Source organism: Micromonospora sp. NPDC003816 (genome assembly GCF_042874705.1).
Taxonomy (GTDB): Bacteria; Actinomycetota; Actinomycetes; order Mycobacteriales; family Micromonosporaceae; genus Micromonospora.
The window spans coordinates 267,938-320,756 of sequence record NZ_JBIANP010000006.1; the positions used below are offsets into that span (position 1 = coordinate 267,938).

Below are 52,819 nucleotides of genomic sequence, written 5' to 3' on the forward strand. Positions count from 1 at the left end.
CGCCCCCCCCCCCCCCCACCACACTCTCCTGTTGGGGCCGCGGGGCGCCTTTCTCTACGAACAACACGGCGCCGGGGGGGGGGGGGGGGGGGGGGGGGCGGGCCCGCGCGCGCGCCCCCCCCCACCACTGGACTTACTTGGGCCAGCTGCTCTCGATGCCCTGGAGGACCGTGGCGGTGTCCCGCCCGTTGATCCACTCGACCATGCCCTTCCAGAAGGTGCCGTTGCCGACGGCCGCCGGCATCAGGTCGGACCCGTCGAAGCGGAAGACCGAGCTGTCGTCCTGGAGAAGCTCCACGGAGAGCTTGTCGATCGGGTTCGCGACGTTGGCCAGGTCGAGCTTGTTGTTGGCCGACACCCAGTCGCCGATCTTCGCGCGGCTGTTGGCGTGCTCACCGGAGGCGAGGTACGTCTGCACCGCCTGCACCTCGGGACGGTCGCTGAACGCCGTCACGAACTCGCCGCCGCCCAGGACCGGCTTGCCCTTGGCCGGGTCGATGGCCGGGAAGTAGAACGCGAACACGTCGCCGTCCTCGGCCACCCGCGTGCCCTGCGGCCACTGGTTGGCGTAGAACGAGGCCTGCCGGTGCAGCGCGCACTTGCCGGCCGTGATCGGAACGCCCGCCTCCTGGAAGGAGGTGGTGGCGATGCTGCGCACCCCGCCGAAGCCGCCGTTGACGTACTTCTCGTTCTTCAGGATGGTGCCGGCGCGGTCGAGCGCCTCGGCGACCCGGGGGTCGTTGAACGGGATCTCGTGCTTGGTCCACTGGTCGTAGACCTCGGGAGTCTGCGTACGCAGCATCAGGTCTTCGATCCAGTCGGTGGCCGGCCAGCCGGTGGCCTCGCCGGACTCGATCCCGGCGCACCACGGCTTGGTGCCGCTGTCCGCGATCGTGTCGCTGAGCTTGATCAGCTCGTCCCAGGTGGTCGGGACGGCCCAGCCCTTCTCCTGGAACATCTTCGGCGAGTACCAGACGAAGGACTTCACGTTCGAGCCGAGCGGCGCGCCGTAGAAGGTGCCGTTGACCGTGCTGTACGTCAGCCAGTCGGCCGGGTAGTTCTCCTCGGCCATCGCCTTGGTCTCGGCGCCGGCGGCCTTGATCTGGTCCCGCTCGGCGAACCGCTGGATCAGACCGGGCTGGGGGATGAACGCCAGGTCGGGGGCATTGCCGCCGTCGACGCGTACGGGCAGCTGCGCCTCGAACTCACCACTGCCCTCGTGGTTGATCTCGATGCCGGTGCACTCTTCGAACTGCTTCCACGACTCGTCCAGCCGGTCGGCCTCGATGTCCCGGATCGACGAGTAGATCGACACCTTCTTGCCGTCGTGGCCCTGGTACTTCTCGTACGGGGCACACTCGGCGGAATCGGCGTTGGTGTTGTTGCCGCTACTGGTGCTGCTGCCGGTGCCGCAGGCGGTGGCGCCGAGCGCCAGTCCGAGCGCGCCGGCGATCACGAGGGCCTGGCGTGGCCTGGCAAAGACTGCCATGCCGTCCTCCTTCCTAGCCGGCGCCGGCCGGGATCGCATCCGGTGACCTGGCGCCGGTCCGATGGGCGTTTTCACATGTAAGCGCTTGCATCTCGCGCGGTCCAGCCCTGGGACGGACACGACCGAGTAACAATCCGGAAACCTGTCGTCGCTGCGTGGGTGCGCTCCCAGCGTCGGCGATCACCCTCGTCGATCGGCGTCCCCGACCTCCAGGCCCGACGGACCACCCCCCGGACAAGCCCATGCTCACGCCCGCCCCACTCCCCAGGGCCGCCGATTGTCATGGCGCGACCTGCCGCCGCCCCACTCCCAAAGCCCGGTGCACTGTGACAGCGACCCGCCGCCGGTCGACCTATTCCCGACGGCCGACCCACGTCGACGGTCGACCGCACCCGCAACGGGTCGGGTCCGCAGGAGTTGACCAAGAAGTTTGCACCCTGAGTCGTCCCGCCCCGTGACCAAACTTCTTGATCAACACGGGCGGTCGGTGCGCGGATGCGGATGGCTGCCTCGGCACGATCGCGAAGGGTGCCGGACGTGGCCTGCTGCTGATCGGGGCGATCCGCCCGTCTGGTCGGCAGGGGCCGTCGGGCGGGTCAGCCGTTGAGTTGCCAGATCGAGTAGTTCAGCGCCGCCGCGAAGGTCACCCAGGCCCAGTAGGGCAGCAGCAGGACGGCCGCAGCGGTGCTGACCCGCCGGAACAGCAGGACGGTCACGCCGATCGCCAACCACAGCAGCACGATCTCCGCGAAGGCCAGGCCGTACCGCCCGGCACCGAAGAACAGCGGGGTCCAGGCGGCGTTGAGCGCCAGCTGTACCACCCAGGCGAGCACGGCCGGGCCGAAACCGACCCGGCGCCAGACGAGCCAGCCGGCCAGCGCGATGGTCACGTACAGCAGCGTCCAGACCGGGCCGAACAACCAGGACGGGGGTGCCCAGGAGGGCTGCTCGACGCTGCGGTACTCGTCCGCAGCGCCGACGGCGGCCAGGTTGCCGATGACCGCTGCCGCGATGACCGCCGCCGCGAACCCGGCCAACGCCCACCACTGCCGGGCGCCGCCTCGCCGGGTGTCGCTCGCACTCGTTCGCATGCTCACCTGCTTCTCCGTCGGTCAGGCCGGCAAACCCCGCCGGCAGGGCGGGCTTCCGCCTCGGTGGATCGGCGGTATCCGCGGCCCGCGACGCGGACCGGGCCCGGACGCAAGCACGCCGGGGTCGCCGTGGCCGGTGACTCCTGTCGGGAGGACGGAGTTCCGGTCACGACGACCCCGGCGGGTCCGGGACAGGCGACGCGTTGCGCCGCCACGTCAACTGAAGATGCTCACACCACCCGGGCCCACGAGCAGGCCAACAACGATGAGGACGATGCCCCACAGGATCTGCCGGCGAAACAGCGCGAGGATGCCGGAGACCACCAGTACGACTGCGAGAATCCAGAGAATCAGCTCCATGTTTGCTGAATACCCCCCACTCCGACTCCGGAAACCTGCGGCTGATCAAGGTCTTCACCCAGATGGAAGACGCTGTACGCCTGCTTGATCACCGGGTGTGCGACGTTGCGGACGCGTACCCCGCCCGGCGTCGTGCCGCGCTCCGAGCCGTGGTGCGCGTGGCCGTGCAGGGCCAGCGCGGTGGGTGCCGAGTCGACCGCCTGCCCGAGCTGGTAGCAGCCCAGGAACGGGTAGATCTCCAGCGGCTCCCCGGCCAGCGTGTCCGGCACCGGCGAATAGTGGGTCAACGCCACCAACGTGTCGCAGTCCAGTGAGCGCAGCGCGGCACTCAGCCGGTCCGCGCTCTCGGTCGTGGTGCGGACGAACGCCTTCATCTCCGGTTCGCCGAAGTCGCTGGCGCACCGACCGGCGAACCCGCCGCCGAAGCCCTTCACCCCGGCGACGCCGAGTCGGCTGCCGGCGCAGTCCAGCACCACGCCGTCGCCCTCCAGCACGATGATCCCCGCCTCCTGCAACGCGCCGACCACCTGCGGCACCTGGTCGCACTGGTGGTCGTGGTTGCCGAGCACGGCGATGACCGGTACCCCCAGCCCGCCGAACTCCCGTGCCACGCACCGGGCCTCCGCCTCGGTGCCGTGCCGGGTCAGGTCACCGGCGAGCAGCAGCACGTCGGCCTTGTCCGGCAGTTCCTCCAGGGCCGGCCGGAAACGGCCGACCACATCCTCGTCCACGTGTACGTCGCCCACCGCGGCGATCCGGATAGCCATCGCGCCTCCTCAGGGCAGTTGCTCGATCTCAGTGGGCGCCTGCGCGCGGATCACCCCGATGTCGCTGGTGACCGGCTCCTCGGGGAAGCGCTCGGCCACCCGGCGCAGGATCTCCTCCCGCCGGTGGGCGCTCTCCACCTCACCCCGGAGCACCAGACCGCGATCCGTACGGACCACGGAGATGCCCTGCTCGGCGACGGCGGGATCCTCGGCGAGCAGCCGGTGGATCTCCGCCTCGACGTACTCGTCCGGCGGCCCGGCGCCGGGGTCGCGGTACGTGGTCACGGTGTTCCCCTCCCGTCGGCCGTGCCGCCGTCGGGCACGACGTCCAGCCTGTCCAGCAGCACCAGGAACGCCTCCGCGTACGGCGAGTGCTGCGTCTCCTTGCGTACCCGTTCCCAGTCGATCTGCTCCCGCAGCGACCGGGCCAGCGGCAGCCCTCGCGCGAAGTCGCAGTAGTGCTGGGAGAAGCTGAGCAGTTTGTGCACCATCAACTGTGAGGCGGACAGCACCGGCATGTGGATGGCGTCGACCGGCCGCACGACCGTGTCGGCGAAGGTCTCCTCGGTCACCGGCGTCTCGATCGGGCGGTGGATCAGGTCCACCATCCGGCCGCCGTCGTAGACCTTGACCAGCCAGTCCTCCGGGGGCCGCTCGGCGGTGAACCCGGCCGCCACCAGCGCCTCCAGGGCGGCTTCGACGTCGGGCTCACGGATGAGGAAGTCGACGTCGTGCTCGCTGGAGTGACCGCCGTGCGCGTACACGGCGAAGCTGCCGCCGAGTGCGAACGGAATGTCCGACTGCTTGAGCACGGCGGCGACCTTCTTCAGTGTGTGCAGGAGAGTCTCGTCGTCGCGCTCGGCCATGTCGCCTCTCCCGTCGAACTCGTTCAGTGCTACCGGTGGGATGCCGGATCGGTACCCGGCAATCCGGTCGCCCACACCTGTGCGGCGCGGGTAAGGGCGCGATCAACCACATAACGGGATGAACCTCTCGGCCGTGATGCGGGGCTCGGATATCCTGTCGAGAGTGGCCAGATCGACGGGTATTCGGTGCGGCACGGCCCGACTGCGCACCGTGGCCCTGATCGGCGTGGACGGCTCGGGCAAGACCACTCAGGCGCACCGGCTCGCCGAGGCGCTCACCGCGGCCGGCCACCCGGCCACCTATCACCGCAACGCCGGGGGGCGTCTCTGGTTGGGGCGAGCCGCGCACCGGCTCGGCCGACCGGACGCCCAGGGACTGGTCGGGCGCGACGGCATGCTGCTGCTGGAGTCCGTGCTGCGCTGGCTCGCCATCGCCATGGCCCTGCTCGGCAGCCTGTGCACCGGCCGGGTGGCGGTGATGGACCGGTACGCCGCATGCCAGTACGCGAGCCTGCGGGCACACGGGGGCCAGCGCTGGGAGCGGCTGGTCCGGGCCGCGTACCGGGTCTTCCCGCAGCCGCAGGTGACGTTCCTGTTGACGGTGCCGCCGTCCGAGGCGTACCGGCGGATCGAGCGGCGCGGCACCGACCAGGAGAGCCTGCCCTACCTGACCGCCGCCGACCTCGCCTACCGCACCCTTCCGGAGTCGCCGGGCTTCGTACCGGTCGACGGGGACCGGCCGGCGGACCTGGTGGCCCGCGAGATCCGTGACCATCTCGCCGCATGGCTTCCCGCCGACGACGAGCCGGACGAGCCGGGTCCACGGCGGGTCAGGCCGTGGCTGCCCGGTCCGGCGACCGCGCTGGTCCCGATCCAGGCCCTGCCGTCGGCGACCGGGCCGGTCGCGATTCAGGCCCGGCCGTAGACCGGCACCGCGGCGCCGCTGGTCGGCGCGGAATCGTCGGAGGCCAGAAAACGGATCACCGAGGCGATCTCGGCGGGGACCACCCAGCGGGAGTGGTCGGCGTCGGGCATCGCGGTCCGGTTGGAAGGCGTGTCGATGACGCTGGGCAGCACCGTGTTGCAGCGCACGCCCGTGGCCTTGTACTCCACCGCCACGGCCGAGGCGAAACCGAGCACGGCGGCCTTGGCGGTCACGTAGCCGGCCACCCCGGGGAACGGCGCGAGGGCCGCCCGGGCCGCCACGCACACCACCGCGCCGCCGCCGGCCGCGACCAGGTGCGGCAGGGCCGCCCGGGTCACCAGGTGGGTCGGGCGCAGGTTGAGGGTGAGTATCCGCTCGAACTCCTCGATCGGGGTCTCGTGCACCAGGCCACCGCTGGCGTACCCGCCGACCAGGTTGACCACGGCGCGCAACGGCGCGTCGGGGTCGCCGGCGGCCACCTCGACGGCGCGGGCGACGTCCTGCGGGTCGGTGAGGTCCGCGACGGGTCGGACCGGTGTGTCGCCCTCGGGGTCGGCCTCCGGCGTCGACCGGTCGCGGTGTGGCGCGACCACCCGCCAGCCCGCCTCGGCGAACGCGGCGGTAACCGCCCCGCCCAGCCCGCCCGTGCCCCCGGTGACCAGCACACTGCGTCGCGTCATGGCTTCACGCTAGTGCCGCCGTCCGGTCGGCCCCCGGTCGGCCCCACCCGACCGGCCGGACCCGGCCCGCCGGAGGAGGCGGGCCCCTTCGGACGGGTGGCAGGCTGTGGTCGTGCGCCCGCTACGTGTCGTCCGTCGGGCGGGCGCGGCGTGGTTGACGCTCACGGCGTGTGAAAGTAAGTTTCATACGTGGGGAAGAGTCCGAAGATTTCCGCGAGTCAGGAGCCGGGTGGACTGATCGTCCACATCAGCGGCCTGCTCCCGTCGCTGTCACCGGCCGAGCAACGCGTCGCCCGGCTGGTGGTCGCCGACCCCGCCGACGCGGCCCGGCGCACCATCACCGACCTCGCCACCACCGCCCAGACATCGGAGGCCACCGTCATCCGGTTCTGCCGCTCGGTCGGTATGGACGGCTACCCGCAACTGCGGATCCGGCTCGCCGCCGAGGCGGCCCGGCGGATCGAACCGCCGGACGCGCGGGTGGTGGGCGGTGACATCCCGCCCGGGGCCGACTTCGCCCAGATCATCGCGACCATCGCGTTCAACGACGCCCGTGCCGTCGAGGAGACCGCCGAGCAACTCGACCCGGCGGTCTGCGAGCGGGTGGTGGACGCCATCGTCGCCGCCGGACGGATCGACATCTACGGTGCCGGGGCGAGCGGATTCGTGGCCTCGGACTTCCAGCAGAAGCTGCACCGTATCGGTCGGACCGCCTTCTACTTCCCGGACGTGCACACCGCGTTGACCTCGGCGGCCCTGCTCGGCCGGGGCGACGTCGCGGTCGGCATCTCGCACACCGGCACCACGTCGGACGTGGTGGAGGTGCTGGAGCAGGCGCGGGGCCGAGGCGCCACCACGGTGGTGCTGACCAACTTCCCGCGCTCGCCGGTGACCGACGTCGCCGACCACATCCTGACCACCGCCGCCCGGGAGACGACGTACCGTTCCGGCGCCACCGCCAGCCGGATCGCCCAGCTCACCGTGGTCGACTGCCTTTTCGTCGGGGTGGCCGCGCGCAACCGTCCCCGGGCCCGCAAGGCGCTGGAGGCGACCGCCGAGGCGGTCCGGTCCCACCGGGTCGGGTCCGCCCGGAGGCGGGCATGACCGCCGGTGCGGTGGAGCCCGACGCGGTGGCCCCGGTCGCCGTCCGCCCGACGATCCGGGTCGGTGCGCCGACCGAGCGGCGCAACCCGCTCAGCGTCGATCTGGACCTGATGTCCACCCGGGACGTGCTGGCCGTGATCAACGAAGCCGACCGGCGAGTACCGGCCGCGGTGGCCGCCGCCCTCGACCGGATCGCCGAGAGCGTCGACCTCGCCGTCACGGCGCTGCGCGGTGGATGCCGGGTGCACTACTTCGGGGCCGGCACCTCGGGGCGGCTGGGCGTGCTGGACGCCGCCGAACTGGCCCCCACCTTCAACTCACCCCGCCACTGGTTCTGCGCCCACGTGGCCGGCGGACCGGACGCCGTGTGGCGGGCGGTGGAGGACGCCGAGGACGACGACACCCGAGGCGAGGCCGAGGCGGCCGACTGCGTACGTAGCGGTGACGTGGTGGTCGGTCTCACCGCCAGCGGTCGCACCCCGTACGTCCTCGGGGCGCTCGCCGCGTCCCGGACCGAGGGCGCCTCGACGGTGCTGCTCTGCGCGAACCCGGACGCTCCGGCCGCCCGGTCGGTGGACGTCTTCATCGGCCTGGACACCGGGCCGGAGGTGGTCGCCGGGTCGACCCGGATGAAGGCGGGCACGGCCCAGAAGATCGTGCTGAACAGCTTCTCCACCGCGGTCATGGTGCGGCTGGGCCGGGTCTACTCGAACCTGATGATCGACATGGTGGCGACCAACGCGAAGCTCCGGGGTCGAATGCTCTCGATCCTGGTCGAGGCGACCGGCTGTGCCGAGGAGCGGGCCCGGCAGGCCCTCGACGAGGCGGACGGCGATCTGAAGACCGCCCTGGTCAGCCTCGTCTCGGGGGTGGGGGCGCCGACCGCGCGGGCGGCTCTGGCGCGTTCCGCCGACCAGGTTCGCGGTGCGCTCGCGCTCCTCGCGTCCTGAATCCGACACGCCCACGGGCGCCCGACGGGCCGGGCATAGAAGCGGGGCACGGATTGTTCATCTGGGCGTGGGGTATTACCACCGGCGTGGATGAACCGACTGGTCCGCGTACGCGTATCAGCCAGTGACCAGGATCGCAGCACGGCGGTGACCCGGGTCGCTGTGTCGGTCGGCCGGGCAGTGTTGCCATGGACCGGGACGGACGGCGATCCGTCGATCCGTCGACCTCACGAGGTGCCTGCCGACCCCAGTCAGGCAGGGTGCTGACAGCAAACGTGGACCGTGCTCTCAGCGGATTATCAGGCATTCGTGACACTTTCGACCCACGACATGGAATCCCTGACACGTCTCATCTGTTGTGTAGATGCCGGCTCCGGTGGGCACAGCGGAAGGCGCGGGGAGGGCCGATGGGCGTGGGGATGGCAAGGAACCGGGCAACCGGCGCGAGCGAGGGGACCGTGGGCAACGTGGACAAGAACATCGGAATGCGCACCGACGAGGTCGCCGAGGAGCGCGACCTGGTCGGAGTCTACCTGCACGAGATCTCCCGGACGCCACTGCTGGACGCCGCCAAGGAGGTCGATCTCTCCAAGGCGATCGAGGCCGGCCTCTATGCCGAGCACCTGCTCGGTGAGGACCGGATTCCCGACGGTGCCACCCGGGACGACCTGGCCCGGCTGGTCGCCGAGGGCGAGCGGGCAAAGGACCTGTTCATCCGGGCCAACCTCCGGCTCGTCGTGTCGATCGCCCGCCGTTACGTCCGCTCCGGGATGCCCATGCTGGACCTGATCCAGGAGGGCAACACCGGTCTGGTCCGGGCGGTCGAGAAGTTCGACTACGAGCGCGGCTACAAGTTCTCCACCTACGCGACCTGGTGGATCCGCCAGGCGATCAGCCGGGCCATCGCCCAGCAGGAGCGCACCGTGCGGCTGCCGGTGCACCTGGTGGAGGACGTCAACCGGATGCGCAACGTGGCTCGCCAGCTCACCCGCGAGTTGGGCGGCGACCCGGAGCCGGAGCAGATCGCCGCGGCGCTCGGCGTGACCGTCGAGCGGGTCAACGAGCTGGTCCGTTGGTCGCAGGACACCGTGTCGCTGGACACGCCGGTCGGCGACGACGGCGACACCAACCTGGGTGACCTGGTCGCCGACAGCGACGCGCCGTCGCCGGAGGAGATCGTGCTCACCGGGCTGGAGCGGCAGCGCATCGAGGGGTTGCTCAACCACCTCGACGACCGTTCGGCCGGGATCATGCGGGCCCGCTACGGGCTGGAGGACGGTCGGGAGCACTCGCTCACCGAGGTGGCCTCGCGGTTCTCGCTCTCCCGGGAACGGATCCGGCAGTTGGAGATCCAGGCGCTCGGGCGCCTGCGCGAGCTGGCTCGCGCGGAGGGCCTACAGGCCGCCTGAGCTGGTATCAATGACGGCGAACGGCCGGCGTCCGATAGGGGGACGCCGGCCGTTCACCGTCTGCGGGCGCGCCGAGCCGTCGACTCAGCGCACCCGTCCGTAGCCGTACGGGGGCATCAGGTCGACGGCACGTTTCTCCACGTTGCGGCCGAACGTGGGGGCGTGGATCACCTGACCGTCGCCCACGTAGATCGCCACGTGCCCGAGGCTGCGATAGAAGACCAGGTCGCCGGGGCGTAGCTCGCCACGGCTGATCTGTGCCACCTTGCCCCACTGCATCCGGGTGTTGTGTGGCAGGGACTTGCCTGCGGCCCGCCAGGCGGCCGAGGTCAACCCGGAGCAGTCGTAGCCGTTCGGCCCGTCCTGCCCCCAGGCGTACGGCTTGCCGAGCGCGCCGTAGGCGAACCGGACGGCCACACCGGCCTGCCCGGAGACCGAGGGCGCGTTGTCGGCGCCGCCGGAGTTGCTGGTCGGGCGTTCGGTCGCCCGGCCGTACGCCTGCCGGCGCATCTCGTAGAGCTTGGCCAGGTCCCGCTCGATCCGCCGTTTCGCGGCGGCCAACTCCCGGGACTGTGCGGCCTGTCGGCTGAGCGTGACGTCCAGCCGGGTCTTCTCGTCGAGCAGCCGCTGCTGGTCGGCGGTGTAGCTGGCCACGGTCGCCTGGCGTTGCCGGGTCAGGTGGTCCAGCGTGCCGAGCCGGTCGAGCATGGACGTCGAGTCGTCGGTGCGCAGCAGGGCCTCGGCGGCGCCGAGGTTGCCGGTCTTGTACGCGGTCACGGCCATCTGGCCGACGTCCGCCCGGCTCTGTTCGGCCTGCTGCTCCAGCGGACCGATCCGCTCCTGCAACCGGTCGACAGCGGTCCGGTTGTCCTTGATCTTTTCGCGCAGCTCGTTGTGTGACTCCACCACGTCCTGGAGTTCGGCGGAGGACTTGTCGATCCGCCGGGTCAACTCGGCGGTCGACGGCTCGGCTCGGGCCACCGTGGCGGGCGCGACAAGCGCCAGCGAGCAGGCGGCCACGGCCAGAGCGCGCAGCGTGTTCGTCAGGGACGACAAGAGCTCGATGCTCCTCTCCCAGGGCCGGCGCGGGCCTGCTGACGCTCCGCGACGGCACCGACCCGGTGCCGTCCGAGTGGACGGCGGTCGACCGGGCCGACCTGCCCAAGGTAGTACGGGAACAGAGTTACCGGCAGGGATTGTCGGGACATGTGAGGAGCGTGTGGCGAATCTGATTCACCCTAAGAGGGTATGTAGGGTTATCTGGGCAGATGCCGTACTGGTCGCTCTCGGCATATGACGTCGGATGCCTCGGCGCTATAACCGATAAGACGGACTTGGGCGGCTCTTTCCGGCATTGGCGGGCCGAGGAAGCGGCGTGACCACCGGAAACAGGCCGGTGAGGCTGGCGCGTCCGGCAGACAATGGGCGCACAGCCGGGATTCCCGTCAGCCCGGCACCGAGGATCGTGGACCGGTCCGGCGGTGCCCGGTGGTGGGGAAGGAGGTGCCGTGAATCCGGATGGTGCGAGGACACGACCACCACGCTCCGCGCCCGGGGGTGCCCGTCGGAGCCAACGGCTGCTCTACGCCCGACCCGGGATCGTCGTCACCGCCGACCGGTTCACCGTCGGGCGCAGCAGCTGGCGGGTCGCCGAGCTGACCCATCTGCACACCACCCGGGGGGATCACGACCCGGTGGCGGCCCGGGCCGTACTGGTCTCCGCCGTGGTGATCGGTGGCATCGGCCTGGTGCTCGGCTTCACCGGGGGACTGCACCGGCTCACCGCCGAGGCGTACCTGCTGCTGGGGGCGGTCTTCCTGGTGCCGGTGCTGCTCGCGGCGGCCGGGGACCGCTGGCGTCCGCCGCCGTACGAGCTGTGGGGACGTCGCGGCGATCGTGAGGAACTGCTGTTCAGCAGCGACGACGAGCAGCAGTTCGGCCAGGTGAGCCGGGCGTTGCGCCGGGCCCGGGAGATGCACAGCTACGGCGGGTGGGAGGACCCGATGGCGACCGCCGACCCGTGGCGACCGGGCCGGTGAGAGCCCGCCGCGCGGGGCGGGTGGTCAGCCGGCCACCGGCTCCGGCGTCTGCTGCTCCCGCTCCCGCTGCTCGGCCAGGTACAACGCGCTCACCCGGCGCTCGGCCCAGAAGGAGACGAACGGCACGGTGCCGGCCAGCATCACCAGGACCATCCGCTTGAGCGGCCAGTTGACCCGCCGGGACAGGTCGAACGCGGCGACCAGATAGAGCATGTAGAGGAAGCCGTGCGCCTGGCCGACGGTCTCCACCAGGATCGGGTTGTCGAAGCCGTACTTGAGCGGCATGCCGATCACGACGAGCAGGATCAGCACCACGCCGACGATCCAGGCGATCACGCGGTAGCGGGTGAGGGCAGCGCGCACGTCCGTCAGTCCTTCCGGCCCGGGCTCAGCCGGGGTAGTCACCGGGCTTGGCGCCCGGATTGGCGTTCAACCATGACAGGTAGCGGTTGTAGGCGGCCAGGTCCGCGTCGTCGGAGACCTCCTCGACGGCGGTGGCGCGGGCCACCCGTACCGGGCGGCGGAATCCGGATCGCGGCCGGTCCGCCTCCGGCGTACCGGCGATCACTCCGGCCTGGTCGCCGCCGGCCGAGGTGTCGGGCGCCGTCGAGGTATCGGGCGCTCCCGTGCTGTCGCCGGACTCGGCGGTCGGCTGCTCCCGCAGCGTGTGGCGCACCTCGCGCCACCACACGAAGACCACGAAACCCGCGAAGATCGGCCACTCCACGGCGTAACCCCAACTGATGGCGTTGCCGGCGGCGGCCCGGCTGACCTGCCACCAGCCGAGGCTGAGGAAGGTGGTGACCAGCACGACCAGGGCCACGTGGCGGGCGATCCACGCCGGGGTCCAGAGCCGCTTCATGGCAACGAGGGTACCGGGAGCGGCTCCGCTCTCCGACGCGGTGTCGTAGTGGCCGCGCTGGTTTGGCCGCACCCGGCGTGGGCAACCGTACAGATGCCAGCCCAGCACGGACGAGGGGGCGCGAGATGACCGGATCAGGACGATCGGACGGGTTTCCCGGCGGTGGCACCGAGGTGAGCCCCGAGCAGCGGATCCCCGAGTGGGGCGAGGACCGGACGACAGCCGGCCCGCTCGACGGGGACCTGCCCGGCGTCGACCCGGCCGAGCTGAGTGAGGACGACCTAATCCGTGAGGTGCAGAGCCTGCACCGCACCCGCCTGGACACCTTGCGCCACGCCACCGACTCGGCGTTGGCCAACCACCTGCGGCGCACCGCCGAACTCGAGACCGAGTACCTCGCCCGGCACCCCGGGCGGGAGGTCGACCCGAGCCGGCTGCGGGACGCGTGATGGCGTACGCCGAACGCGGTGTGTCCGCGCCCCCCGAGGTCGTCTTCAACACCGCGACCGATCCCGACCGGGTCGCAGCCTGGCTGCCCGAACCCCTGCGCACGGGCGACTCGTCCGACCAGGGCGACGGCGACCGGATGCGGGCCCGGTGGGCCGGCCACGGCACCGACTGGTGGGCCGAGCTGCGGGTGGAGCCGGTCGACGCCGGTGGTGCCCGGGTCCGCCTGGACATCTCCGGCGGCGGTGCCGAGACCGACCGGCTCGCCGACGAGGCCCTCACCAAGCTGGCCCGCGAGGTGGACGACAACCTCCAGGCCGGCTGACCCGCCGAGACACCGACCAGAGCCGCCCGGAGTCCGGGCGGCGATCTGGGCCGTCCCGGCCGGGACGGCTCACCCCCGCGTGAGACGAAGGAGGCCGGGTGAGCGAGCTGAAGCAGAAGGTGGCGCGGTTGCGTCAGGCGTACGCCCCGCACGAGCACCGCCCGCTGGGCGGTTACCTGGCGGCGATGGGCACCTACGCCGCGGTGACCGGTGCCATCGCCGGACTGGTCAAGGCGACCGGCCGCCCGGTGCCGGAGCGACCCGCCACGTCCGACGTCGTGCTCCTGGCCATCGCCACCCACAAGCTCAGCCGGCTGCTGTCCAAGGACGCGGTGACCAGTCCGTTGCGGGCGCCGTTCACGCAGTACGACCGGCCGATCGGCAGCGGCGAGGTGATGGAGCAGGTACGCGACTCCGGCAGCTCCACCCGGCACGCCATCGGTGAGCTGCTGAGTTGCCCGTTCTGCCTGGCGGTCTGGGTGGCCACCGGGTTCACCGGTGCGCTGGTGCTCACGCCGAGGCTGACCCGGCTGGTGGCCACCGCCCTGACCGCGGTGACCGCGTCGGACTTCCTCCAGATGGCGTACGCGATGGCGCAGCGAGGTGCCGAGGGTGACCACAAGGAGTGACGTGGGCCCGGTGTCCTCCGGTGGCGTGTGCCGCCGGGACACCGGGCCTCTCCGTGCGCGTGCGTCAGCGCCGCACGCCGGTCGTGTCAGCGCTGCATGCCGGACCAGCCGCGCGGCGACTCCGGTTCGCGTTCGCCCTCGTCGTCGCCGGTGATGATGTCCCGGTCCACGGCCGTGCGGTCGTGCTCGTTGGCGAAGTCCGGCTCGGGGAGGGTGTCGGTGCCCTCCGGGGGTTGGCCGAGCGCGGGCATCCGGTCGTCCTGGTCTTCCTCGGGCTGCGACATCGTGTTCCTCTTCTCGTCGCCGGCACCGGCCGGGTCGGCGCCGGACGTCACCCCGCCGTACCACCCAGCAGGTCGGTCACCTCGTCGACCGCGTACTCGCCCTGGGGCAGCGCGTTGAGCCGGGAGAGCAGCTGCGCCGGCAACTCCGCGGCGACCGCCCGCCGGTAGATGTCCACCTGACTGATCCGCTCCTGACCGTGGTAGAGGTCGTCGAGCAGATCGACGAGCGGCCGGGTGTCCACCTCCTCCGTCTCCACCTCGTCGGGTACGGCGGCAGCCGTACCGGGCAGGTCGGTGACGGCCGGGTCGATGCCCGCGGTGTCGACCACGGGCACGTCGGCCAGGATGGCGTCGGGCAGCCGCGCCTCGGTCGTCGGTGCCGTGGGCACCACGGGTGCCCCGGTCACGGGTACGTCATCGGTCACGTCCGCCACCTACCCCCACCCCACCCGGCCAAACTCCCCCTGTATCCGTGGCGATCATGAGGTCGGCGGCGTTCTCGCTGGTCGCGCCGCACGCCGACCTCCGATCGACGGGAGCAGGTCAGGCGGGAGTGGGCAGGGTCTGCGAGTGGTGGGCGCGGCGGGTGCGGACGGCGGTGGCCAGTGCGTCGAGCACCTCGTCGGTGCTGTCCCAGCCGATGCAGGCGTCGGTCACGGACTGCCCGTAGGTCAGCTCGCGGGTCGGGTCCAGGTCCTGCCGGCCGGGCTCCAGGAAGCTCTCCAGCATGATCCCGACGATGCCCTGCTGGCCGGCGGCGATCTGCGCGGCCACGTCGGCGGCCACGGTGGGCTGGTTGCGGTGGTCCTTGCCGCTGTTGGCGTGGCTGGCGTCCACCACCAGCCGCTCCGGCAGGCCGGCGGCCCGCAGCAGCTCCAGCGCGCCGGCGACCGACTCGGCGTCGTAGTTGGGCCGACCGCCACCGCCGCGCAGCACCAGGTGGCCGTCCGCGTTGCCCCGGGTGTGCATGATCGCCGGGGTGCCGGAGACGTCGATGCCGGGGAAGACGTGCGGTACGCCGGCCGCCCGGATCGCGTCCACCGCGGTGGAGATGCTGCCGTCGGGGCGGTTCTTCATGCCGATCGGCATGGAGAGGCCGGAGGCGAGCTGGCGGTGCACCTGGCTCTCCACCGTGCGCGCCCCGATCGCACCCCACGCCACCGTGTCGGCGATGTACTGCGGGGTGATCGGGTCGAGGAACTCGCAGCCCACCGGCAGCCCCAGGCGCAGCACGTCGAGCAGCAGCGCCCGGGCCAGCCGCAGGCCGGTGTTCACGTCACCGGAACCGTCCAGCCCCGGGTCGTTGATCAGGCCCTTCCAGCCCACCGTGGAACGCGGCTTCTCGAAGTAGACCCGCATCACCACCAGCAGGTCGTCCGAGACCCGGTCGGCCGCCTCGCGCAGCCGGTGCGCGTAGTCCAGGGCGGCGGCGGGGTCGTGCACCGAGCACGGTCCGACCACCACGAGCAGGCGGTCGTCGGCACGGTCGAGGACCTGCCCGACGGCGCGTCGCCCGGACAGCACGGCCGAGGTGAGGCCGGCGTCCAGGGGCAACTCGTGCAGCAGCAGAGCCGGGGTGGTCAGCGGCACGACGCGGTCGATCCGCTGGTCGATGACCCGGTGGTTCTCCGGGGTCGTCACGGTGGGCATCCTTTCGCCGACCGCACCCGGGGCCGGTGCCCGGGTCGAGCCGGCTGCTCGTACGCGAAAGGGCAGGAACGAAAGCTCCTGCCCGGCCGGCTCGAATTCGGTGACGTCAGATCATGGTGAGGTCACCGGCCGAGCCGGCTGCCTAAACCATCGATACGACCGCGTCACGGCGGTAAGAGTACCTGACGGTGCGCGGATGCTCACCTTCTCGTCGCCGAAGCCTCGTCTCAGGTTCACCCTGATCGATGAAACGCTCGGTAGTTTCGGCGCGACCGACAGACGTCTCCCGAGGGGTTCCGATGGATCGTCGTACCGTTCTGCGTACCGCCGTCGCCGGTGGCGCCGCCGCCTTCTCCGGCGGTCTCTGGGTCGGCGCTGCCGTCGCCGCCCCTGCTCAACCCGGTGCCGGCCCGTACGGTCCGCTGCGCACCGCCGACGCCAACGGCATCATGCTGCCGACCGGATTCACCAGCCGGGTGATCGCCCGGTCCCGTCAGGCGGTGCCCGGCACGTCATACGTCTGGCACGACGCACCCGACGGCGGCGCCTGTTTCGCCGCCGGCACCGGCTGGATCTACGTCTCGAACTCTGAGATCACACCGGGCGGCGGGGCCTCGGCGGTCCGGTTCCACGCCGACGGAAGCGTCGCGTCGGCGTACCGGCTCCTCTCCGGCACCAACCAGAACTGCGCCGGGGGCGCCACCGGGTGGGGCACCTGGCTCTCCTGCGAGGAGGTGAGTCGCGGGTACGTCTACGAGACGTACCCGCAGGGCGGCACCACGGCGGTGCGGCGGGCGGCGATGGGCCGCTTCAGGCACGAGGCCGCCGCCTGCGACCCGGACCGGCGGGTGATCTATCTGACCGAGGACGAGACCGACGGCTGCTTCTACCGTTTCCGGCCGACGAACTGGGGCGACCTCTCCACCGGCACGCTGGAGGTGCTGGTCGCCGGCAGCGGCACCAGTGGCCCGGTCACCTGGGCGCGGGTGCCCGACCCGGCGGCGTCGAGCACGCTCACCCGCCGCCAGGTCTCCGGCGCCAAGGGCTTCAACGGTGGAGAGGGCTGCTGGTACGCCGACGGCACCTGCTGGTTCACCACGAAGGGCGACAACCGGGTCTGGGCGTACGACGCGGTCCGGCAGCGGATCGACCTGGCGTACGACGACTCGCTGGTCTCCGGCACCGCACCGCTGACCGGGGTGGACAACATCACCGGTGCCCGCTCGGGTGATCTCTACGTCGCCGAGGACGGCGGCACCATGGAGATCTGCGTGATCACCCCGGACGAGGTGGTCGCGCCGTTCCTACGGATCACCGGCCAGTCCTCCTCGGAGATCTGCGGGCCGGCCTTCTCGCCCGACGGCACCCGGTTCTACTTCTCCTCGCAGCGCGGCGCCAGCGGGTCCTCCTCGGGCGGTATCACCTACGAGGTCCGTGGGCCGTTCCGCGCCTGAGATGCAAGGAGGGGACCCGGGTACGACACGAGGCGTTAGTAAGGGGCCCTTCCTTACACGCGTGTGAGCAACGGGGTGGGGGTAAAGGAACCGGCATGACGAACGCGCAGAGCGACCAGGAGCGGATCGAGTCGCGGGCCCACCTGCTGCCGGAGGAGGCGGCGGTCGGCAGCGACGACCCCCAGGCCCAGGCCGACGCGATCCTGACCGAGTCGGACCTCCGCGAGGCCGACCGCAACGCCGCACCGGACACCGTCCTGGAACGGCGTACCTCGGAGCAGACGGTGACCCCGATCGAGCCGCCGGACTGACCGTGTCGGGACGCGGACGCCCGCGACACGGGCGCCGCGTCCCACCCCCGCCCGGGCCGGGAGATCGGATAGCGTCGGGGCCATGCCCGACAGCGGTTATCCCTGGCCCATCTCGACGACCCGACTGGACAACGGCCTGCGCGTGGTGGTCAGCGAGGACCGCACCGCCCCGGCGGTCGCGGTCAACCTCTGGTACGACGTCGGCTCGCGGCACGAGCCGGCCGGACAGACCGGTTTCGCACACCTCTTCGAGCACCTGATGTTCGAGGGCTCGGTGAACGTCGCCAAGACCGAACACATGAAGTTGGTGCAGGGCGCGGGGGGTTCGCTCAACGCCACCACCAACCCGGACCGCACGAACTACTTCGAGACGGTCCCGGCCGAGCACCTCGAACTGGCGCTGTGGCTGGAGGCCGACCGGATGGGCGGCCTGGTGCCGGCGCTGACCCAGGAGACGCTGGACAACCAGCGGGACGTGGTCAAGAACGAGCGCCGTCAGCGCTACGAGAACGTGCCGTACGGCGACGCCTGGCTGCGCCTGCTGCCGCTGCTCTATCCGCCGGGCCATCCGTATCATCACGCCACCATCGGCTCGATGGCCGACCTGAACGCCGCCGACCTGGCCACCTTCCAGGCGTTCCACCGGACGTACTACGCACCGAACAACGCCGTGCTGACCGTGGTCGGTGACACGACCGTCGACGAGGTCACCGCGCTGGCCGAGAAGTACTTCGGCGCCATCCCGCCCCGGCCGGAGATCCCCTCCGCCCCGGACGGCCTGGTCATCGCCGGTAGCGGCGAGCCGGTGGGGGAGACGGTGGTCGCGGACGTTCCGGCGCCCCGGGTGTACGTCGCGCACCGCACGCACCCTTTCGGCACCCCCGGGTACGACGTGGTGACGGTGCTCGCCACCGTGCTCGGCAGCGGTCGGGGCAGTCGCCTCTACCAGCGCCTCGCCGACGGTGAGCGGATCGCCCAGCCGGATCTGGTCGGGGCGTACGGGGTGGACCTGGCGCACGCGCCGGCACCGCTGATCGCCACCGCCACCGCCCGTCCCGGCGTGGACGCCGAGCGACTGGCCGCCGGGCTGGCCGAGGTGATCGACGAGCTGACCACCGTGCCGGTCACCGCCGCCGAGCTGGACCGCGCCAAGGCGCTGCTGACCACCGCCTGGTGGCGGCAGATGTCCACGGTGGACGGTCGGGCCGACGCGTTGGGCCGGTACACCACCCAGTTCGGTGACCCCCGGGTGCTCGCCGATCGGCTGCCGGGCTGGCTCGCGGTGACCGCCGAGCAGATCGCCGAGGTCGCCGCCGACGTGCTCGCCCCCGCCGACCGGGCGACTCTGACCTACGTTCCGGAGGACAACCGGTGAGCGCGAGGAGTGAGCGGCGCGGACCGGTTGGTGGCCGTGGCCTGGTGTACGCGAGCCCCGCAGTCGCGAACGAAAGGAAAGCCCGGTGAGCGCGAGGAGTGAGCGGCGCGGACCGGTTGGTGGCCGTGGCCTGGTGTACGCGAGCCCCGCAGTCGCGAACGAAAGGAAAGCCCAGTGACGTTGATTGCCGATCGTCCGGGACCGGGTGCGGCCCGTCCGTACCGGTTCCCGCAGGTGGTGCGTCGGAGCGTGGCGGGCGGTCAGGTCGTCGCCGCACACCTGCCGGGACAGAACCTGGCCGTCGCGTTGCTGCTGCTCGACGCGGGCGCGGGCCGGGAGCCGGTGGGCAAGGAGGGGCTGGGCGGCGTCCTGGCCAAGGCCCTGGAGGAGGGCACCAGCCAGCGGGACGCCACCGCGTACGCGTTGGCCATCGAGGCGCTCGGCACCGAGTTGGTGACCGGGCTGGACTGGGACACCTTCCAGGCCAGTGTGCAGGTGCCGGTGGACCGACTGGGCGCCGCCGTGGAGTTGCTCGCCGAGGCGGTGCGGACGCCGAGGCTGGACCCGGACGACGTACGCCGGGTCCGGGACGACGAGGCGACCGCGTTGCGGATGGACTGGGCGAATCCGGGTCCACGGGCCGACGCGGCGTTGCGCGCCGACCTGTTCGGTGGCGACACCCGGTGGGGTCGCCCGATGTACGGCGACCCGGATTCGGTGGCCGGGCTGGACGTCGAGGACGTCACGGTCTTCCACTCGGAGTGGTTCATCCGCCCGGGGACGCTGGTCGTCGCCGGTGACCTGGACCGGCTCGACCTGGACGCGCTGGCCGCGACGGCGTTCGCCGGCACCGGTGGTGGACCGGTGGACCGGGGCACGCCGATCGAGGTGCCGCTGCGCTCCGGCCGCCGGGTGATCCTGGTCGACAGGCCCGGTTCGGTGCAGTCCACGCTGCGGCTCGGGCATCCGGCGCCGCACCGGGCCCACCCGGACCACGTGCCGATCGCGCTGGCCGGCACGGTGCTCGGTGGTGCCTTCACGTCCCGGCTGAACCACCTGATCCGTGAGGTACGCGGCTACACGTACGGCATCCGGGGTGACTTCGCCTCGTCGCGCCGGTTCGGCCGGTTCGGGGTCAGTTCCGGCGTGCAGACCGCCGTCACCGCGCCGGCGCTGGTGGACGCGGTCGGGGAGATCGCGCGTACCCAGGCCGGTGGGGTGACCGAGGAGGAGCTGGCGGTGGCCCGGTCCTGGCGGGCCGGGCAGCTCTCGGTCGAGTTGCAGAGTCCCCGTGCGATCGCCGGTGCGCTCACCACGCTCGTGGTGCACGACCTGCCGGACGACTACCACGCCCGGTTGCGCGAGTCGTTGCTCGCCGCCGACGTGGCGGAGGTCTCGGCGGCGGCCGCCGCCCACCTGTTCCCGGAGTCGCTGACCCTCGTCGTCGAGGGCGACGCGGCGGTGATCAGGGACGAACTCGTGGCGGCGGATCTGGGCGAGGTGATCGACGCCACGCGTTGATCAGGCGATCGGACGGTCCGGGCGGTGGGAAAGCGTTCCCATCGCCACCGGCCCGCTGGGTAGCCTCGCGGGCATGAGGATCGGCATTGTGGGGGCCACCGGCCAGGTCGGTGGCGTCATGCGGCAGGTGTTGGCGGATCGGGAGTTCCCGGCGGAGCAGGTGCGGTTGTTCGCCTCGGCGCGGTCGGCGGGGCGGACGCTGCCGTGGCGCGGCGAGGAGGTCACGGTCGAGGACGCGACCACCGCCGACTACTCGGGGCTGGACATCGTCCTCTTCTCGGCGGGCAAGGGCACCGCCAAGGAGCTGGCGCCCCGGGTCGCCGCCGCCGGGGCCGTGGTCATCGACAACTCGTCGGCGTTCCGGATGGACCCGGAGGTGCCGCTGGTGGTGGCCGAGGTCAACCCGCACGCCGCCACCGTCCGCCCCAAGGGCATCATCGCCAACCCGAACTGCACCACGATGGCCGCGATGCCGGTGCTGCGTCCGCTGCACGCCGAGGCGGAGCTGGTCGGCCTGGTCGTCTCGACGTACCAGGCGGTGTCCGGTGCCGGGCTGTCCGGCGTGGCCGAGCTGGACGAGCAGGTCCGCAAGGTGGTGGAGACCGCGTCCGGTCTGACCTTCGACGGTGCGGCGGTGGAGTTCCCGGCCCCGCGCTCGTTCGCCCGGCCGATCGCGTTCAACGTGCTGCCGCTGGCCGGCTCGATCGTCGACGACGGCTCCGCCGAGACCGACGAGGAGCAGAAGCTGCGCAACGAGAGCCGCAAGATCCTGGAGATCCCCGAGCTGAAGGTCTCCGGCACCTGCGTCCGGGTGCCGGTGTTCACCGGGCACTCGCTCCAGATCAACGCGCGGTTCGCCCGGCCGATCAGCCCGCAGCGGGCCCACGAGCTGCTCGCCGACGCGCCGGGCGTGGCGCTCTCCGACGTGCCGACCCCGTTGCAGGCGGCCGGGCAGGATCCGACGTTCGTGGGCCGGATCCGCGCCGACGAGACGGTCCCGCACGGGTTGGCCCTGTTCTGCGCGAACGACAACCTGCGCAAGGGTGCCGCGCTCAATGCCGTGCAGCTCGCCGAGCTGGTCGCCGCCGAGCACTGAGCGTTACTGCCTGCGGTCGTGGGGTAGACACCGGGTTGCCCACACCGAGAGGGAGGCGCCATGACAACGGTCGGAGACTTCATGACGACCCGGGTGGTGACCATGGACGGCAGCGCCACGCTCGCCGCCGCCGCGCAGGAGATGCGGGATTCCGCCATCGGCGACGTGGTGGTGTGCGACGGCGACAACGTGGTCGGCATCATCACGGACCGGGACATCACGGTCCGGGGCGTCGCGGAGGACATGGACCCGAACACCGCTCAGCTCGACCAGATCACCTCGAAGGACGTGATCACGGTCAGTCAGTACGACGACGCCGTGGCCGCCGCCGACCTGATGCGGACGTATGCCGTACGCCGGCTGCCGGTGGTCGAGGACGGCCGGCTGATCGGTCTGGTCTCCATGGGTGACCTGGCCGTGGAGCGGGAGCCCCAGTCGGTGCTGGCCGACATCAGCGCCGACGATCCCAACAACTGACGCCTCCCCGCCCGTGCGACGCCGGTCCCCGCCTCGGGGGCCGGCGTCGACGCTTCCCGCCGCAGGCGTGCCGGCAGCGCCGCGCCGCCCGTCGGTCGCGGTGAGGATCCCGCTCAGCTCACCCGATCCGGGCGAGGTTGACCCCGTCGCGCATGGGGACCCGCCTTCCGGAGAGCACAGCGACCGGGAGGAGTGCGGTGATGTCGGACGCGACCACACGGTTCTTCGAGGACCTCGACCACCGGGGGTACGAGCCCCTGCTGGCGAAGTCGTCGGGCGCCCTGCGCTTCGATCTGCACGAGGGGCCCCGGACCAGCCACTGGCTGCTGCGCATCGACCGGGGGAACCTGACGGTCTCCCGGGAGGACCTGGCGGCCGACACCGTGGTCGGGACCAGCCCGGAGCTGTTCGAGGATCTGGTGACCGGTCGGGAGAATGGGCTGGCGGCGCTGCTGCGCGGGGACGTCACGGTCTCCGGCGACGCGCGCCTGGTCGTCCAGGTGGACCGGCTCTTTCCCGGGCCGCCGCAGGCCGAGGGGCCGCGTCGGTACCGCAAGGGGGTCCGCTGATGGCTCCCAGTCACACCGTACGGATCCTCGACGGCAGCACCTTCGTGGTCTGCGAGGCCACCGGCGACATCGAGGCGACACCGACCGAGCCGACCGGGTTGTTCTCCTTCGACACCCGCTACCTGTCGAAGTGGGTGCTCACCGTCAACGGTGAGCGGCTGAACGCGCTCTCCTACGACGATCTCCAGTACTTCGAGTCGCGCTTCTTCCTGGTGCCCGGCCTGGCCACGCACTACGTGGACGCGAAACTGTCGATCATCCGCGAGCGGGCCGTCGGGGGCAGCTTCCGGGAGAACATCACCATCCTCAACCACGACGAGAAGGCCGTCGACCTCCAGGTGCGGATGGACGCGGCGTGCGACTTCGCCGACCTGTTCGAGGTCAAGGACGAGATCCTGAACAAGAAGGGCGAGACGTACGCCGAGGTGGACTCGGACAAGCTGCGCATCGGCTACCGGCGCGGCAACTTCCGGCGGGAGACCGTCATCTCCTCCTCCGAGCCGACCCGGTACGACCGCAACGGCTTCTCGTACACGATCCACCTGGAACCGAACGAGCAGTGGCACACCACCATCGACGTGCAGACGCTGGCGCTCGGCCCGGACCACCGGGACCTGCGGATCGGGTTGCGGGTGCACGGCACCGAGCGGCTCGCCCTCCAGCACGACCTGGAGGAGTGGATCGCCAAGGCGCCGAAGGTGAACAGCGAGCACGACCAGGTCGCGGCGACGTACCGGCGGTGCATCGTGGATCTGGCCGCGCTGCGGTTCGCGCCGCTCTCGCTCGGCGGACAGACGCTGCCGGCGGCCGGCCTGCCCTGGTTCATGACCATGTTCGGCCGGGACAGCATCCTGACCTGCCTGCAGACCCTGCCGTTCACGCCCGAGCTGAGCGCCACCACGCTGCGGATCCTCGGCGCACTCCAGGGCACCCGGTGCGACGACTTCCGGGAGGAGGACCCGGGTCGGATCCTGCACGAGATGCGCTACGGCGAGAGTGCCGCGTTCGAGGAGCAGCCGCACTCGCCGTACTACGGCTCGGTGGACGCCACCCCGCTGTTCGTGGTGCTGCTCGACGAGTACGAGCGGTGGAGCGGAGACGCGGCGCTGGTCAAGGAGTTGGAGCAGGAGTGCCGTCGGGCGTTCCGGTGGATGGACGATTACGCGGACCTCGTCGGCACCGGCTACATCTGGTACGAACGCCGCAACACCGACACCGGCCTGGAGAACCAGTGCTGGAAGGACTCCTGGGACTCCATCTCGTACGCCGACGGCAGCCTGCCGCCGTTTCCCCGGGCCACGTGTGAGGTGCAGGGGTACGCGTACGACGCGAAGATGCGCGGCGCCCGGCTGGCCCGCGAGTTCTGGGACGACCCGGGGTTCGCCGACCAGTTGGAGCGGGAGGCGGCGGCGCTCAAGGAGCGGTTCAACCGGGACTGGTGGGTCTCCGACGGCGGCTACTACGCGTTGGCGCTGGACCCGGAGGGACGACAGTGCGACGTGCTCACCTCGAACATCGGTCACCTGCTCTGGAGCGGGATCGTCGACGAGGACCGGGCCGCGCAGATCGCGCACCACCTGGTCGGGCCGCGACTCTTCTCCGGCTGGGGGGTACGCACGCTGGCCGAGGGCGAGGTGCGGTACAACCCGATCGGCTACCACAACGGCACGGTCTGGCCGTTCGACACCTCGTTCTGTGCCTGGGGCCTGCGCCGGTACGGCTTCGCCGAGGAGGCGGCCGTCATCGCCAACGGCATCCTGGACGCCGCCCGCTACTTCGACGGGCGGCTGCCCGAGGCGTTCGGCGGCTACCAGCGTGAGCAGACGAAGTTCCCGGTGGAGTACCCGACGGCGTGCAGCCCGCAGGCATGGTCGACGGGGGCCCCACTGTTGCTGCTGCGCACCATGCTGGGCCTGGAGCCGCACGAGGGTCACCTGGCGGTCGAGCCACGGTTGCCGGTGGGCATGGGTCGGATCGAGGTGTTGGACATCCCGGGCCGATGGGGGCGGGTGGACGCCTTCGCCCGTGGTCGGCTCGAACTGCACAAACTCGCCGACTGAGGGCGCGGTCATGGTGGCTGAGCAGCCCGGACGGGCGTCCTACCAGCGCGTAACCTACTAGGGGTAAAGTTACCGGATGCCGGAACTCGTGTATCCGCCCGTGATCGCCGCCTGTAAGACGATGTTCCGCGTACTCGACCTGAAGCTGGCCGTGGAGGGGGCGCACCACGTGCCCCGCACCGGTGGTGTGGTGCTGGCCAGCAACCACGTCAGCTACCTGGACTTCATCTTCTGCGGGTTGGGGGCGCTGGATTCCCGGCGACTGGTCCGGTTCATGGCGAAGGACGCGGTGTTCCGGCATCGGGTGTCCGGCCCGCTGATGCGCGGGATGCGGCACATCCCGGTGGATCGGCAGGCGGGTGCCGAGTCGTACGCCGCCGCTGTGCGCGCGTTGCGGGCCGGCGAGGCGGTCGGCGTGTTCCCGGAGGCCACCGTCAGCCGGTCCCTGACCCTGCGGACTCTCAAGAGCGGGACCGCCCGGATGGCCCGCGACGCCGACGTGCCGGTGCTGCCGGTGGCGCTCTGGGGCGGCCAGCGCCTCTGGACCAAGGGCCGACCGCGCACGCTGAGCCGGCGGCACACCCCGATCACCATCCTGGTCGGCGAGCCGATGCTGCCCGGCGCGTACCCGGACACCGCCGCGATGACCGCCGACCTGGCCGCCCGGCTCGGCGCGATGGTGGACCGGGTCCAACGGGAGTACCCGGACCAGCCCGCCGGGCCGGAGGACCGCTGGTGGCTGCCGGCCCACCTCGGCGGCACCGCGCCGACCCCGGAGCAGGCCGACGCCATCGACGCCGGACGGGGTGCCCGAAACCCCTGACCCGCCCGGCGCACGACAGACCGTGCCGATCGGACCGGCGCGGATCAGGGCTGTGCGGGTTCAGGTCGGCGGGCGGATCACCGTAGCCCGGAGGCCGCGTCGTACGGCATCGGATCGGAGTGCCGGGGCCGGTAGTAGTCGTCCCGGGAGTGGAACTCGACGGGCAGAGAGCCGGGCAGCACCACCCGCGCCGGACCGGCCAGTGGCGTACTGCGGGCGACCCGGGCCAGCGCGTCCCGCTCCGGCGGCGACAGGTCCACCAGCTCCGGCCGGGTGAGCCGAAAAACGGCCACCGCGCGGCGGATCTGCCGGGCCAGCTCACTCACCTCGGCACGCTGCCCGGTCAGGCCGAGCGCCGGCTGTCGGATGGTCCGCAACGCGTCGCAGACCACCAGCAACCGCATCTCGTCGTCGCCGGTGCCCGGCAGCCACTCCAGCCGGGACGGCCACTGCCAGCGGATCTGCCCGCTGACCAGGCCCGGGGTCCGGCCGCCCGGGCCGGAACGGGAACCGACCAGGGCGAGGTGCGAACGCGTCCCGACGTAGACCATGCGGAAATCGGTCACGGTGAGGGTGACCGGGGCGGGCAGCGTCCACGACCGGGAGGCGTCCGTGGGGCCGAGCAGGTAGCCCGCCACGTTCAGTCGGTGGCGGCCGAGCACCTGCTCGCCGGCCTCCGGCACCAGCTCGTGCCGGCGGTCCAGGACCGGGCCGGCGTCGTCGTGCACCGCGTCGAAGCGATGCGGGGCGATGAAGAACGGGGACGCATCATCGTGCATCGGGACGGAACCTCCGGTGCTGGCGGGGGCATCTGATCACGAGCCTCGCCCAATCCGACACTCCCTGTCATGACGCCCGTTAGGGGGTCGGCCAATCGGTCGACGCGTGCGACCGATAGATGCCTATTTCCTCTGGTCGGACTAGTCCGTCCTCGATCGCCCGGGCGAGCAGTGCCGCCTTGGTGGCCGCTGGCCGTCCGGCCCGGGTGTACTTGATCCGCGCCCGGTCGACGTACTGCTTGACGGTGTGTTCGCTGATCCGCATCCGGCGGGCCACCGACGCCTTGGACATCGACTGGAACCAGAGCAGCAGCGCCTCGCGCTCCTTGTCGGAGAGGACCGGCCGGTCCGGTCGGGGGTCACCGACCATCGCGCCCGCCAACGACGGGGCGACGTACGGACGGTCGCTCGCCGCGTCCAGCACCGTCGCCACGCAGTGCTCCCGCCCCTCGTGCTTGGCGAGGAAGGCCACCGCCCCGGCATCGAGCGCGGCGAGCATGGTGCGCGGATCGGAGTGTTCGGAGTAGACCACCAACCGCCGGCCCGAGGCGCAGAGCTCGGCGAGCTTGTCCAGCACCAGCCGGCCGTGCAGGCGCAGGTCCAGCAGCACCACGTCGGCCTCGGGCGCGGCTCGCAGCACCTCGTCGGGGTCGTCGCCGGTGGCGAGTACGGTCAGTCGCGGCTCGGTGGCCAGCCAGGCGCGTACCCCGTCGATGACCACCGGATGATCGTCCACAATGGCCACTCCGACGGGGCGGTGTGGCGTCAACGGCGCCACCGCGTCTGCGTCCATCTGATCTCCCCGTCCCGTTCGTGTACCTGTTCGACCTGCGCGTCACCGTCCTCCGGCGGCGGCCCGGTGGCCTCCGGGCCGCCCCGGTCCGGTGTGACCAGGCTGACCACCACCTCGTCGGGGCCGGCGACGACTGTCATCCGGGCCCACTCCCGTGCCTCGGCGAGGACGGCGATGAGCGGATCGGTCAGGCTCCGGCGGACCTGCACCGGCAACGGTGGCGGTGCACCAATTGTGACCAGGTCGATGGGCAGACCGTTGCGCTCCGCCAGGTCGGCTGCGGCACGAAGCTCGTGCAGGAGCGGATGCGGCACGTCGTCGGACTCAGCGATCAACCGACGCAACTGTCCGGCCGCGCGTACGCAGCGGCGCTGCACCTCCGGGTCGGCCGGATCGGCCCGGCCCTGCGCCAGCTCGGTCAACACCTCGCTGGCCGCCGCGCTGGCCAGCGCCAGCCGCTCCCGCCGCTCCCGTCGGGCGTGCTCGGCGGCCTCCCGTTCGGCCACCATCGCGTTCGTGGTCGCGACGGTGGCGGCCCGCTCGCGAGAGAGCAGCGACAGGGCCACCGCGCCGACGAAGACCGCCGCCGGCAGCGAGGAGGTGCCGTACAACGCCATCGTGGAACGGGCCAGGTCCGCCGCGCCGGTCGCGCCGTACAACGCGACGGCGGACATCGCGATCGCCGCGTGCGCCACCAGCAGGGCAAGCAGCCAGCGCACCCGCTGCCCCCAGAGCACCACCAGGAAGAACCAGGCGAGCGTGCCCCAGACCCAGTTGGCGGGACTGAACAGGTGCGCCCTGCCGACCGCCGCGAAGACCACCACGTCGACCGCCAGCAGCAGCCCGGCCATCGGCGCCGCCGGCAGCGGGCGGTCGTGCAGCAGGCGTACGCCGGCGGTCACCCCGGCCGCCGTCACCAGCAGCCAGCCGCCGAGCACCACCTGCGGCACCGCCAGCTCGGACCAGGCGGACAGCACCGCCGGCAGCCCGATCGCCAGGTGCCAGACCAGCGCGATGGTCACCGCGACGACCCGGGCACCCCGGTCGGAGATCCGCGCCACCGCAGCCGCCGCCCGGCCGGCGTCGGCACCGTCGACCGTCCCGGGGGTACGCGCCGCGGGCCGCACCACCGCCCCGGGTGCCGTCCCCGCCTCAGCCGACATCCGACCACTCCAACCGGATCCGGGTGCCGTGACCGGGGGCGGAGTCCACCTCGGCCCGCCCGCCGATCGTGGCCATCCGGCCGTGGATCGACTCGCGCAGGCCGTACCGGTGCGCCGGGACGGTGCTGGGGTCGAAACCGGGACCGTCGTCGACCACCTCGACCGCGACGGTGCCGGTGATGCGCCGCAGCCGCACGGTGGTGGCGGCGCCGGGCGCGTGCCGGAGCACGTTGGTCAGCGCCGCGTGGGTGCTCTCCGCGAGCGCCTCGGCGACCGGCGCCGGTGCCGGGCACGGCGGCAGGTCGGCGTTGACCGGCAGTCCGGGCAGCCGGGCGAACACCGCCCGCAGCCGTTCGTCCACCCGGGCCGTGCCGCCCGCCGGCACCGACCGGGCGTCCGCCAGGGCGGCGAGGGTACGCAGATCGGTGGCGCACCGGTCGCGCAGGGCCGGCGACGGGCCGGGTACGGCACCCTGTCCGACCATGGTCAGCGTCGCCAGGACGGTGTCGTGCAGGTCGCGGTTCTGCTGCCGTTCCGACTCCCGCGAGGTGCGTGCGAGCAGCGCCTCCCGGGTGGCCTTCTGGCTCGTCACGAACTCGGCGTCGGCGCGGAGCATCCGGCGACGCATCACCGCGGTCATCATGGCGGTGCAGGCGATCTGTGCCAGCAGCGTCACCGAGTGGGCGCCGGCCTCGACGGGGTCCGCGGCCGCGTACGCGCCGACGGCGTAGCTCGCGGTGACCAGTAGACCGGCGGTGATCGACCAGCGCGCCGGAGCGGTCGCCTGGGCGTTGATGACCGTGGTGCTGGCCAGCACCGCGATCCAGCTCGCCTCGCCGGGCAGCACCTCCGGGGCGACCAGGACCGGCATCGCCAGGCACGCGACGGTGGTCAGGGCCACGTCCCCGGTGACCATGGCCGCACCGATGCCGTGCCGGAAGGCACGCAGCGAATACCAGACGGCCCAGGCGGTCAACACCGTCACGGCCGGGATCAACAACTCGACCCGGACCGGAGGGGTACGGACGGCGAGCGCCACCACCGCGACGAAAAGGCCGCAGGACAGTCGCAGCAATGCCGGTAACCGGGTGAAGATCAGCGTGAACGCACCGGTGGCGGGGCGCTGCACCGAAGTGGGTGGCGCGGTCGAAGCGGTGTGGACCGACATCGGGGGAGGGCGTCCTTTGCGACAATCGACCCGATCCGGGTCCGCGCTGCGGAGATCGACGCCGGAGAATAGCACGTGCCGGCGTTCTCGGTGACCGAGCGTGTCGAGGCTGTTGCTGCTGTGCGGGCGGCCGTCGCCGTCGTCTGGCGACCCGGTCTGGATCACCTGTGTTTCCTACCGTAGTCGATGCGAGTCCGAGACAGAAATATGAATTCTCCCCACCTTTTCCTGCTCCGTGGCCGTTTCTTCGGGGCGCGATCCCGCGCGTCAGGAATTCGCGCATGTTACATTGATTAACATCTCTATTTCGGGAGGTGGCATGAAAATCCGACTCAGGGTCGGGGCCGTACTCACCGCCGGGCTGGTCGCCGGTGCCGTCGGTGTCGGTGGGCTCGCCGGCGCGGTACCCGCCGTCGAACGCCCGTCCGCCGGCACCGCCGCAGCCCCCGGGCTGCTCGCCGTCGGCGACTTCGACTTCACCCGCCCGGAAACGGTCGCCACCGGGCTCCAGGTGCCATGGGGCATGGATTTCCTGCCCGACGGCAGCGCCCTGGTCGCCCAACGTCCCACCGGCCAGGTGGTCCGGGTCCGTCCCGGCCAGCAGCCCGTACCCGTCGTCACGATCTCCGGAGTGGCCGCGACCAGCGAGGGTGGCCTGCTCGGTCTCGCCGTCTCGCCGACCTACGCGCAGGACGGCTGGATCTACGTCTACTTCACCACCGCGACCGACAACCGCATCTCCCGGTTCCGGCTCACCGCCGTGCAGGACCAGCAACCGATCCTCACCGGACTGACCCGTGCGTCGATCCACAACGGAGGCCGGATCGCCTTCGGACCGGACGGCATGCTCTATGTCGGAGTGGGTGACGCCGGACAGACCGCCACGGCCCAGAACCCGCAGAGCCGCAACGGCAAGATCCTGCGCATCCGACCCGACGGCACCGTCCCGCCGGACAACCCGACGGCCGGCTCACCCGTCTACAGCCTCGGCCACCGCCATGTGCAGGGTCTAGCCTGGGACGCCCAAGGCCGACTATATGCCAGCGAGTTCGGTCAGAACACCTGGGACGAGCTCAACCTGATCGTCGCGGGCGGCAACTACGGCTGGCCCACTGTCGAGGGCCGCGCCAACGACCCCCGGTTCCGCGACCCCCTGCTCGTCTGGACGCCGGCCGAGGCGTCCCCGAGCGGCGTCACCATCGCCGGGAACCGCCTCTTCGTGGCCGGCCTACGCGGCACCCGGCTCTGGAACGTGCCGCTGAACGGCTCCGGTGGCGTCGGCACCCCCACCGCCGAACTGCTGGGCACCTACGGACGCCTGCGCACCGTCGAGTACGGCCCCGACGGCTGGCTCTGGGTCACCACCAGCAACCGTGACGGCCGGGGCACCCCGGCGTCCACCGACGACCGGGTGCTGCGCTTCCCGCCCCGCGACGGCACCACCCCGCCGCCCACCACGCCCCCGCCGACCACGCCCCCTCCCACGACGCCGCCTCCCACGACGCCCCCGCCGACGACCGGCCCGGCTGCCTGCGCGGTGAGCTGGACGGCCAACCAGTGGAGCAACGGCTTCACCGCCGACGTGCGCGTCACCAACAGTGGGTCCGCCCTGACCGGTTGGACGCTGACCTGGACGTTCGCCGGTAACCAGCAGGTCACCAACGCCTGGAACGCCCAGGTCACCCAGTCCGGCCGGACCGTCACCGCGCGCAACGTGTCCTGGAACGGCAGCCTGCCGACCAACGGCACGGCCACCTTCGGCCTCCAGGCCACCTACTCCGGCACCAACGACCGTCCCGGCGACTTCCGCCTCAACGGCACGTCCTGCCAGCTGAGCTGATTGCCGTCGGCAGCACGTTGCGCCGGCTCAGCTGATTCCCGCCCGCGTCCCCGGGCGACCGGCGCCACGGCGCCGACCCGGGCAGCCCACCCGTCGACGGTGGGCTGCCCGGGACCATCCCCGTCGCCAGATGCCCGTCCGTGCCTGTGTCGGTGCCGGTGCCGCTCGGTGTGCACAGTGTCCGCACACCCCCTGCGGCTCATCATGATCCGCGCAACTTCACGGATACTGCTGCCTCAGGCGTGCTCGGAGACAGCAATATTGCTGAAGTTGTGCGGATCTTGCCCCGTCCAGCGCAAGCATCCCGCCCCCACGCCGACCCTCTTTCCGGTGTTGCTCGGTGACGGCAAGAGCGTGTTCCCCCGGCGTGAGCAGCGGGAGCAGCGGCTAGCGCTGCGCGACTCCGCTGCCTACGGCAACGGCGTGCTCAAGGCCGTCTACGACGTCGTCCGCTAGCGCCGTGAGCGCGGCGTCGTCGACTGGCGCCGGGAGCGCGATCGCGCCGCCGGCGCCGCTGCGGAGTTGACCGGCGGTACGCCCCACGTACCGTCGCAACGCCCGCGCGAGATGCGGCTCGTCGTAGTAGCCGAGCCGGTCCACGACGGTGCTGACCTGCGCGCCCGTCGACAGCAGCTCCGCAGCGGCCCGGACGCGTCCGATCTGCGCGACGGTGCCCCGGGTGAGGCCGGTGGCGGCCCGAAAGCGGCGCTCCACCGTGCGGCTCGCGGTGGCCACCGGACTGCCGTCCAGTGTCGCCTGCACCAGCGGGTCGCGCACCAGCACGCCGGCGCGGACGAGCCTCGCCACCAGGGCCTCGGCGTCGTCGTCGACACGCGGCGTGTGCCAGCGCCCGCCGTCGAGCCAGAACCGCCCGGAGGTGGTGTCGGGCAGTTCGATCCCCGAGTTCAGCAGCGTCGACGTGGGTGCCGCCCGCAGTACGGTGCCGACGGCGAACTGGACGCCGACGAACCGGGCTTCCTGCGGTACGGGTGCCGAGACGGTGCGGTCCTCCGGGCCGACGACAGCGGCGAACGGCGTACCCCTGGACTCCCAGAACACGAGCCCCCAGGTCTCGCTGGCGACGGACGTCATCTGCGAGACCTGGGTGCTGTGACCGGTCCACACCGAGGAGATCCACGGTGAGTCCGAGGAACGCGACGTGTTCACCAGCCCCACGCCGGCAACACTACGACGTGGCTGTCAGTTCAGGTCAAGACGCCGGTCACTGCGCCACGGCCGGGCACCGGGTGCCCTGCGGGGGCGTCTTGACGTGGATCAGGTACCGCGTGGTGGCGTCGCCGACGCAGTCGCTGCCGAACGAGTAGACGCCGTGCCCCGCACCCTCGTAGGTCAGCAGGGTCGCACCCGACTGGCGCGCCACGTTCCGCGCCCACTCGTGCGGCGTGACCGGGTCGTACCGGCTGTTGAGCACCAGCACCGGCGGCACGCCCTTCCACCGCAGCGGCGCCTGCGGGTTGCGGACCTCGGTCGGCCAGCCCAGGCAGGCCATCGTCGAGCCCCACGCCTGGAGGTTGAGCTTCATCTCCGGTGCCACCCGGGCCAGTCGTTCCTGGTACGCCCGCAGTTGGTCGACGTCGCGCACCGGCAACCTCCAGTCCTGGCAGAAGATGGCGAGGCTCGGATCCTCGACCGGCTCCTGCCCCGGCTCTTGCTCCGGCTCCTGCTCTGTGATCGCCGTCCGCGCCGTGGTGGGGCGGGCGGCGTCCGTCGTGGGGCCGGGCTCGCCCGCCGACAGGCCCGCCAGCCGCTCCGACAACTGCGTCCAGTACGGGCCGAGGAACGTCCACTGGATGTCCTCCAGCAGATCGGTCGGGCTCATCGTCCGCGAGCTGCCCGGGTCGACCAGCTCACCGCGTTCGGCCTTGGCGTACAGCTCCCGGAAGACCGTGCGGGCGTCCTGGCCGTGCAGCGCACACTCGGTCGAGGTGCGGCACCACTCGACGTACCTGTCGAAGCTGTCCTGCGTCGCCTTCGTCTCGCTGCGCAGGAAGTCCCACGTGGTAGCCGCGCTGTGGTCCATCGTGCTGTCGAGCACCATCGCCCGCACCCGCTGCGGGAACAGCGTGGCGTACTGCTGTCCCATCATGGTGGCGTACGAGTTGCCGTAGAAGGTCAGCTTCTTCTCGCCGAGCGCGGCCCGGATGGCGTCCATGTCACGGGCGACGGTCCGGCTGTCGAGGAAGTCGACGTGCGGGCCGCTGTGCTCCCGGCAGCTTTCGCCGTACGCGCGGGTCCAGGCGCGCAGGCCGTCGAACTCCTCGGCGGTGGTGGGGAACAGTTTCGGCTCCGGGCCCTCCGGCACCTGACACCGGATGGGGTCGCTGCCGCCCACACCCCGAGGATCGAAGCCGACCACGTCGAAGCGGCGGCGGACCTCGTCACTGAAGCTGCCGCCGATGCCGCCGAGGATGGCGTCCTGCACCCCCGATGCACCCGGTCCGCCGGGGTTGGTGAGGATCGTGCCGATCCGCGCGGCCGGGTCCGTGGCGGTCCGACGGGCCAGCGCGACGTCGATCGTCGGGCCGTCCGGTGCGGACCAGTCGACGGGTACGGTCACGCTGCCGCACTCCGCCTCCGGCTCGTCGGCACACGGCTCCCACGCGATGCCCGTGCCGGCGGCGGGTGCCTCGGTCCGTGGGTTGGCCTGGGCGGGGGTGATGCCGAGCGCCACCACGGTCGCCAGCGCGGCGGCCGCCGTACCGGTCAGCGTCTGTCGTCTCACGTAACAGCCTCCGTCTCTCGCGGCCCTCCCGTGCCCACCGGAGTCCGACGGTGTCCGGGCCGCTATACACACAGGCTATACACACAGTGTCTAATCCGCGATTCGAGATCACGCCGGATCCGGGATCGAGTGGTTTCGGAGCGCGACGATAGCCACTTGATCCCGGATCGAGCGCGATCTTGTGGTGGATGCGAGAGCAAAGAGCGCGCGAGACGGTTCCGATGTCCGCCATCGCCGCGATCCGGGTGTCGACTCGACTCGGCGACCAGCCGCTGAGCAGTGCGAACAGAGGTGCGCCCGGCAGGATTCGAACCTGCGGCCTTGGGATTAGAAGTCGACCTTGAATGCTGGCGTGACCTGCACCGCCCGGCTATGTCCGCATTCATGTTGTGCGTTGCGTGACTATCGAAGCTCTACTGCGACTCATTCGGCCTTGCTGGTGTCCCCATGGGGACATACGGTCTGTCCCCATGGCGAGCATCGAGCAGCGGGGGAGCGCCTACCGAGTCGTCTGGCGGATACCCGGCCAACCCGGCAAGCAGTACACCACCTGGCCCACGTCAGAGTACGCCGAGCAAGCCTGCGGCATCGTCAACGGACACCGGGGCCGGATCACCGCCGATCGCGTCTACGCCGACATGGGCGTGCCCCAGTTCGTCGAGCCCGGGGACGACGACCGGCCCACCACCCCGACGTTCCGCGAGTGGGCCGAGAAGTGGCTCGCCTCGAAGACCCGCATCAGCCCCGGCACCCGGGCGCGGTACCAACAGCAGTTCCGCGACCACATCTTCCCCGCGTTCGGGGACACCCCCATCGGTGACATGACCCCGATCATGATCGGCGCATGGATCAACGAACTGCGGGCGAACGGGATGAAGACGGGAACGGTCACCCGCTACTACTCCGCCCTCTTCGCTCCACTCAAGGCCGCCGCCGACCAGGGCGTGATCCCCGTCAACCCGTGCAAGGGCACCGACTTCCGGCGCGACGAGCGCGCCGACGACGACACCGGTGAGCACCGCGCCGTCTACCTCACCCCCGAGCAGTACGAGCAACTGCGCGCTGGCTTCGACACGCGGTGGCACACGCTCCTCGACGCCCTGGTCGAGACCGGCGTGCGGTGGGGCGAGGCGACCGCACTGGCCAAGAAGCACCTCGTGCCGCCCACGAAACGCAAGGCGGCCCGGGTGCGTGTGTGGCGGGCATGGAAGCGCGGTGAGGGCGGCCAGCGCTACCTCGGCACCACGAAGGGCCGGGCGAAGCGGTCCCTGCCGATCGGGCGTGACCTCTACACGGCGCTGGCGCAGCTCGTCAACAGCGAGGACGACGAGTGTCTGCTGTTCCGCCGTGCGGATGGCCGCGAGCTGGACTACAGCGAGATGTACAACGACGTCTGGGCGCCGGCGGTGACCCGGGCACGCCGGTGCGCGAAGCACCCGCCGCCGGACCGCGGTGAGCAGCGGCCCGGCGCTGGCGGCCGGTGCAGGGGCTACGGCGGCACCCGGGACAACGGTGAGCCGTGCGGCGCCCGCGTCCGTCCCGGAACAACCCGCTGCGTCAGCCACTACGGGCCAGCCCGCGACGCGGTGTCGACGTGCGGTTGCTCGGGAGTCCTCGTGGTCGGGGAGGCGCCGTCCTGGCACGACCTGCGCCACACCTGCGCAGCGTGGCTGTTCAGCGATCCCAGGATGACGCCCCTGGCCATCTCGCGGCGGCTTGGTCACGCGACGCTGGCCGTGACGTCGGACATCTACGGTGACCTGATGCCGGACCTGGAGGAGACCGTCGTCGACGCCATCGCCGACGCGCGCAAGGCGGGTAAGAAGGCTGGCGGTAAGAAGGTGGCTGCCAAGAAGGCGAAGCGTCAGTCCTGACGGTTGGTGCGGGCGAACAGGTCGTGTAGCCGCAGCATGGCCTCACGCTGCTCGTCGTTGTAGATCGGGTCCCGCAGGATCGCTTCACGGGCATCGGCGGCAGTCCGTCCGGCCGGCTCGTCGCTGTTCTCTGGGGCCGGGGGAGTGCGGCCAGCGAGCTGGTGCGCCTCGCTCATGTTGATGCCGAGGGCGTCGGCGAGCGCGTTGACGACGCGAGCGGTGGGTGGCCGCTTCCCGGCACGTAGGCGATCGACCGTCGTTCGGGCGATGCCGGTTCGTGCCTTCAGCTCATCGTCTGTCCACCCCCGGGAGTCCTGTTCGGTGCGCACGCGCCACCAGAAGTCGTACGCGACGCCCCGATCAGCCCCCTGAGTCACGTGCATGTTGTAGCACGACTGCACGATCCGGACACATACCCATCTCGGACAGTCCTGGCTACGGGACTGTCCGCATCTCGTCTTGTAGCGTCTTGCATCGTCTACGTGCGTCGCGTAGCGTCTGGAAACGCACGGACACGCTACGACTCGATGCAAGGTGGTGCTGGTGACTGAGCAGGAGACGGATCGGCTCTTGACGGTCCAGGAAGTGGCGGACGTCCTCCGGGTCTCCCGCTGGAGCGTCGGCCGCTACATCGCGGCTGGCGTGCTCAAGGCGACCAAGGCCGATGGGCCGAACGGCAGCATCCGCGTCCCGCTGAGCAGCCTCAACGCCTACCTCGCTGCCCACACCGTCACCGCCACCGTCACCGCGAAGGAGACGCGATGACCGCCCCCGCCCCCCCGACCCTGCCCAACCTGCACCTGCTGGAGGAGGTCGCCAAGAAGTACCGGTTGTCGCTGATCGGCCTCCAGCGCAAGGCGCGCAGCAAGGGCTTCACCCACATCAAGATCGGTAAGAAGCGGTACCTCACCGACGAGCAGGTCCTGCATCTGCTCCAGGGCGCCACGGTCACGAGCCGGCGCGAGACCGACCTCGCCGCAACCGGCGAGCGGGCCGCCCGCCGCCGGGGCCGGAAGGCCGCCGCGTGATCACGGCACCTCGCGGCATCGGGCCCCGCTCCCTCGCGCCCGACTTCCTCGACGCCGAGGACGCGCAGCCCCGCTGCGGCACCGCCGACCCGGAGCGGTTCTTCGGCCCGGACATCGTGGCCCGGGCGACCGCCGTCACCTACTGCACGCCGTGCCCGCTGCGTGACCAGTGCCGCGACTGGGCGCTGGAGCAGGGCAACGACCTGTACGGCGTGTGGGGCGGCACCACCCAGCCGGAGCGCAAGCGGCTCCGCCGGTCCGCCCGGACTGCCGCGTGATCGCCCGGGTCGCCGCCCGGCTGGCCATCGCCGTCGGGATCGCCCTGATCGCCGCTGGCATGACGCCGCCCGCCCGGCCTGTCCCGGAGCCGACGTACCACCGGCCCGTCACGGAGGCGGAGGACCGGCAGTGGCAGCTCGACCGCCTGGCCGACGCGATCGCCGAGGCCCGCACCCAGCAGCAGTAACCCGGTGGCCATCCGGCCCCGGATAGCACTAGCGCCCCGCCATCCCAGCCAGGACATCGCGGAGCGCCAGATCCCAGGGAGTATCCCATGAAGCACCGCAAGCTCACCCAGCAGGAACTGTTCGACGAGGCCCGCGAAAGGTTCGGAGCCGACGTCAAGGCGTTCGCCTTCCAGTGCCCGAACTGCGACGACATCGCCACCATCCAGGACTTCATCGACGCCGGAGACGGCAGCCGGGCTGGGCAGGAGTGCATCGGCAGACTGCTCGGCGCACTGAAGCGCACCGCCAACCGAGGCCGTGACGGGATCGTGCGTGGCGAGCGCGGCTGCGACTGGGCGGCCTACGGACTGTTCCGTGGCCCGTGGGAAATCGTCATGCCGGCGGAGGGCGAGAAGCCTGAGCGGTCGGCGTGGTCGTTCCCCCTGGCTCCGGCCCCGGCCGTGACCGCCGTTGGCGGGGCCCGATGACGCACCCGCCGCAGCCGCTGCCCGGCCCCTGGCAGCTCCGCACCACCGACACCGTGTTCCCCGCCCAGACGCTCACCGTCACCGTGCCGGATCTGCCGTGCGGACACCTGCCCGGCGACCGCCACACCACCGAGTGCGACTACTGGATCGGCGTCGACGAGGGCGAGTACCCGCCGCCGGAGGCGTACATGGTGGGCGGCCCGTACGCGCACCTGCTGCCGCACGCGCCCGGCCTGGAGCCGCTGGTCGACCCGGCCCTGCGAGGTGCCGCGTGATCAGCCTCCTCGCCGCCCTGACCGTCGTGGTCGTCGCCCTAGTCGCCGCCGTCGCGTGGGCCCTCGCCGAGCAGCGTGCCGCCCGCCGCCTCGCGGTCCGCAGCGCTCGGCAGGCTGCCCGGATCCGCACCCGGCAGCGCCAGCTCCGCCACAAGGCCCACCGCCTGGAGGAGCTGCGCGACGAGCTGGACGTGGTCACGGCCGCCATCGCCCGGATGCGCCGCTGCGCCCAACGGCAGATCGACGCCACCACGCCGAGGCCGTCGATGGCCGAGCAGATGTACGCCTGGCTGGCCGAGGTGCCCACCACCCACGACCGGGAGTACGGCGCATGAGCCGCCCGTCCCGGCTGCGCATGGCGGCCGACGCCGCCGCCGCGCTGGCCGCCGCACTCCTGACCACGCCCGCCCGCCGCCGTGCCGCTGCTCGCCGCGAGGTGGACCGCCACGCCGACCTGCGCATCGCCCAGACCGCCCGGAAGGACAAGCCGTGAAGACCGGCATCACCTTGTCGGCGCTGCGCGACCGTCGCAACCAGCGCCCCGACGAGTACGTCGGCCGACACCGCGCCGACGCCACCCCGGAGGAGCACGAGGAGCGCACGGTCGCCGCCAACTGGACGCCCCTGGCCCCCGCCACCCGCCAGCACCTCGCCCCGCACCACTACGCCGACACGGCGCTCCCCGCCGGCGTCGACCAGCCCACCGCCCACTTCGACCGGGCGGCCCTGAAGGCGGCCTGCGCCCCCATCCAGGGGCAGCCGCCCACCTGGCCCGAGGTGCTGGCCGCGCTGCGCGACGACATGGCCGAGACCGCACCGACCGAGATCCTGCCCGCCTGCACCGACGAGCCGCCCGCCGTCGAGACCCCGGAGACCACCCGATGAACCTGCGTACCCGCCAGCCCACCGGCCGCGTCCCGTGGCCCCTCATCCTCATCGAGGGCGGCGAGAAGTCCGGCAAGTCCTGGGCCTGCGCCCAGTTCTCCACCAGCTCCCGCATCGGCCAGATGTACTGGATCGACCTCGGCGAGGGCGCCGCCGACGAGTACGGCGCCATCCCCGGCGCGCAGTACCTCGTCGTCGAGCACGACGGCACGTGGGCGCAGATCCAGGGCGCGGTCGACGCCGTCAAGGCCGAGGCCACCCGCGCCGCCGCCGCCGGTGAGCCGCCGGTGGTGCTGGTCATCGACTCTATGACCGCCGAGTGGGACCTGCTGAAGGACTGGGCGTCCGACAAGGCCCGCCGGCGGCACAACGCCAAGGCCCGGAAGTACAAGCGGCCGGAGCTGGCCGCCGACGAAGAGCCGACCATCTCCATGGACCTGTGGAACGAGGCCGGCGCCCGCCACCGCAAGCTCATGACCACGCTGATGACCTTCCCGGGCATCGTGCTGCTGACCGCCCGTGGCAAGGAGGTCGCCGCCCTCGATGACGCCGGGAAGCCGATCGAAAAGCAGCGCGACTACCGGGTCGAGGGCCACAAGACGCTCGGGTTCGACGTGTCCTGCTGGATCCGCCTCGACCGGGCCAAGCCCGGCACGGTGGTCGGCGTCCGGTCGGTGCACGTCGGTATCCGGCCCGGCTACGACAGCCCAATCGAGCTGGACCGGAACTGGACGGTCGAGAACATCGTCTTCGAGACGCTCCAGTGCGCACCGGCTGAGGCGCACACCCGGAACCTGACCGCGTTGCAGGCCGCTGAGCCGGACGATGACCGCCCGGTGTCCGGCCCGCCGGCCGCCGAGCCCCGCCCCGCCCCGACGGCCACCGGCGTCCGGGACTGGGCACTGCACACCGACCGCACGGCCCGGGGCATCCGCCAGGCCGCCGCGAAACTCCTCGCCGAGCACCCGGCCGTCGCCGCCGAGCGGGTCACCAACGAGCACGGCGACGACGAGCAGCTCTCGGTCCTCATGGACCGCCGGGCCCGGGAGCTGGAGCCCAAGGCCGCCCAACCCACCGAGCACGAGGAGCGGCGCCGCAAGCGCATGTTCGCCCTGCTCGGTGACCTCGGCTACGCCGACCGTGAGAAGTACATCGAGGTCCTCGGCAAGGTCCTCAAGCGGCCGGTCGAGTCGTCGAAGGACCTGAACGCCGGTGACGTCGAGGACGTGATCCTGGCCCTGGAGCAGCGGCAGCGTCAGTTGTCCCGGCAGGAGGCGACGGCATGAGCCTCAAGCCCACCGCCGAGCAGCAGCAGGTCATCGACGCTTTCCGGCACCGCGACCGACCCACCATCGTCGTCCAGGCCGGAGCCGGCTGCGGCAAGTCCTCCACCCTCAAGATGGCGGCCAAGACCGAGCCGTACCGCAAGGGCCTGTACGTCGCGTACAACAAGGCCCTCGCCGTCGAGGCACGCGGCTCGTTCCCGGCCGCCGTCGACTGCCGCACCGCCCACAGCCTCGCGTTCGGGCCCGTCGGCCGCCACTACCGGGACCGCCTCAACGGGCCCCGAGTGCCGGCCAAGGACGTCGCCGAGTTCCTCGGCTTCAACTCCCCGGTGCAGATCTCCGGCGAGCTGGCACCGCTCGCCCCGACCACCCTGGCCCGGCTCACCATGGACCTGGTCGGCAAGTTCCTCAACTCCGCCGACCAGGAACCGGCCACCGAGCACAGCCCCCAGGTCGACGGCTACTCCCGCGCCTACAACAAGGCCCTCGCCCAGTACCTGGTGCCGTACGCCCGCAAGGCGTGGGACGACCTCCAGCTCCAGTCCGGGGGCCGACTGAAGTTCACCCACGACGTCTACCTGAAGCTCTACCAGCTCAGCAGGCCACGGATCCCCGTCGACTACGTACTCCTCGACGAGGCACAGGACCTGTCGCCCGTCATGGCGTCGCTGTTCCACTTCCAGGACCACGCCCAGCGGATCATGGTCGGCGACAGCGCCCAGGCGATCTACGGGTTCCGGGGCGCGATCGACGCCATGCAGAAGTTCGTGGCGGACCACCGGCTCACCCTGTCGCAGTCCTTCCGGTTCGGTCCGGCCATCGCCGACGAGGCCAACAAGTGGCTCGACCTGCTCGACGCCCCGCTGCGCCTCACCGGCTTCCCGCCGGCCGACTCCACGGTGGTGCCGATCCTCGGCGACCCGCGAGCGATCCTGTGCCGCTCCAACGCCGGCGCCATCACACAGGTGATGCACGCCGCCGCTGCTGGCCGCCGCCCGGCGCTGGTCGGGGGCGGGGACGACATCCGCAGGCTCGCCGAGGCCGCCCAGGAGCTGATCGACGGCCGGGCCACGAGCCACCCCGAGTTGGTCGCCTTCCAGACGTGGGACCAGGTCCGGGAGCACGCCGCTCAGGACGACGCCAGCGGCAACCTCCAGGTGCTGGTCAAGCTGATCGACGACCACAGCCCGGCGCAGATCCTGCGGGTGGTCGGGAGCCTGGTCGACGAGGCCAACGCCGACGTGGTGATCTCGACGGCGCACAAGGCCAAGGGCCGGGAGTGGGACACGGTCCGGATCGCGGGTGACTTCCGCGAGCCCCGGGTTGACCCGGTGACGCACCGGGTCCGCCTGGTCGCCGATGAGCTGATGCTCGCGTACGTGGCGGTGACCCGGGCCCGTCAGGTGCTGGACCGTCAGGGACTGGCGTGGGTGGACTGGCTGGTCCGGCCGGTCCGGGCGAAGCAGCATCCGGAGCACGCGATCCTGCCGGACGCCCCCCGGATCGAGGACCTGCTCGACGCGTCGTCGCTGGGCACTCCCGACGCGGTGGCGATGCGCGAGCAGGCCCGCGCCGATCTGGCCGGTGAGCTGACCGGGATGCCGGAGGAACAGGCGGACTGGGAATCGGCCGATCCGCTCGACGGCGCCGAGACGATGCCGTCCGTGGAGACCACCTCGGCCGGCGAGCACCGTGCCTGCTGCTGGCTGTGCACCCCGTCCCTGCGTGACGCCTGGCCCGCCCCGGTCACCGCCGGAGCTGGCCGTGGCTGACGTCATCCCGTTCCCCGGGGTCGGCTTCGTGCCGGCCCCGGGGCCCCGGGCGGTGCCCGCCGACCTCGACGCCATGGGCGAGCGGTACGTGGCGTACGCCGAGGCCCGCGACACCCCCGGCCGCGAACGTGAGGCCAACCTCCTCGCCCGCGCTGTCGCCGACGACGTACCGGCGTGGCTGGGTGAGGTCGCCCGCGTCGAGCAGCTCCGCCAGGAGCTGGCGGCCGAGCTGGACCGGCTCACCGGAGGTGCCGGGTGAGCGCACGATCCCTGCCCAACCTCGCCCGGCAGCGGGTCGTCGTACCAGCCGTCATCGGCCGCTGCAAGCTCGACGGCGACCCGATCCGGACCGGTGAGGCCACTGTGTGGCTGACCGACCCGATGGGCCTGTCGCACGTGGAGTGCAAGCAGCGCGCCGACGCTGCGACGGGTGGGGGTGCCTGATGGCCCGCCGTACCCGCCCCCGGCCCCGAGGCCGCCAGACCGCCAAGTCCCGGCTGGCCCCCTGCATCTACCGGGCCGACGCCACGCTGCCCGACCCGTCCGACCCCGACCACCCGCTGTGCGTGTGTGGCCTGGCCTACCGGCACGGCCGGCACACCCTGCCGGACACCGCCGACGCCCAGGCCGAGCACCTCCGCCGGATCGGAGACGCCTGATGACCACTCACCACCTGCTCGCCGTCTGGCCCGTCACCGACGACCGCCTCAGCCTCGAAGACTTGGTCGAGCGCGCCTTCCGCGAGCTGTCCGGGGTCGCCGCCGAGGCTCAGGCGCGTGTCGCCGGTCCGACCACCTGGCGGCTGATCGACGCCGCCGACCTGGAGGGCTGGGAGCACCACGACGGGCAGCTCCTGGTCGCCACCGCACCGGCCGAGCCGACCACACCGGCCCCGACGGTCGAGCCCGAACCCGAGCCTCCGGCACCGGTGGACCTCGCCGCGTGGTGCCAGGAGCGCGCTGAGGCCCACCGCGAGTACGAGGACCACGAGCTGCCGTTGTACGACGACCGCGACAACGCCCTCATTCACTGGGTGGTCCGCGTACTCGGCAGCCCGACCCTGGAGGAGTCCCGTCAGGTGCTCGCCGCTCTCGCCGCGCGTCACGGCCTGGCCCTCGTTGCCGCGCGGACCTGTCCTCCCTGACCTCTGGCTGGCCGGGCCGCCCATGTGGCCCGGCCACCCGTCGCACAACCCCTACCAGCACGAACAGGAGCCGCTTCCGTGGGTGCACGCCTCGTCTCCCTGGTCCTCGCCAGGTGGGCACACCTTCCCGACCGCGCCTTCCGCGTGGTCGTGAAGATGGCGCACACCGCCCTCGACGAGGCCACCGACAAGGTGCCCGCCGGCCTGTACTTCGGCGGCCGAGAGGCCCTCGCGGACATCCTCCGCAACGAGCGCGGCGGCAAGCGGGAGAGCGTCCTCCGCAACGTCCGGTTCGCCATCGAGGAAGCCATCGCGGCCGGTGCGATCAAGCGGCAGTCGAAGGGCCGCGTGGGGAGCCACGCGGTCTACCGGATGACCCTCGACGGACCCCGATCCATCGACAAACCCCTTATGTATAGCTCGCCCGACGACGGTTCCCAGGGGGAATCCAGCGTTCCCCCTCAGGAGGAATGCCACGTTCCCCCTGAGGGGGAATCCAGCGTTCCGCCAAGGGGGAACGCCACGTTCCCCCCTAGGAACCACGACGAACCAGGAGAGGAACCACGGGAGGAAGTAGGGCGCGACGTCCTCCCGGTCGGAGCGCACGTACTCCCCACTGGGGGCCACGCTGGCCCCCAGACCCCCCGGCGACCCGACGACCCTTCGGGCCGCCGGACCTCTTCGGACAGCGCAACCTTCGCCGAGGAACAGCAACCACCTCAGCCTGAGACCGCAACTCACGACCGCACGCGCGAGAGCGCCCCACCGCCGCCTCTCCGCCTGGTCCCCGGGAACCCCGATGTTGTCCGCAGTGACGACGAACCGCGCAGCATCTTCCCCGCCCCGGTCCCCGGCACGCCGCAGCCCACCGGACGCGGCTTCGGCTTCTGCCTCCCCTGCCACCGCGACGGGATGACCACCCTCGCCGCCGACCCCGTCTCCGGCGACGCCTGCCTCACCCACCTCCGGAGCACCGGATGAGCACCTACCGCCACCGCACCCCCGGCGAGAAACGCGCCCAGCGCTCCGCACAGACCGCCATCGCCCGCGCCCTCGCCCACACCCCGCCACCACCCGCCGCCGACCCACACGACCCCTGGGCAGGTGCATGGCCACCCAGCCCCGCCGCCTGGCGCACCCGCTGCCGACAAATCCGCGAAGAGATCGAGGAGACCCGCCATGCACGCCACTGACCGATTCGTCAGCCTCGACGCCGAAACCAACGGCCTCCCCGGCCGAGCCTTCGCCGTCGCCATCACCCTCTCCGACGGCACCGGCGAACTCGACCACGCCGTCTACCGCTGCCCCATCGACGAGCCCGTCGATGACTGGGTCGCCAGCAACGTGCTACCCGCCATCGACGACATCGAGATCAACAGCAGCAACTACGAGGGCCTGCTCTACAACCTGCGCGAGAAGCACTTCCAGTGGACCGAGGAAGGCGTTCCGCTCATCGCCCACGTTGCCTGGCCCGTCGAAGCCCGGCTCCTCCTCGACATGCTCCAAGGCGAAGACGTGTGGCTCGGCCCGTACCCGCTCATCGACGTCGCCTCGGTGCTGCTGGCCAAGGGCTACAACCCGGTCTCCGTGGACCAGTACCTCACCGCCCACAACATCACCGCGCCGGACGGCTCGCCGCATCACCCGCTGTACGACGCCCGAGCAGCCGAGCGCTGCCTCCGCCACCTGCTCGCCACGACCGCCTGAGGAGCCCCACCATGACCTCCTTCCTCGACGCCATGCACGCCGACGACCGCAACCAGGCCGACGCCCGAGCAGCCACCGCCGAGCAGGAACGCGACGACGCCCTGGCCGACCGCGACACCGCCCGCGCCGAACGCGACGCCGCCCGCACCGACGCCACCGTCCGCATCGACACCCGCAACGTCATCTGGCACCCCGCACCCAACGGACAGTGGCACCACCCCCTCTACGGCACCTACACCCTCGACAACATCCACGAGGAGTACGGACCCAGCCGCACCGCCCTGCTCATCGCCATCGACGACGAGCAAGACGAAGAGCAGGTCGACATCGCCGAGGCCCGCGTCCTCGCCGCCCTGGAATCCCTCGGCTGGCCCGACGACCGCAACGACGGAACCGACTACCCGGGCGCAGCGTGGGAAGCCGTACGAGAAGCCATCGCCGCAGCCGACGCCGTCGCCCCGGTTCCGCCCGCCCGCGCGCAGGAGCCGACCCAGGCCGCGCCGGAGCAGCCCGGCCATGACGACCAGTGCACCCCGCCGCTGTGCGCCGCCTGCGGCTGCTGGTGCCACCTGATCGAGCAGGCGATTCGCGCCCGACTCGCCGCCGTCTGGCCCGCCTACGAAGGGTCGGAGCTGCTCGACCATCTCGCGGCCGAGGCAGGTGCCGCTGCCGTTGCGGTGGCTCTCCAGCACGCGCCGCTGCCCGCCTGGGTATTGGAGCTGGTGCGAGGTCTGGAGCGGTACGAGGCCGAGCACCCGGTGCTGTTCCGGCAGCTCGGTGGCGGGTACGCGCAGTGGGACTGCCCCGGGCGGCTGCTCGACCTGGTGCCCGCCGATGTTCGCGCCCAGGCCGACACGCAGCCGGCGCAGGAGCCGACCGCGCAGCCGACCCAGGTTCTGGAGTACCACTGGGGTCGCGCCTGGAGCCCCACCCAGGACGAGGCCACCTGCCCCTGCCCGAAAGCCCCGTGCGGCTACGTCATCCGGCAGCAGACGGCGGCGGAGTGCGAGTACCACGGACCGGCGCAGACGATGCGCGGCGGCCATCCGGCCGACCGCTGCCCCGCCCAGACGGAGGGCTGACCGATGCAGGGACAGCTTGCCCTCTTCGCCACCGACACCCCGACCACTACCGCAGCCACCCCACGCCGCACCTGGGCCGACGTACGCCCCGGCGAACAGGTCACCTACAACGTGCCCGGCTCGCCCTGGCGCGGCACCTGGACCGTCCGCCGCATCGAACGCCACCCCCACGCCCCGTACGCCTTCATCGCCGACCTGGTCGACGCCGACGGCCGGGTCTGGCAGTCGTGCCCGCATCGCGACGCCCCGGCCGACGTCGACATCACCCGTACCGCCGCCTGAGGAGCACCGTGACCTCTCTGCACCACCAGCACGCCGACGCCGTCGCCGCCACGTTGGACGCCGCCCTCTGGCAGCTCGACGCCCACGCCGTCATGGAGGCCCGCGCCATCGCCGACCTCGCCGACGCCGCCGCCGACCCCATCCGCTCCCCGACGTGGGGCCGCCGACACGCCCTCGGCGGCCACGGCGACCCCGTCGGCGACGCCATCCTCGGCCTCGGCGGCCGAATCCGACGCAACCGGTACGCCGACCTGTCCCGAGAGGTGACCGAGCAGCTCGACGGCGTCGCCCGCCACCTCCCGGCACCACTCGGCTGGACCGCACCGCTCACCCGCATCCGCGACGCCATCCCCGCCATGACCACCCACGCCGCCGGTCGCACCACGCTGCTGCTCGACCGCCTCAACGGCCGGATCCGCCGCCAGCTCCGCATCGGCACCGGCCTCGACCACCTCGCCGGCCTGGAATGCCCCGCCTGCCGAGACCGGCTCGTCTCCGCCTACACCGCCGCACCCGCCACCGTCATCTGCCGCTGCGACCACTGCCGCTGCACCGGCCCCGGCTGCCACTGCCGGCTACCCGGGGCGGTCGTGGGGGCACCGCACGTCTGGGTGCGTGCCCGCGCGGTCGCGGGAGCGATACCGACCAACACACCCCACTGACCCGAGAAGATCCGCCGTGAACAACCTCAACCTCACACCCCAGCCACGGGTGGCCCGGATCGGCCCTTGACCCGACCACCACGGTTGTCACCTGCTTGGAAGTGGCAAGTGGACAACCCTTATTTCACCTACTATCGTTAACGCATGCCTGAGGGGCCTGTACGCGTCACAGGGACTTTGCTGGCCGTCCTGGACGCTCTGCTTGAAGCCGACAATCACGAGCTTCACGGCTGGGCAATCATGAAGACCACGGGAAAGTCTGGACCCACCATCTACAAGATCTTGGAGCGACTAGCTGAGTCAAAGTGGGTGACCTTTCGCTGGGACACCGACACCGAGCCCGGCAAGCCGCGCCGCCGCTACTACCAGCTCACGGGCGAGGGTGTCTCTAGCGCCCGACAGCTTCTCGCGCAACGGCGAACCAAGACCGCGCCTGCCGGCCGCGCCCGCCTTGCCTTTGGTGAGTGTGGAGCGTGAGCCGCTTGGAGGTCGTTCTGAGCATCTTGCTCGGCCTCTTCGTCAACGAGGCCTTCGACATCTCACCCTGGCTCGCCCGGAGGTTGGTGCGCTGGTCGGCCTACCGTTGGACGACCGACCCCGAGATCGCCGCTGGTTATGCGGAGGAGTGGGCCGCGATCATCGATCAACGGCCCGGCAAGTTGTTCAAACTCCTGACGGCCGTGCAATTCACTTTTGGCGCTGCCGGTCGAGCTGCACCGAGAGCCGTTATGCGGGCGCTCATTGCATCTAGGTTGCTCAGAGCAGTCTGGATTTACGCCTTAGCGTTTATCGCTATGTCCAAGGTCCGCGGGGACGCCAGCAACGAGAGCCTCGATGCGGCAGTGATCAAGTATCTAGAAGCTCATGCAGGCAAAAAGCGCAACCCGTGGTTGTCTGGCGCCAAACGCGACCTCTTGGGGCTGCACGCGGTGCAGGACAACAACATGGCTAATCCCGCAGGCCGGCAAGGCAGAGCTGTCGCGGCCCCGACTCGCAAACGGCGTCGACGCAGGTAGGTGCCGTCCGCTGACCGACACCGGCCCGAGGCGCGCGACTGACGCCCGCCTCGGGCCGTTGACCCTACGAGGGAATCGGGATCGCCTCGGGCTCGCTCTGCCCGTCCCAGGCGAGGAGCAACTCGGTCGGGACGGGTGTACCCATCGCCCGCACGACGAAGAACTCGATATCACCCCCCGGCAGGACCCGGCCAATCTCGTCCGGGAAGCGGATGAATCCTTCGCTCCTATCGCCAGTCCTGACCCACTGAACTCCCGACGCCGGCCTCGTGCCGACGTTCGTCAACAGATAGCGCCCCTTGCCCACGCGTCGAGCAACCCAGGCCACATCCGGCGCCGGTGGCGGCAGCGCGGCCTCGGCCGCCACAGCCTGTCGCTCCGCCGCGCGGGAGGATGCCCGCGCGAACCACGCACTCCAGCACGACACGATTAGGGCGAGCACCGCGATGGCGCTCGTGATGATGTCAGTAATTTCCATGCCGGCGAACGTAGCGGCCGGTGTCAGTTACCGTCCCTAGACAAGATCATATCCGAATTGGGCGCACCATAATTACTCTTAAGGTGCGTAAGGATTCAGGCTGGTGTCGATTCAGCTCGGAGTGATGACTTGCGTGCGACCGGTAGCCTCCCCGAGGTTCACACCGACGCACCCGGGAGCCACCACCATGCGACGAAACCTCGCGGCCGTCCTCGCCGTCGCTCTGCTCGCCCTCACCGCCTGCGGTGGCGCAGACGACACCGACACCAGCAGCAAGACCATCACCAAGGCCGCCGTCGAGGCCGAGGGGAAGTTCTGGCCCTTCACTACCAGCGAGGCAACCCTCCGCTGCAACGGTCAGGCCGTGACCGCCACGGTCGACGGCACCAAGTACGCCCTCAACGGCCGGGCGAAGGGTAGCGGCGTCGGCGCCGATCTGGACCCGGTGTGGGCGGAGAACCCCGACATCCCCGGGACGAAGATCAGCGTTCACCACGTCATCGAGATGGGCCTCGATCTCTGCTGAGGCAGGTCAGCCAACCGCGTCGGTAAGATCGAGCCATGACGCGCCGTTGCCCCTCGTGCCGCGCCAAGCTCCCCGCCAGCGGCCGATGCCCCGGCCTCGCCCCCCTCATCGAGCACGAGGGCCGACTCTGGGGCATCGCCGCGCAGCTTGCCCACGCCCTCGGCGGGGACGTCACCGAGCGGATGATCCGCAACTACGCCAACCGCGACGACCTGCCCCGGTGGGAGTACCGCCGCAGCGTCTACTTCGCCCTGGAGGACGCCGCCCCGATCGAGGGCGCCAAGCGGCGGTCCGGACGCGGCCGGCGGCGTCAGCTTGACGCCGGGCTGGTCGCCGCCGCATGATTTGATCACTCGGCCGTACAGGCGGAGTGTGCCCACAGCCCGGACGGAGACCCACAGGGTCCGCCGGGCTGTACTGCGTCCAGGGGACGGCGCGGCGCTTGGGGCACGGGGATGGCGGGCAGGCCGGAAGTGGTGCTCTGGCCTGCCCGCACACCCAGCTACCAACTAACTTCGGGGGCCTGGAACTGTGGGTTGTCGTCTTGCCAGGAGCTGACCCAGTGCGCCGGGTCCTCCTCACTCAAGGCCGCCGCCAGGATGAGCAGCGGCACCAGAGCCTTGCGGGGGTTATCGCTCCTGGGCCGGTAAACCATGACCTCGACGTTGCTCGCGTTGAGCGGGGTCGTCATGACCTCCCGCATGCCGGCCGCCGACGCAAGCTCGATGATTTGCAACATCTTGTCTACCCCCACCGGGCGGATGCGCAGGCCATCGCTATCAAGAATTACGTCCACCTCGACTAGCTCCTTTCGTTGATCGAACACCGTTCCTCGTGGACAAACCTCATCCGTCGCTGCTGGATTCCCAACCGGCCCTTGGCCGGGCCGCACACCACCACCGGACAAGGCGCCGGAGGCCACCATGACCAGACCGAAGCCCGTCGGGCCCGAGGACTACGAGCTGGTCCGTGAGCTACACGCCGAGGGCCTCAGCCGCAACGAGATCGCCCGCCGCATCGGCCGGTCCGGACGCACCGTCTCCCGGATCGCCGCCGAGCTGGAGCTGAGCTTCGAGCGCGGTGAACTGGTGAAGGCGGCCACCGAGGCGCGCAAGGTCGACGCCCGGGCGAAGCGGGCCGCCCTCGCCAACGCCCTCCTCGACGACGCCGAGCGGATGCGCCAGCAGCTCTGGCAGCCCGCGGACTACGTCGACCACGGCGGCAAGGAGTACGTCCGCGTCGACTGGACGACACCCGAGCCGACCTTCGCCGACAAGCTGAAGATCACGCAGTCGCTCGGCATCATGGTCGACCGGGCCGTCAAGCTCGACGAGTACGACGCCGACCCCGGCATCGACGCGGCGAAGAGCATGCTCGGCGCCCTTGCCAAGGGCCTGGGCGCGGCGTACGACCAGCTCAACCAGCCCGACGCCGATGGCGGTTGACCTCGACGCCGTCAGCCGAACCCTCTCGCCGATCCACCTCCGCTCGGTGGTCGAGTCCACCGCCCGCCTCAACATCTGGCAGGGCTCGGTCCGGTCCGGCAAGACGGTGTCGAGCCTGCTGCGGTTTCTGCTCGCCGTGGCGAACGCGCCGACCTCAGGCCGCGTGCTGCTCTTCGGCAAGACCCGCGAGTCCGTCGGCCGGAACGTGTTCGCGGTCCTCACCGACCCGGCCATCTTCGGCCCGCTCGCCCGGCTCACGAAGTACACCCCGGGAGCGCCGACCGGCACGATCCTTGGCCGCCTGGTCGACGTGATTGGTGCGAACGACGCCAAGGCCGAGCCCAAGGTCAGGGGCCTGACGCTGTGCCTGGCGTACGGCGACGAGCTGACCACCGTGCCCGAGGCGTTCTTCACGCAGGTGCTGGCCCGGCTCTCGGTGGCCGGTGCGCAGTTGTTCGGAACCACCAACCCCGACAGCCCAGCTCACTGGCTGCGGAAGAAGTACCTCCTCCGGGTCGGTGAGCTGAACCTCCGCACCTGGCACTCCACGCTCGATGACAACCCGCACCTCGACCCGCAGTACGTGGCGGACCTGAAGGTCGAGTACGTCGGGCTCTGGTACAAGCGGTTCATCCAGGGCCTGTGGGTGCAGGCCGAGGGTGCCGTCTTCGACATGTTCGACGAGGACCGCCACGTCGTGCCCGTGCTGCCCGCGATCCACCGCTGGGTCAGCCTCGGCATCGACTACGGCACCCGCAACGCCACCGCCGCCCTGATCCTCGGTCTGGGCCGCGACGGGCGGCTGTACCTGACCCACGAGTGGCGGCACGACCCGGCCACCGCCCGCCGGCAGCTCACCGACTCTAGCCTCTCCCGCGAGCTACGCGGCTGGCTGGGCAGCCTGGAGGTGCCCGGCGGCGCAGGCCTGCGCGGGCTGCGCCCCGAGTGGACCGTCGTCGACCCGTCGGCTGCCTCGCTGCGGCTCCAGCTCCACGAGGACGGCATGACGCCGGCCTTGGCCGACAACTCGGTGCTGGACGGCATCCGGCTCATGTCGTCGCTGCTCGGCAACGGTCAGCTCAAGATTCACGAGTCGTGTACCGGGCTGATCAGCGAGATCCCGGGCTACTCGTGGGACGACAAGGCGGCGGAGCGGGGCGAGGACGCGCCGATCAAGGCCGATGACCACTCGATCGACGCCGCGCGGTATGCGATCAAGACCCCTGAGGTGCTGTGGCGGCCGATGTTGCGGTCCGCTCACGCCCTCGCCGCATTAGCAGAGACCTAGAGGTGTCAGAAGTCGAAGACCCGAGACGGCTGCTGTCCGGGACCTGGCTGCACCACCCAGCGGATGCCGTTAATGTCCGTGAACGCCACTTCGCAGTGAAATAGGTTCGGCAGATCGCGATGGTCGAGATCGGGTGGCCACACCACGTTGTAGCCGTCCACCTTCCAGCTTAGGTGCTGCGTGTCGCCTGCCTTCAGGACTGGCAGAGGCCGCGGGCCGCCGGCGCTCAAATCCTGCTGTGTCTCGCGGTGGGTCAGCGTGGTCCTGATGTTGGTGATGGGGTACATCCCGTAATTGCCGAGTGTGACGCCGTAATCGCGGATCGAGACCCACCGGTTTCCGCCACATCCCGGATTGTGCAGTACGACGGTCCGGGCCTGGGCGTCCTGCGCATGGCGCTGGTCGGCCTCCAGACGATTCACTTCCTCCCGCCGCGTCTCGCGCTCCCGACTAAGGGCACGCGCCTGCCAAACGAAGGTACCGACTGTGCCAACGGCGGCCAGCAGGGCCGCCCACGCGGCTAGCCAGTCGGCTCGGGTGGGCCCCTGATCGGCAGCCGCAGCGAGCATCTGTGCGAGTTCCATGTCAACCGACAGTAGGCGGTTGGCCCCAATGAGCAGCTAAGGAGGGCCTGGTGCCGATCCCCACCGGCGGCACCTGGCCGCCACCCGCCCACGCACCCGCCTACTCCGCCTACCGCACCTGGGACGCCTGGTACGTCGGCGACCCCGCCGAACTGGTCAAGGTCTACACCGAGCGGCCCACCGCACGAGTCCGGCCCAGTCAGCTCGCCGGTGGAGTAGTCGGGATGCTGTCCCGCTTCCTCTGGGGCACCCCACCCCGGATCGGTCAGCGCGACACCCGCTTCCACGTCCCGGTCGCGGCCGACTTGGCAGCCACGTCCGCCGGCCTCCTGTTCGCCGAGCCGCCCACCCTGACCTGCGACAACACCGCCACTCAGGAAGCTGTCGACGGGCTCATCGAGAACGGGCTGATGACCGTGCTCCGGCACGGCGCGGAGATCGGCTCCACCCTCGGCGACGTCTACCTCCGCCCCGTCATCGACCGCGACGTCGCCCGAGACCG

69 protein-coding genes (1 of these 69 only partly in view) are annotated in these 52,819 nt (G+C 71.3%); 46 read left to right on the top strand and 23 right to left on the bottom strand.

Features of this window, described 5'->3' with window-relative positions; all coding sequences use genetic code 11:
- Window positions 1–133 precede the first annotated feature (133 nt).
- The 6 genes from ACFYTT_RS21145 to ACFYTT_RS21170 all read right to left on the bottom strand — a co-directional run bounded on the left by ACFYTT_RS21145 (window position 134) and on the right by ACFYTT_RS21170 (window position 4,615).
- Window positions 134–1,489 (bottom strand): ABC transporter substrate-binding protein, encoded by a 1,356-nt coding sequence (locus tag ACFYTT_RS21145; protein ID WP_387261323.1) that lies wholly within the window; start codon window positions 1,487–1,489, stop codon window positions 134–136.
- Between the two features lie 596 nt (window positions 1,490–2,085).
- On the bottom strand, window positions 2,086–2,580 hold the full coding sequence (locus tag ACFYTT_RS21150) for a TspO/MBR family protein (protein ID WP_176095072.1): 495 nt from the start codon (window positions 2,578–2,580) through the stop codon (window positions 2,086–2,088).
- A gap of 216 nt (window positions 2,581–2,796) precedes the next feature.
- The gene (locus ACFYTT_RS21155) at window positions 2,797–2,940 is read right to left on the bottom strand and encodes a GPGG-motif small membrane protein (protein ID WP_162854360.1); all 144 of its coding nucleotides are present in this window, start codon (window positions 2,938–2,940) and stop codon (window positions 2,797–2,799) included.
- Window positions 2,931–3,707 (bottom strand): metallophosphoesterase, encoded by a 777-nt coding sequence (locus ACFYTT_RS21160; RefSeq protein ID WP_387261326.1) that lies wholly within the window; start codon window positions 3,705–3,707, stop codon window positions 2,931–2,933. The genes ACFYTT_RS21155 and ACFYTT_RS21160 overlap by 10 nt, the downstream gene beginning before the upstream one ends.
- Before the next feature lie 9 nt (window positions 3,708–3,716).
- Entirely contained in the window at window positions 3,717–3,992 is a 276-nt protein-coding gene (locus ACFYTT_RS21165) for a hypothetical protein (protein WP_387261329.1), read from the bottom strand.
- Window positions 3,989–4,615, bottom strand: a complete 627-nt coding sequence (locus tag ACFYTT_RS21170) for a nucleotidyltransferase (RefSeq protein ID WP_255446618.1) — start codon at window positions 4,613–4,615, stop codon at window positions 3,989–3,991. The genes ACFYTT_RS21165 and ACFYTT_RS21170 overlap by 4 nt, the downstream gene beginning before the upstream one ends.
- A 94-nt stretch (window positions 4,616–4,709) precedes the next feature.
- Between ACFYTT_RS21170 and ACFYTT_RS21175 the strand changes: the two genes are divergently transcribed.
- A complete protein-coding gene (locus ACFYTT_RS21175) occupies window positions 4,710–5,498 on the top strand; it encodes a dTMP kinase (RefSeq protein ID WP_387261332.1) in 789 nt (262 codons plus the stop codon).
- Here ACFYTT_RS21175 and ACFYTT_RS21180 read toward each other — a convergent pair.
- Window positions 5,483–6,178, bottom strand: coding sequence for an SDR family NAD(P)-dependent oxidoreductase (locus ACFYTT_RS21180; protein ID WP_387261335.1), 696 nt, complete (start codon window positions 6,176–6,178; stop codon window positions 5,483–5,485). The genes ACFYTT_RS21175 and ACFYTT_RS21180 overlap by 16 nt on opposite strands.
- Window positions 6,179–6,367: 189 nt before the next feature.
- Between ACFYTT_RS21180 and ACFYTT_RS21185 the strand changes: the two genes are divergently transcribed.
- The 3 genes from ACFYTT_RS21185 (at window position 6,368) to ACFYTT_RS21195 (ending at window position 9,641) form a co-directional block, all read left to right on the top strand.
- The gene (locus ACFYTT_RS21185) at window positions 6,368–7,282 is read left to right on the top strand and encodes a MurR/RpiR family transcriptional regulator (RefSeq protein WP_131057883.1); all 915 of its coding nucleotides are present in this window, start codon (window positions 6,368–6,370) and stop codon (window positions 7,280–7,282) included.
- The gene (locus ACFYTT_RS21190) at window positions 7,279–8,232 is read left to right on the top strand and encodes an N-acetylmuramic acid 6-phosphate etherase (RefSeq protein ID WP_387261338.1); all 954 of its coding nucleotides are present in this window, start codon (window positions 7,279–7,281) and stop codon (window positions 8,230–8,232) included. Before ACFYTT_RS21185 ends, ACFYTT_RS21190 begins: the two co-directional genes overlap by 4 nt.
- Before the next feature lie 419 nt (window positions 8,233–8,651).
- Complete coding sequence (locus tag ACFYTT_RS21195; protein ID WP_176095990.1) at window positions 8,652–9,641, top strand: RNA polymerase sigma factor RpoD/SigA; 990 nt, start codon at window positions 8,652–8,654, stop codon at window positions 9,639–9,641.
- A gap of 84 nt (window positions 9,642–9,725) precedes the next feature.
- On the opposite strand, the gene ACFYTT_RS21200 is transcribed toward ACFYTT_RS21195, so the two are convergent.
- On the bottom strand, window positions 9,726–10,697 hold the full coding sequence (locus ACFYTT_RS21200) for a C40 family peptidase (protein WP_131051726.1): 972 nt from the start codon (window positions 10,695–10,697) through the stop codon (window positions 9,726–9,728).
- Between the two features lie 452 nt (window positions 10,698–11,149).
- Here ACFYTT_RS21200 and ACFYTT_RS21205 point away from each other — a divergent pair, with 452 nt between their 5' ends.
- Window positions 11,150–11,680 (top strand): DUF6232 family protein, encoded by a 531-nt coding sequence (locus tag ACFYTT_RS21205; RefSeq protein ID WP_176095068.1) that lies wholly within the window; start codon window positions 11,150–11,152, stop codon window positions 11,678–11,680.
- Window positions 11,681–11,704: 24 nt separating this feature from the next.
- On the opposite strand, the gene ACFYTT_RS21210 is transcribed toward ACFYTT_RS21205, so the two are convergent.
- Together ACFYTT_RS21210 and ACFYTT_RS21215 are read right to left on the bottom strand one after the other, a co-directional pair.
- On the bottom strand, window positions 11,705–12,043 hold the full coding sequence (locus ACFYTT_RS21210) for a DUF3817 domain-containing protein (RefSeq protein WP_131051727.1): 339 nt from the start codon (window positions 12,041–12,043) through the stop codon (window positions 11,705–11,707).
- Window positions 12,044–12,068: 25 nt separating this feature from the next.
- Window positions 12,069–12,542: a hypothetical protein gene (locus ACFYTT_RS21215; protein ID WP_131051728.1), complete on the bottom strand. Its 474-nt coding sequence runs from the start codon at window positions 12,540–12,542 to the stop codon at window positions 12,069–12,071.
- 125 nt (window positions 12,543–12,667) lie between these two features.
- On the opposite strand from ACFYTT_RS21215, the gene ACFYTT_RS21220 reads away from it, so the two are divergent.
- The 3 genes from ACFYTT_RS21220 to ACFYTT_RS21230 all read left to right on the top strand — a co-directional run bounded on the left by ACFYTT_RS21220 (window position 12,668) and on the right by ACFYTT_RS21230 (window position 13,943).
- Window positions 12,668–12,991 (top strand): DUF6158 family protein, encoded by a 324-nt coding sequence (locus tag ACFYTT_RS21220; protein WP_131051729.1) that lies wholly within the window; start codon window positions 12,668–12,670, stop codon window positions 12,989–12,991.
- Window positions 12,991–13,314: an SRPBCC family protein gene (locus ACFYTT_RS21225; protein WP_131051730.1), complete on the top strand. Its 324-nt coding sequence runs from the start codon at window positions 12,991–12,993 to the stop codon at window positions 13,312–13,314. Before ACFYTT_RS21220 ends, ACFYTT_RS21225 begins: the two co-directional genes overlap by 1 nt.
- A 98-nt stretch (window positions 13,315–13,412) precedes the next feature.
- Entirely contained in the window at window positions 13,413–13,943 is a 531-nt protein-coding gene (locus ACFYTT_RS21230; RefSeq protein ID WP_131051731.1) for a DUF1360 domain-containing protein, read from the top strand.
- An 86-nt stretch (window positions 13,944–14,029) separates the two neighbouring features.
- Here the strand turns inward: ACFYTT_RS21230 and ACFYTT_RS21235 are convergent, their stop codons facing one another.
- The 3 genes from ACFYTT_RS21235 to ACFYTT_RS21245 all read right to left on the bottom strand — a co-directional run bounded on the left by ACFYTT_RS21235 (window position 14,030) and on the right by ACFYTT_RS21245 (window position 15,877).
- Window positions 14,030–14,227 (bottom strand): hypothetical protein, encoded by a 198-nt coding sequence (locus ACFYTT_RS21235; RefSeq protein WP_131051755.1) that lies wholly within the window; start codon window positions 14,225–14,227, stop codon window positions 14,030–14,032.
- A gap of 47 nt (window positions 14,228–14,274) precedes the next feature.
- Window positions 14,275–14,538 carry a hypothetical protein gene (locus ACFYTT_RS21240; RefSeq protein ID WP_387261674.1) on the bottom strand — a complete coding sequence of 88 codons (264 nt, stop codon included), beginning with the start codon at window positions 14,536–14,538 and terminating at the stop codon, window positions 14,275–14,277.
- A gap of 232 nt (window positions 14,539–14,770) precedes the next feature.
- Entirely contained in the window at window positions 14,771–15,877 is a 1,107-nt protein-coding gene (locus ACFYTT_RS21245) for a 3-deoxy-7-phosphoheptulonate synthase (RefSeq protein WP_131051732.1), read from the bottom strand.
- 299 nt (window positions 15,878–16,176) lie between these two features.
- Here ACFYTT_RS21245 and ACFYTT_RS21250 point away from each other — a divergent pair, with 299 nt between their 5' ends.
- The 9 genes from ACFYTT_RS21250 to ACFYTT_RS21290 all read left to right on the top strand — a co-directional run bounded on the left by ACFYTT_RS21250 (window position 16,177) and on the right by ACFYTT_RS21290 (window position 25,563).
- Window positions 16,177–17,331 carry an alkaline phosphatase PhoX gene (locus tag ACFYTT_RS21250; protein WP_387261345.1) on the top strand — a complete coding sequence of 385 codons (1,155 nt, stop codon included), beginning with the start codon at window positions 16,177–16,179 and terminating at the stop codon, window positions 17,329–17,331.
- A gap of 95 nt (window positions 17,332–17,426) precedes the next feature.
- A complete protein-coding gene (locus ACFYTT_RS21255; protein WP_131051734.1) occupies window positions 17,427–17,642 on the top strand; it encodes a hypothetical protein in 216 nt (71 codons plus the stop codon).
- Between the two features lie 82 nt (window positions 17,643–17,724).
- The gene (locus tag ACFYTT_RS21260; RefSeq protein WP_387261348.1) at window positions 17,725–19,017 is read left to right on the top strand and encodes a M16 family metallopeptidase; all 1,293 of its coding nucleotides are present in this window, start codon (window positions 17,725–17,727) and stop codon (window positions 19,015–19,017) included.
- Between the two features lie 174 nt (window positions 19,018–19,191).
- Complete coding sequence (locus tag ACFYTT_RS21265; protein WP_176095066.1) at window positions 19,192–20,538, top strand: pitrilysin family protein; 1,347 nt, start codon at window positions 19,192–19,194, stop codon at window positions 20,536–20,538.
- Between the two features lie 73 nt (window positions 20,539–20,611).
- Complete coding sequence (locus ACFYTT_RS21270) at window positions 20,612–21,634, top strand: aspartate-semialdehyde dehydrogenase (protein ID WP_176095065.1); 1,023 nt, start codon at window positions 20,612–20,614, stop codon at window positions 21,632–21,634.
- A 60-nt stretch (window positions 21,635–21,694) separates the two neighbouring features.
- A complete protein-coding gene (locus tag ACFYTT_RS21275) occupies window positions 21,695–22,111 on the top strand; it encodes a CBS domain-containing protein (protein WP_131051738.1) in 417 nt (138 codons plus the stop codon).
- A 200-nt stretch (window positions 22,112–22,311) separates the two neighbouring features.
- On the top strand, window positions 22,312–22,680 hold the full coding sequence (locus tag ACFYTT_RS21280) for an SCP2 sterol-binding domain-containing protein (protein ID WP_131051739.1): 369 nt from the start codon (window positions 22,312–22,314) through the stop codon (window positions 22,678–22,680).
- Window positions 22,680–24,740 (top strand): glycogen debranching N-terminal domain-containing protein, encoded by a 2,061-nt coding sequence (locus ACFYTT_RS21285; protein ID WP_131051740.1) that lies wholly within the window; start codon window positions 22,680–22,682, stop codon window positions 24,738–24,740. The genes ACFYTT_RS21280 and ACFYTT_RS21285 overlap by 1 nt, the downstream gene beginning before the upstream one ends.
- Window positions 24,741–24,816: 76 nt before the next feature.
- On the top strand, window positions 24,817–25,563 hold the full coding sequence (locus ACFYTT_RS21290) for a 1-acyl-sn-glycerol-3-phosphate acyltransferase (RefSeq protein WP_131051741.1): 747 nt from the start codon (window positions 24,817–24,819) through the stop codon (window positions 25,561–25,563).
- Window positions 25,564–25,640: 77 nt separating this feature from the next.
- Here ACFYTT_RS21290 and ACFYTT_RS21295 read toward each other — a convergent pair whose 3' ends face one another.
- From ACFYTT_RS21295 to ACFYTT_RS21310, 4 genes are all read right to left on the bottom strand, one after another.
- Complete coding sequence (locus tag ACFYTT_RS21295; protein ID WP_387261355.1) at window positions 25,641–26,342, bottom strand: hypothetical protein; 702 nt, start codon at window positions 26,340–26,342, stop codon at window positions 25,641–25,643.
- Between the two features lie 79 nt (window positions 26,343–26,421).
- Entirely contained in the window at window positions 26,422–27,135 is a 714-nt protein-coding gene (locus tag ACFYTT_RS21300) for a response regulator (protein ID WP_387261358.1), read from the bottom strand.
- Window positions 27,108–28,298, bottom strand: coding sequence for a hypothetical protein (locus ACFYTT_RS21305; RefSeq protein WP_387261361.1), 1,191 nt, complete (start codon window positions 28,296–28,298; stop codon window positions 27,108–27,110). Before ACFYTT_RS21305 ends, ACFYTT_RS21300 begins: the two co-directional genes overlap by 28 nt.
- Window positions 28,288–29,466 (bottom strand): sensor histidine kinase, encoded by a 1,179-nt coding sequence (locus tag ACFYTT_RS21310; RefSeq protein WP_387261364.1) that lies wholly within the window; start codon window positions 29,464–29,466, stop codon window positions 28,288–28,290. Before ACFYTT_RS21310 ends, ACFYTT_RS21305 begins: the two co-directional genes overlap by 11 nt.
- Before the next feature lie 319 nt (window positions 29,467–29,785).
- Between ACFYTT_RS21310 and ACFYTT_RS21315 the strand changes: the two genes are divergently transcribed.
- Window positions 29,786–31,306, top strand: a complete 1,521-nt coding sequence (locus tag ACFYTT_RS21315; protein WP_387261367.1) for a PQQ-dependent sugar dehydrogenase — start codon at window positions 29,786–29,788, stop codon at window positions 31,304–31,306.
- Between the two features lie 387 nt (window positions 31,307–31,693).
- On the opposite strand, the gene ACFYTT_RS21320 is transcribed toward ACFYTT_RS21315, so the two are convergent.
- Window positions 31,694–32,482: a helix-turn-helix domain-containing protein gene (locus ACFYTT_RS21320; protein WP_387261370.1), complete on the bottom strand. Its 789-nt coding sequence runs from the start codon at window positions 32,480–32,482 to the stop codon at window positions 31,694–31,696.
- A gap of 46 nt (window positions 32,483–32,528) precedes the next feature.
- Window positions 32,529–34,049, bottom strand: coding sequence for an alpha/beta hydrolase (locus tag ACFYTT_RS21325; protein WP_387261373.1), 1,521 nt, complete (start codon window positions 34,047–34,049; stop codon window positions 32,529–32,531).
- Between the two features lie 470 nt (window positions 34,050–34,519).
- Between ACFYTT_RS21325 and ACFYTT_RS21330 the strand changes: the two genes are divergently transcribed.
- On the top strand, window positions 34,520–35,923 hold the full coding sequence (locus tag ACFYTT_RS21330; RefSeq protein WP_387261376.1) for a tyrosine-type recombinase/integrase: 1,404 nt from the start codon (window positions 34,520–34,522) through the stop codon (window positions 35,921–35,923).
- Here the strand turns inward: ACFYTT_RS21330 and ACFYTT_RS21335 are convergent.
- Entirely contained in the window at window positions 35,914–36,306 is a 393-nt protein-coding gene (locus tag ACFYTT_RS21335; RefSeq protein WP_387261379.1) for a helix-turn-helix domain-containing protein, read from the bottom strand. The genes ACFYTT_RS21330 and ACFYTT_RS21335 overlap by 10 nt on opposite strands.
- Window positions 36,307–36,466: 160 nt before the next feature.
- Here ACFYTT_RS21335 and ACFYTT_RS21340 point away from each other — a divergent pair, with 160 nt between their 5' ends.
- The 22 genes from ACFYTT_RS21340 (at window position 36,467) to ACFYTT_RS21445 (ending at window position 47,996) form a co-directional block, all read left to right on the top strand.
- On the top strand, window positions 36,467–36,688 hold the full coding sequence (locus ACFYTT_RS21340; protein WP_387261382.1) for a helix-turn-helix domain-containing protein: 222 nt from the start codon (window positions 36,467–36,469) through the stop codon (window positions 36,686–36,688).
- On the top strand, window positions 36,685–36,951 hold the full coding sequence (locus ACFYTT_RS21345) for a hypothetical protein (RefSeq protein WP_387261385.1): 267 nt from the start codon (window positions 36,685–36,687) through the stop codon (window positions 36,949–36,951). The genes ACFYTT_RS21340 and ACFYTT_RS21345 overlap by 4 nt, the downstream gene beginning before the upstream one ends.
- Entirely contained in the window at window positions 36,948–37,229 is a 282-nt protein-coding gene (locus ACFYTT_RS21350) for a WhiB family transcriptional regulator (protein WP_387261388.1), read from the top strand. The genes ACFYTT_RS21345 and ACFYTT_RS21350 overlap by 4 nt, the downstream gene beginning before the upstream one ends.
- On the top strand, window positions 37,226–37,417 hold the full coding sequence (locus ACFYTT_RS21355) for a hypothetical protein (protein ID WP_387261391.1): 192 nt from the start codon (window positions 37,226–37,228) through the stop codon (window positions 37,415–37,417). Before ACFYTT_RS21350 ends, ACFYTT_RS21355 begins: the two co-directional genes overlap by 4 nt.
- Before the next feature lie 87 nt (window positions 37,418–37,504).
- Window positions 37,505–37,885 carry a VVA0879 family protein gene (locus ACFYTT_RS21360; RefSeq protein ID WP_387261394.1) on the top strand — a complete coding sequence of 127 codons (381 nt, stop codon included), beginning with the start codon at window positions 37,505–37,507 and terminating at the stop codon, window positions 37,883–37,885.
- Window positions 37,882–38,160: a hypothetical protein gene (locus ACFYTT_RS21365; protein ID WP_387261397.1), complete on the top strand. Its 279-nt coding sequence runs from the start codon at window positions 37,882–37,884 to the stop codon at window positions 38,158–38,160. The genes ACFYTT_RS21360 and ACFYTT_RS21365 overlap by 4 nt, the downstream gene beginning before the upstream one ends.
- On the top strand, window positions 38,157–38,495 hold the full coding sequence (locus ACFYTT_RS21370; RefSeq protein ID WP_387261400.1) for a hypothetical protein: 339 nt from the start codon (window positions 38,157–38,159) through the stop codon (window positions 38,493–38,495). The genes ACFYTT_RS21365 and ACFYTT_RS21370 overlap by 4 nt, the downstream gene beginning before the upstream one ends.
- A complete protein-coding gene (locus ACFYTT_RS21375; protein WP_357211329.1) occupies window positions 38,492–38,653 on the top strand; it encodes a hypothetical protein in 162 nt (53 codons plus the stop codon). The genes ACFYTT_RS21370 and ACFYTT_RS21375 overlap by 4 nt, the downstream gene beginning before the upstream one ends.
- Window positions 38,650–39,045 (top strand): hypothetical protein, encoded by a 396-nt coding sequence (locus ACFYTT_RS21380; RefSeq protein WP_387261403.1) that lies wholly within the window; start codon window positions 38,650–38,652, stop codon window positions 39,043–39,045. The genes ACFYTT_RS21375 and ACFYTT_RS21380 overlap by 4 nt, the downstream gene beginning before the upstream one ends.
- Entirely contained in the window at window positions 39,042–40,331 is a 1,290-nt protein-coding gene (locus tag ACFYTT_RS21385; RefSeq protein WP_387261406.1) for a hypothetical protein, read from the top strand. Before ACFYTT_RS21380 ends, ACFYTT_RS21385 begins: the two co-directional genes overlap by 4 nt.
- Window positions 40,328–42,103 (top strand): UvrD-helicase domain-containing protein, encoded by a 1,776-nt coding sequence (locus ACFYTT_RS21390; protein ID WP_387261409.1) that lies wholly within the window; start codon window positions 40,328–40,330, stop codon window positions 42,101–42,103. Before ACFYTT_RS21385 ends, ACFYTT_RS21390 begins: the two co-directional genes overlap by 4 nt.
- Window positions 42,096–42,362, top strand: coding sequence for a hypothetical protein (locus ACFYTT_RS21395; RefSeq protein ID WP_387261412.1), 267 nt, complete (start codon window positions 42,096–42,098; stop codon window positions 42,360–42,362). The genes ACFYTT_RS21390 and ACFYTT_RS21395 overlap by 8 nt, the downstream gene beginning before the upstream one ends.
- Window positions 42,359–42,547: a hypothetical protein gene (locus ACFYTT_RS21400; RefSeq protein ID WP_387261414.1), complete on the top strand. Its 189-nt coding sequence runs from the start codon at window positions 42,359–42,361 to the stop codon at window positions 42,545–42,547. Before ACFYTT_RS21395 ends, ACFYTT_RS21400 begins: the two co-directional genes overlap by 4 nt.
- Entirely contained in the window at window positions 42,547–42,762 is a 216-nt protein-coding gene (locus ACFYTT_RS21405; RefSeq protein ID WP_387261417.1) for a hypothetical protein, read from the top strand. The genes ACFYTT_RS21400 and ACFYTT_RS21405 overlap by 1 nt, the downstream gene beginning before the upstream one ends.
- Complete coding sequence (locus tag ACFYTT_RS21410) at window positions 42,762–43,247, top strand: hypothetical protein (protein WP_387261420.1); 486 nt, start codon at window positions 42,762–42,764, stop codon at window positions 43,245–43,247. The genes ACFYTT_RS21405 and ACFYTT_RS21410 overlap by 1 nt, the downstream gene beginning before the upstream one ends.
- Window positions 43,248–43,325: 78 nt before the next feature.
- A complete protein-coding gene (locus ACFYTT_RS21415) occupies window positions 43,326–44,228 on the top strand; it encodes a hypothetical protein (RefSeq protein ID WP_387261422.1) in 903 nt (300 codons plus the stop codon).
- 198 nt (window positions 44,229–44,426) lie between these two features.
- Window positions 44,427–44,954, top strand: a complete 528-nt coding sequence (locus tag ACFYTT_RS21420; RefSeq protein WP_387261425.1) for a hypothetical protein — start codon at window positions 44,427–44,429, stop codon at window positions 44,952–44,954.
- An 11-nt stretch (window positions 44,955–44,965) separates the two neighbouring features.
- Window positions 44,966–46,036, top strand: a complete 1,071-nt coding sequence (locus ACFYTT_RS21425; protein WP_387261428.1) for a hypothetical protein — start codon at window positions 44,966–44,968, stop codon at window positions 46,034–46,036.
- A gap of 3 nt (window positions 46,037–46,039) precedes the next feature.
- Window positions 46,040–46,318, top strand: a complete 279-nt coding sequence (locus tag ACFYTT_RS21430; protein ID WP_387261431.1) for a hypothetical protein — start codon at window positions 46,040–46,042, stop codon at window positions 46,316–46,318.
- A gap of 8 nt (window positions 46,319–46,326) precedes the next feature.
- On the top strand, window positions 46,327–46,980 hold the full coding sequence (locus ACFYTT_RS21435) for a hypothetical protein (RefSeq protein WP_387261433.1): 654 nt from the start codon (window positions 46,327–46,329) through the stop codon (window positions 46,978–46,980).
- A gap of 144 nt (window positions 46,981–47,124) precedes the next feature.
- Window positions 47,125–47,457: a PadR family transcriptional regulator gene (locus tag ACFYTT_RS21440; RefSeq protein ID WP_387261437.1), complete on the top strand. Its 333-nt coding sequence runs from the start codon at window positions 47,125–47,127 to the stop codon at window positions 47,455–47,457.
- Between the two features lie 5 nt (window positions 47,458–47,462).
- The gene (locus ACFYTT_RS21445) at window positions 47,463–47,996 is read left to right on the top strand and encodes a hypothetical protein (protein ID WP_387261440.1); all 534 of its coding nucleotides are present in this window, start codon (window positions 47,463–47,465) and stop codon (window positions 47,994–47,996) included.
- Between the two features lie 64 nt (window positions 47,997–48,060).
- On the opposite strand, the gene ACFYTT_RS21450 is transcribed toward ACFYTT_RS21445, so the two are convergent.
- Window positions 48,061–48,474 carry a hypothetical protein gene (locus tag ACFYTT_RS21450; RefSeq protein WP_387261443.1) on the bottom strand — a complete coding sequence of 138 codons (414 nt, stop codon included), beginning with the start codon at window positions 48,472–48,474 and terminating at the stop codon, window positions 48,061–48,063.
- Between the two features lie 187 nt (window positions 48,475–48,661).
- Here ACFYTT_RS21450 and ACFYTT_RS21455 point away from each other — a divergent pair, with 187 nt between their 5' ends.
- Complete coding sequence (locus tag ACFYTT_RS21455) at window positions 48,662–49,000, top strand: DUF2511 domain-containing protein (RefSeq protein ID WP_387261445.1); 339 nt, start codon at window positions 48,662–48,664, stop codon at window positions 48,998–49,000.
- A gap of 35 nt (window positions 49,001–49,035) precedes the next feature.
- Entirely contained in the window at window positions 49,036–49,344 is a 309-nt protein-coding gene (locus ACFYTT_RS21460; RefSeq protein ID WP_387261448.1) for a hypothetical protein, read from the top strand.
- Between the two features lie 158 nt (window positions 49,345–49,502).
- Here the strand turns inward: ACFYTT_RS21460 and ACFYTT_RS21465 are convergent, their stop codons facing one another.
- Window positions 49,503–49,796, bottom strand: a complete 294-nt coding sequence (locus tag ACFYTT_RS21465) for a hypothetical protein (RefSeq protein WP_387261451.1) — start codon at window positions 49,794–49,796, stop codon at window positions 49,503–49,505.
- A gap of 127 nt (window positions 49,797–49,923) precedes the next feature.
- On the opposite strand from ACFYTT_RS21465, the gene ACFYTT_RS21470 reads away from it, so the two are divergent.
- Both ACFYTT_RS21470 and ACFYTT_RS21475 read left to right on the top strand, forming a co-directional pair.
- A complete protein-coding gene (locus ACFYTT_RS21470) occupies window positions 49,924–50,445 on the top strand; it encodes a helix-turn-helix domain-containing protein (protein WP_387261454.1) in 522 nt (173 codons plus the stop codon).
- On the top strand, window positions 50,435–51,733 hold the full coding sequence (locus tag ACFYTT_RS21475; protein WP_387261457.1) for a PBSX family phage terminase large subunit: 1,299 nt from the start codon (window positions 50,435–50,437) through the stop codon (window positions 51,731–51,733). The genes ACFYTT_RS21470 and ACFYTT_RS21475 overlap by 11 nt, the downstream gene beginning before the upstream one ends.
- A 5-nt stretch (window positions 51,734–51,738) precedes the next feature.
- On the opposite strand, the gene ACFYTT_RS21480 is transcribed toward ACFYTT_RS21475, so the two are convergent.
- Window positions 51,739–52,317 carry a hypothetical protein gene (locus ACFYTT_RS21480; protein WP_387261460.1) on the bottom strand — a complete coding sequence of 193 codons (579 nt, stop codon included), beginning with the start codon at window positions 52,315–52,317 and terminating at the stop codon, window positions 51,739–51,741.
- A gap of 50 nt (window positions 52,318–52,367) precedes the next feature.
- Here ACFYTT_RS21480 and ACFYTT_RS21485 point away from each other — a divergent pair, with 50 nt between their 5' ends.
- Window positions 52,368–52,819, top strand: partial view of a phage capsid protein gene (locus ACFYTT_RS21485; RefSeq protein WP_387261463.1) — the 5' portion only. 1,129 nt of this gene lie beyond the right edge of the window; the window shows 452 of its 1,581 coding nt (coding positions 1–452); it begins with the start codon at window positions 52,368–52,370; the stop codon falls past the right edge of the window.

Bases quoted from the DNA above. Each gene is read 5' to 3' on its own strand.
- ACFYTT_RS21315 (WP_387261367.1), top strand. From the start codon at position 29,786: ATGAAAATCCGACTCAGGGTCGGGGCCGTACTCACCGCCGGGCTGGTC.
- ACFYTT_RS21365 (WP_387261397.1), top strand. From the start codon at position 37,882: ATGACGCACCCGCCGCAGCCGCTGCCCGGCCCCTGGCAGCTCCGCACC.
- ACFYTT_RS21295 (WP_387261355.1), bottom strand. From the start codon at position 26,342: ATGCACGATGATGCGTCCCCGTTCTTCATCGCCCCGCATCGCTTCGAC.
- ACFYTT_RS21190 (WP_387261338.1), top strand. From the start codon at position 7,279: ATGACCGCCGGTGCGGTGGAGCCCGACGCGGTGGCCCCGGTCGCCGTC.
- ACFYTT_RS21220 (WP_131051729.1), top strand. From the start codon at position 12,668: ATGACCGGATCAGGACGATCGGACGGGTTTCCCGGCGGTGGCACCGAG.
- ACFYTT_RS21305 (WP_387261361.1), bottom strand. From the start codon at position 28,298: ATGTCGGCTGAGGCGGGGACGGCACCCGGGGCGGTGGTGCGGCCCGCG.
- ACFYTT_RS21455 (WP_387261445.1), top strand. From the start codon at position 48,662: ATGCGACGAAACCTCGCGGCCGTCCTCGCCGTCGCTCTGCTCGCCCTC.
- ACFYTT_RS21390 (WP_387261409.1), top strand. From the start codon at position 40,328: ATGAGCCTCAAGCCCACCGCCGAGCAGCAGCAGGTCATCGACGCTTTC.
- ACFYTT_RS21145 (WP_387261323.1), bottom strand. From the start codon at position 1,489: ATGGCAGTCTTTGCCAGGCCACGCCAGGCCCTCGTGATCGCCGGCGCG.
- ACFYTT_RS21480 (WP_387261460.1), bottom strand. From the start codon at position 52,317: ATGGAACTCGCACAGATGCTCGCTGCGGCTGCCGATCAGGGGCCCACC.
- ACFYTT_RS21235 (WP_131051755.1), bottom strand. From the start codon at position 14,227: ATGTCGCAGCCCGAGGAAGACCAGGACGACCGGATGCCCGCGCTCGGC.
- ACFYTT_RS21430 (WP_387261431.1), top strand. From the start codon at position 46,040: ATGCAGGGACAGCTTGCCCTCTTCGCCACCGACACCCCGACCACTACC.
- ACFYTT_RS21310 (WP_387261364.1), bottom strand. From the start codon at position 29,466: ATGTCGGTCCACACCGCTTCGACCGCGCCACCCACTTCGGTGCAGCGC.
- ACFYTT_RS21255 (WP_131051734.1), top strand. From the start codon at position 17,427: ATGACGAACGCGCAGAGCGACCAGGAGCGGATCGAGTCGCGGGCCCAC.
- ACFYTT_RS21470 (WP_387261454.1), top strand. From the start codon at position 49,924: ATGACCAGACCGAAGCCCGTCGGGCCCGAGGACTACGAGCTGGTCCGT.
- ACFYTT_RS21345 (WP_387261385.1), top strand. From the start codon at position 36,685: ATGACCGCCCCCGCCCCCCCGACCCTGCCCAACCTGCACCTGCTGGAG.
- ACFYTT_RS21150 (WP_176095072.1), bottom strand. From the start codon at position 2,580: ATGCGAACGAGTGCGAGCGACACCCGGCGAGGCGGCGCCCGGCAGTGG.
- ACFYTT_RS21375 (WP_357211329.1), top strand. From the start codon at position 38,492: ATGAGCCGCCCGTCCCGGCTGCGCATGGCGGCCGACGCCGCCGCCGCG.
- ACFYTT_RS21420 (WP_387261425.1), top strand. From the start codon at position 44,427: ATGCACGCCACTGACCGATTCGTCAGCCTCGACGCCGAAACCAACGGC.
- ACFYTT_RS21280 (WP_131051739.1), top strand. From the start codon at position 22,312: ATGTCGGACGCGACCACACGGTTCTTCGAGGACCTCGACCACCGGGGG.
- ACFYTT_RS21250 (WP_387261345.1), top strand. From the start codon at position 16,177: ATGGATCGTCGTACCGTTCTGCGTACCGCCGTCGCCGGTGGCGCCGCC.
- ACFYTT_RS21260 (WP_387261348.1), top strand. From the start codon at position 17,725: ATGCCCGACAGCGGTTATCCCTGGCCCATCTCGACGACCCGACTGGAC.
- ACFYTT_RS21300 (WP_387261358.1), bottom strand. From the start codon at position 27,135: ATGGACGCAGACGCGGTGGCGCCGTTGACGCCACACCGCCCCGTCGGA.
- ACFYTT_RS21155 (WP_162854360.1), bottom strand. From the start codon at position 2,940: ATGGAGCTGATTCTCTGGATTCTCGCAGTCGTACTGGTGGTCTCCGGC.
- ACFYTT_RS21245 (WP_131051732.1), bottom strand. From the start codon at position 15,877: ATGCCCACCGTGACGACCCCGGAGAACCACCGGGTCATCGACCAGCGG.
- ACFYTT_RS21385 (WP_387261406.1), top strand. From the start codon at position 39,042: ATGAACCTGCGTACCCGCCAGCCCACCGGCCGCGTCCCGTGGCCCCTC.
- ACFYTT_RS21285 (WP_131051740.1), top strand. From the start codon at position 22,680: ATGGCTCCCAGTCACACCGTACGGATCCTCGACGGCAGCACCTTCGTG.
- ACFYTT_RS21160 (WP_387261326.1), bottom strand. From the start codon at position 3,707: ATGGCTATCCGGATCGCCGCGGTGGGCGACGTACACGTGGACGAGGAT.
- ACFYTT_RS21175 (WP_387261332.1), top strand. From the start codon at position 4,710: ATGCGGGGCTCGGATATCCTGTCGAGAGTGGCCAGATCGACGGGTATT.
- ACFYTT_RS21275 (WP_131051738.1), top strand. From the start codon at position 21,695: ATGACAACGGTCGGAGACTTCATGACGACCCGGGTGGTGACCATGGAC.
- ACFYTT_RS21405 (WP_387261417.1), top strand. From the start codon at position 42,547: ATGGCCCGCCGTACCCGCCCCCGGCCCCGAGGCCGCCAGACCGCCAAG.
- ACFYTT_RS21195 (WP_176095990.1), top strand. From the start codon at position 8,652: ATGGCAAGGAACCGGGCAACCGGCGCGAGCGAGGGGACCGTGGGCAAC.
- ACFYTT_RS21360 (WP_387261394.1), top strand. From the start codon at position 37,505: ATGAAGCACCGCAAGCTCACCCAGCAGGAACTGTTCGACGAGGCCCGC.
- ACFYTT_RS21290 (WP_131051741.1), top strand. From the start codon at position 24,817: ATGCCGGAACTCGTGTATCCGCCCGTGATCGCCGCCTGTAAGACGATG.
- ACFYTT_RS21180 (WP_387261335.1), bottom strand. From the start codon at position 6,178: ATGACGCGACGCAGTGTGCTGGTCACCGGGGGCACGGGCGGGCTGGGC.
- ACFYTT_RS21450 (WP_387261443.1), bottom strand. From the start codon at position 48,474: ATGGAAATTACTGACATCATCACGAGCGCCATCGCGGTGCTCGCCCTA.
- ACFYTT_RS21460 (WP_387261448.1), top strand. From the start codon at position 49,036: ATGACGCGCCGTTGCCCCTCGTGCCGCGCCAAGCTCCCCGCCAGCGGC.
- ACFYTT_RS21335 (WP_387261379.1), bottom strand. From the start codon at position 36,306: ATGCACGTGACTCAGGGGGCTGATCGGGGCGTCGCGTACGACTTCTGG.
- ACFYTT_RS21215 (WP_131051728.1), bottom strand. From the start codon at position 12,542: ATGAAGCGGCTCTGGACCCCGGCGTGGATCGCCCGCCACGTGGCCCTG.
- ACFYTT_RS21425 (WP_387261428.1), top strand. From the start codon at position 44,966: ATGACCTCCTTCCTCGACGCCATGCACGCCGACGACCGCAACCAGGCC.
- ACFYTT_RS21440 (WP_387261437.1), top strand. From the start codon at position 47,125: ATGCCTGAGGGGCCTGTACGCGTCACAGGGACTTTGCTGGCCGTCCTG.
- ACFYTT_RS21475 (WP_387261457.1), top strand. From the start codon at position 50,435: ATGGCGGTTGACCTCGACGCCGTCAGCCGAACCCTCTCGCCGATCCAC.
- ACFYTT_RS21270 (WP_176095065.1), top strand. From the start codon at position 20,612: ATGAGGATCGGCATTGTGGGGGCCACCGGCCAGGTCGGTGGCGTCATG.
- ACFYTT_RS21330 (WP_387261376.1), top strand. From the start codon at position 34,520: ATGGCGAGCATCGAGCAGCGGGGGAGCGCCTACCGAGTCGTCTGGCGG.
- ACFYTT_RS21410 (WP_387261420.1), top strand. From the start codon at position 42,762: ATGACCACTCACCACCTGCTCGCCGTCTGGCCCGTCACCGACGACCGC.
- ACFYTT_RS21225 (WP_131051730.1), top strand. From the start codon at position 12,991: ATGGCGTACGCCGAACGCGGTGTGTCCGCGCCCCCCGAGGTCGTCTTC.